54 protein-coding genes and 1 pseudogene (2 of these 55 cut by a window edge) are annotated in these 57671 nt (G+C 54.8%); 25 read left to right on the forward strand and 30 right to left on the reverse strand.

Annotated elements, in window-relative coordinates; all coding sequences use genetic code 11:
- The 5 genes from amtB to IPZ49_RS17585 form a co-directional block, all read right to left on the reverse strand.
- Positions 1-552, reverse strand: partial view of an ammonium transporter AmtB gene (gene amtB, locus IPZ49_RS17565; RefSeq protein WP_022647257.1) — the start only. It extends 735 nt beyond the left edge of the window; only the first 552 of its 1287 coding nucleotides appear in the window; the start codon lies at positions 550-552; the stop codon falls past the left edge of the window.
- 35 nt (positions 553-587) lie between these two features.
- Positions 588-926 carry a P-II family nitrogen regulator gene (gene glnK, locus IPZ49_RS17570; protein ID WP_006809867.1) on the reverse strand — a complete coding sequence of 113 codons (339 nt, stop codon included), beginning with the start codon at positions 924-926 and terminating at the stop codon, positions 588-590.
- A 211-nt stretch (positions 927-1137) separates the two neighbouring features.
- The gene (locus IPZ49_RS17575; RefSeq protein ID WP_023299457.1) at positions 1138-2919 is read right to left on the reverse strand and encodes a SmdB family multidrug efflux ABC transporter permease/ATP-binding protein; all 1782 of its coding nucleotides are present in this window, start codon (positions 2917-2919) and stop codon (positions 1138-1140) included.
- Entirely contained in the window at positions 2912-4666 is a 1755-nt protein-coding gene (locus IPZ49_RS17580) for a SmdA family multidrug ABC transporter permease/ATP-binding protein (protein ID WP_045307882.1), read from the reverse strand. The genes IPZ49_RS17575 and IPZ49_RS17580 overlap by 8 nt, the downstream gene beginning before the upstream one ends.
- Positions 4667-4696: 30 nt before the next feature.
- On the reverse strand, positions 4697-5155 hold the full coding sequence (locus IPZ49_RS17585) for an Lrp/AsnC family transcriptional regulator (RefSeq protein ID WP_022647254.1): 459 nt from the start codon (positions 5153-5155) through the stop codon (positions 4697-4699).
- A gap of 115 nt (positions 5156-5270) precedes the next feature.
- On the opposite strand from IPZ49_RS17585, the gene IPZ49_RS17590 reads away from it, so the two are divergent.
- Positions 5271-6317: a PLP-dependent cysteine synthase family protein gene (locus IPZ49_RS17590; protein WP_063146591.1), complete on the forward strand. Its 1047-nt coding sequence runs from the start codon at positions 5271-5273 to the stop codon at positions 6315-6317.
- Positions 6318-6358: 41 nt separating this feature from the next.
- On the opposite strand, the gene cof is transcribed toward IPZ49_RS17590, so the two are convergent.
- Entirely contained in the window at positions 6359-7177 is an 819-nt protein-coding gene (gene cof / locus IPZ49_RS17595; RefSeq protein WP_023299454.1) for an HMP-PP phosphatase, read from the reverse strand.
- 101 nt (positions 7178-7278) lie between these two features.
- Between cof and IPZ49_RS17600 the strand changes: the two genes are divergently transcribed.
- Positions 7279-8979 (forward strand): SgrR family transcriptional regulator, encoded by a 1701-nt coding sequence (locus tag IPZ49_RS17600; protein WP_063146592.1) that lies wholly within the window; start codon positions 7279-7281, stop codon positions 8977-8979.
- Between the two features lie 66 nt (positions 8980-9045).
- Positions 9046-9741 (forward strand): 7-cyano-7-deazaguanine synthase QueC, encoded by a 696-nt coding sequence (gene queC, locus IPZ49_RS17605; protein WP_022647250.1) that lies wholly within the window; start codon positions 9046-9048, stop codon positions 9739-9741.
- A gap of 62 nt (positions 9742-9803) precedes the next feature.
- Here the strand turns inward: queC and IPZ49_RS17610 are convergent, their stop codons facing one another.
- From IPZ49_RS17610 to bolA, 9 genes are all read right to left on the reverse strand, one after another.
- On the reverse strand, positions 9804-10202 hold the full coding sequence (locus tag IPZ49_RS17610; RefSeq protein WP_017694410.1) for a YbgC/FadM family acyl-CoA thioesterase: 399 nt from the start codon (positions 10200-10202) through the stop codon (positions 9804-9806).
- 97 nt (positions 10203-10299) lie between these two features.
- Positions 10300-10680 carry a helix-hairpin-helix domain-containing protein gene (locus tag IPZ49_RS17615; RefSeq protein ID WP_038415510.1) on the reverse strand — a complete coding sequence of 127 codons (381 nt, stop codon included), beginning with the start codon at positions 10678-10680 and terminating at the stop codon, positions 10300-10302.
- A gap of 148 nt (positions 10681-10828) precedes the next feature.
- Complete coding sequence (ppiD, locus tag IPZ49_RS17620) at positions 10829-12700, reverse strand: peptidylprolyl isomerase (RefSeq protein WP_023299452.1); 1872 nt, start codon at positions 12698-12700, stop codon at positions 10829-10831.
- 212 nt (positions 12701-12912) lie between these two features.
- On the reverse strand, positions 12913-13185 hold the full coding sequence (hupB, locus tag IPZ49_RS17625) for a nucleoid-associated protein HU-beta (RefSeq protein WP_002444653.1): 273 nt from the start codon (positions 13183-13185) through the stop codon (positions 12913-12915).
- Positions 13186-13395: 210 nt separating this feature from the next.
- Complete coding sequence (gene lon, locus IPZ49_RS17630; RefSeq protein WP_006809878.1) at positions 13396-15750, reverse strand: endopeptidase La; 2355 nt, start codon at positions 15748-15750, stop codon at positions 13396-13398.
- A 184-nt stretch (positions 15751-15934) separates the two neighbouring features.
- Complete coding sequence (clpX, locus tag IPZ49_RS17635; protein WP_063146593.1) at positions 15935-17209, reverse strand: ATP-dependent protease ATP-binding subunit ClpX; 1275 nt, start codon at positions 17207-17209, stop codon at positions 15935-15937.
- A 127-nt stretch (positions 17210-17336) separates the two neighbouring features.
- Complete coding sequence (clpP, locus tag IPZ49_RS17640) at positions 17337-17960, reverse strand: ATP-dependent Clp endopeptidase proteolytic subunit ClpP (protein ID WP_006809880.1); 624 nt, start codon at positions 17958-17960, stop codon at positions 17337-17339.
- Between the two features lie 260 nt (positions 17961-18220).
- Positions 18221-19519: a trigger factor gene (tig, locus tag IPZ49_RS17645; protein ID WP_006809881.1), complete on the reverse strand. Its 1299-nt coding sequence runs from the start codon at positions 19517-19519 to the stop codon at positions 18221-18223.
- A gap of 331 nt (positions 19520-19850) precedes the next feature.
- Positions 19851-20168, reverse strand: coding sequence for a transcriptional regulator BolA (bolA, locus tag IPZ49_RS17650; protein ID WP_003859051.1), 318 nt, complete (start codon positions 20166-20168; stop codon positions 19851-19853).
- A 303-nt stretch (positions 20169-20471) separates the two neighbouring features.
- Between bolA and IPZ49_RS17655 the strand changes: the two genes are divergently transcribed.
- From IPZ49_RS17655 to cyoE, 7 genes are all read left to right on the forward strand, one after another.
- The gene (locus tag IPZ49_RS17655) at positions 20472-21050 is read left to right on the forward strand and encodes a lipoprotein (RefSeq protein WP_022647246.1); all 579 of its coding nucleotides are present in this window, start codon (positions 20472-20474) and stop codon (positions 21048-21050) included.
- Between the two features lie 45 nt (positions 21051-21095).
- Positions 21096-22571 (forward strand): muropeptide MFS transporter AmpG, encoded by a 1476-nt coding sequence (gene ampG / locus IPZ49_RS17660; RefSeq protein WP_063146594.1) that lies wholly within the window; start codon positions 21096-21098, stop codon positions 22569-22571.
- Positions 22572-23049: 478 nt separating this feature from the next.
- Positions 23050-23997 carry a cytochrome o ubiquinol oxidase subunit II gene (cyoA, locus tag IPZ49_RS17665; RefSeq protein ID WP_006809886.1) on the forward strand — a complete coding sequence of 316 codons (948 nt, stop codon included), beginning with the start codon at positions 23050-23052 and terminating at the stop codon, positions 23995-23997.
- 16 nt (positions 23998-24013) lie between these two features.
- Positions 24014-26005 carry a cytochrome o ubiquinol oxidase subunit I gene (gene cyoB / locus IPZ49_RS17670; RefSeq protein ID WP_006809887.1) on the forward strand — a complete coding sequence of 664 codons (1992 nt, stop codon included), beginning with the start codon at positions 24014-24016 and terminating at the stop codon, positions 26003-26005.
- A complete protein-coding gene (locus tag IPZ49_RS17675; RefSeq protein ID WP_022647243.1) occupies positions 25995-26609 on the forward strand; it encodes a cytochrome o ubiquinol oxidase subunit III in 615 nt (204 codons plus the stop codon). Before cyoB ends, IPZ49_RS17675 begins: the two co-directional genes overlap by 11 nt.
- On the forward strand, positions 26609-26935 hold the full coding sequence (locus IPZ49_RS17680; RefSeq protein ID WP_006809888.1) for a cytochrome o ubiquinol oxidase subunit IV: 327 nt from the start codon (positions 26609-26611) through the stop codon (positions 26933-26935). The genes IPZ49_RS17675 and IPZ49_RS17680 overlap by 1 nt, the downstream gene beginning before the upstream one ends.
- An 11-nt stretch (positions 26936-26946) precedes the next feature.
- Positions 26947-27834 (forward strand): heme o synthase, encoded by an 888-nt coding sequence (gene cyoE / locus IPZ49_RS17685; protein WP_022647242.1) that lies wholly within the window; start codon positions 26947-26949, stop codon positions 27832-27834.
- Between the two features lie 40 nt (positions 27835-27874).
- Here the strand turns inward: cyoE and fucU are convergent, their stop codons facing one another.
- The 3 genes from fucU to fucI are packed head-to-tail and all read right to left on the reverse strand — an operon-like array spanning position 27875 to position 31527.
- On the reverse strand, positions 27875-28303 hold the full coding sequence (gene fucU / locus IPZ49_RS17690) for an L-fucose mutarotase (protein WP_023299449.1): 429 nt from the start codon (positions 28301-28303) through the stop codon (positions 27875-27877).
- Positions 28296-29699: an L-fuculokinase gene (fucK, locus tag IPZ49_RS17695; RefSeq protein ID WP_063146596.1), complete on the reverse strand. Its 1404-nt coding sequence runs from the start codon at positions 29697-29699 to the stop codon at positions 28296-28298. Before fucK ends, fucU begins: the two co-directional genes overlap by 8 nt.
- A 49-nt stretch (positions 29700-29748) precedes the next feature.
- On the reverse strand, positions 29749-31527 hold the full coding sequence (fucI, locus tag IPZ49_RS17700) for an L-fucose isomerase (protein ID WP_063146597.1): 1779 nt from the start codon (positions 31525-31527) through the stop codon (positions 29749-29751).
- Between the two features lie 407 nt (positions 31528-31934).
- On the opposite strand from fucI, the gene IPZ49_RS17705 reads away from it, so the two are divergent.
- The 7 genes from IPZ49_RS17705 to IPZ49_RS17735 all read left to right on the forward strand — a co-directional run bounded on the left by IPZ49_RS17705 (position 31935) and on the right by IPZ49_RS17735 (position 40226).
- The gene (locus tag IPZ49_RS17705) at positions 31935-33434 is read left to right on the forward strand and encodes a sugar ABC transporter ATP-binding protein (protein ID WP_063146598.1); all 1500 of its coding nucleotides are present in this window, start codon (positions 31935-31937) and stop codon (positions 33432-33434) included.
- A 2-nt stretch (positions 33435-33436) separates the two neighbouring features.
- Positions 33437-34420: an ABC transporter permease gene (locus tag IPZ49_RS17710; protein WP_022647237.1), complete on the forward strand. Its 984-nt coding sequence runs from the start codon at positions 33437-33439 to the stop codon at positions 34418-34420.
- Between the two features lie 46 nt (positions 34421-34466).
- Positions 34467-35417, forward strand: coding sequence for an ABC transporter substrate-binding protein (locus IPZ49_RS17715; RefSeq protein WP_000858088.1), 951 nt, complete (start codon positions 34467-34469; stop codon positions 35415-35417).
- Between the two features lie 11 nt (positions 35418-35428).
- On the forward strand, positions 35429-37018 hold the full coding sequence (locus IPZ49_RS17720) for an FGGY-family carbohydrate kinase (RefSeq protein ID WP_032621616.1): 1590 nt from the start codon (positions 35429-35431) through the stop codon (positions 37016-37018).
- Positions 37019-37078: 60 nt separating this feature from the next.
- On the forward strand, positions 37079-38074 hold the full coding sequence (locus IPZ49_RS17725) for a LacI family DNA-binding transcriptional regulator (protein WP_023299444.1): 996 nt from the start codon (positions 37079-37081) through the stop codon (positions 38072-38074).
- Positions 38075-38102: 28 nt separating this feature from the next.
- A complete protein-coding gene (gene fucA, locus IPZ49_RS17730) occupies positions 38103-38750 on the forward strand; it encodes an L-fuculose-phosphate aldolase (RefSeq protein WP_193762857.1) in 648 nt (215 codons plus the stop codon).
- 114 nt (positions 38751-38864) lie between these two features.
- The gene (locus IPZ49_RS17735) at positions 38865-40226 is read left to right on the forward strand and encodes an MFS transporter (protein WP_063146599.1); all 1362 of its coding nucleotides are present in this window, start codon (positions 38865-38867) and stop codon (positions 40224-40226) included.
- Positions 40227-40258: 32 nt separating this feature from the next.
- Here the strand turns inward: IPZ49_RS17735 and IPZ49_RS17740 are convergent, their stop codons facing one another.
- Positions 40259-40750 (reverse strand): YajQ family cyclic di-GMP-binding protein, encoded by a 492-nt coding sequence (locus IPZ49_RS17740; RefSeq protein WP_022647233.1) that lies wholly within the window; start codon positions 40748-40750, stop codon positions 40259-40261.
- A 125-nt stretch (positions 40751-40875) separates the two neighbouring features.
- Between IPZ49_RS17740 and panE the strand changes: the two genes are divergently transcribed.
- Entirely contained in the window at positions 40876-41787 is a 912-nt protein-coding gene (gene panE / locus IPZ49_RS17745) for a 2-dehydropantoate 2-reductase (protein WP_046620560.1), read from the forward strand.
- Positions 41750-42340: a protein deglycase YajL gene (gene yajL, locus IPZ49_RS17750; RefSeq protein WP_022647231.1), complete on the forward strand. Its 591-nt coding sequence runs from the start codon at positions 41750-41752 to the stop codon at positions 42338-42340. The genes panE and yajL overlap by 38 nt, the downstream gene beginning before the upstream one ends.
- Before the next feature lie 87 nt (positions 42341-42427).
- Here the strand turns inward: yajL and thiI are convergent, their stop codons facing one another.
- Positions 42428-43876, reverse strand: coding sequence for a tRNA uracil 4-sulfurtransferase ThiI (thiI, locus tag IPZ49_RS17755; protein ID WP_193762858.1), 1449 nt, complete (start codon positions 43874-43876; stop codon positions 42428-42430).
- A gap of 178 nt (positions 43877-44054) precedes the next feature.
- On the opposite strand from thiI, the gene xseB reads away from it, so the two are divergent.
- From xseB to IPZ49_RS17775, 4 genes are all read left to right on the forward strand, one after another.
- The gene (xseB, locus tag IPZ49_RS17760; RefSeq protein ID WP_003859094.1) at positions 44055-44297 is read left to right on the forward strand and encodes an exodeoxyribonuclease VII small subunit; all 243 of its coding nucleotides are present in this window, start codon (positions 44055-44057) and stop codon (positions 44295-44297) included.
- On the forward strand, positions 44298-45197 hold the full coding sequence (gene ispA / locus IPZ49_RS17765) for a (2E,6E)-farnesyl diphosphate synthase (RefSeq protein ID WP_038415485.1): 900 nt from the start codon (positions 44298-44300) through the stop codon (positions 45195-45197).
- Positions 45198-45221: 24 nt separating this feature from the next.
- Positions 45222-47084: a 1-deoxy-D-xylulose-5-phosphate synthase gene (gene dxs, locus IPZ49_RS17770; RefSeq protein WP_063146600.1), complete on the forward strand. Its 1863-nt coding sequence runs from the start codon at positions 45222-45224 to the stop codon at positions 47082-47084.
- Positions 47085-47146: 62 nt separating this feature from the next.
- Positions 47147-48121 (forward strand): aldo/keto reductase, encoded by a 975-nt coding sequence (locus IPZ49_RS17775; protein ID WP_023305572.1) that lies wholly within the window; start codon positions 47147-47149, stop codon positions 48119-48121.
- A gap of 69 nt (positions 48122-48190) precedes the next feature.
- Here IPZ49_RS17775 and thiL read toward each other — a convergent pair whose 3' ends face one another.
- The 5 genes from thiL to nrdR form a co-directional block, all read right to left on the reverse strand.
- On the reverse strand, positions 48191-49162 hold the full coding sequence (thiL, locus tag IPZ49_RS17780) for a thiamine-phosphate kinase (RefSeq protein ID WP_022647226.1): 972 nt from the start codon (positions 49160-49162) through the stop codon (positions 48191-48193).
- A 77-nt stretch (positions 49163-49239) separates the two neighbouring features.
- Positions 49240-49659 (reverse strand): transcription antitermination factor NusB, encoded by a 420-nt coding sequence (gene nusB / locus IPZ49_RS17785; protein WP_006809908.1) that lies wholly within the window; start codon positions 49657-49659, stop codon positions 49240-49242.
- 21 nt (positions 49660-49680) lie between these two features.
- Positions 49681-50151 (reverse strand): 6,7-dimethyl-8-ribityllumazine synthase, encoded by a 471-nt coding sequence (gene ribE / locus IPZ49_RS17790; protein WP_003859098.1) that lies wholly within the window; start codon positions 50149-50151, stop codon positions 49681-49683.
- A gap of 87 nt (positions 50152-50238) precedes the next feature.
- A complete protein-coding gene (gene ribD / locus IPZ49_RS17795) occupies positions 50239-51342 on the reverse strand; it encodes a bifunctional diaminohydroxyphosphoribosylaminopyrimidine deaminase/5-amino-6-(5-phosphoribosylamino)uracil reductase RibD (RefSeq protein WP_022647225.1) in 1104 nt (367 codons plus the stop codon).
- Positions 51343-51346: 4 nt separating this feature from the next.
- Positions 51347-51796 carry a transcriptional regulator NrdR gene (gene nrdR / locus IPZ49_RS17800; protein ID WP_003859099.1) on the reverse strand — a complete coding sequence of 150 codons (450 nt, stop codon included), beginning with the start codon at positions 51794-51796 and terminating at the stop codon, positions 51347-51349.
- Positions 51797-51948: 152 nt separating this feature from the next.
- Between nrdR and IPZ49_RS17805 the strand changes: the two genes are divergently transcribed.
- Entirely contained in the window at positions 51949-52488 is a 540-nt protein-coding gene (locus IPZ49_RS17805; protein WP_022647224.1) for a DUF3251 domain-containing protein, read from the forward strand.
- 268 nt (positions 52489-52756) lie between these two features.
- Complete coding sequence (locus IPZ49_RS17810) at positions 52757-53641, forward strand: nucleoside-specific channel-forming protein Tsx (RefSeq protein WP_032621817.1); 885 nt, start codon at positions 52757-52759, stop codon at positions 53639-53641.
- A gap of 88 nt (positions 53642-53729) precedes the next feature.
- Here IPZ49_RS17810 and IPZ49_RS17815 read toward each other — a convergent pair.
- The 5 genes and pseudogenes from IPZ49_RS17815 to tgt all read right to left on the reverse strand — a co-directional run.
- Positions 53730-53840, reverse strand: a pseudogene (locus tag IPZ49_RS17815) (DNA-binding transcriptional regulator); the annotation flags it as partial.
- 70 nt (positions 53841-53910) lie between these two features.
- Complete coding sequence (gene secF, locus IPZ49_RS17820) at positions 53911-54882, reverse strand: protein translocase subunit SecF (RefSeq protein ID WP_003859105.1); 972 nt, start codon at positions 54880-54882, stop codon at positions 53911-53913.
- A 10-nt stretch (positions 54883-54892) separates the two neighbouring features.
- Positions 54893-56740: a protein translocase subunit SecD gene (gene secD / locus IPZ49_RS17825; protein ID WP_032621613.1), complete on the reverse strand. Its 1848-nt coding sequence runs from the start codon at positions 56738-56740 to the stop codon at positions 54893-54895.
- Positions 56741-56767: 27 nt separating this feature from the next.
- Positions 56768-57100 (reverse strand): preprotein translocase subunit YajC, encoded by a 333-nt coding sequence (gene yajC, locus IPZ49_RS17830; protein ID WP_003859109.1) that lies wholly within the window; start codon positions 57098-57100, stop codon positions 56768-56770.
- Between the two features lie 22 nt (positions 57101-57122).
- Positions 57123-57671: the end of a tRNA guanosine(34) transglycosylase Tgt gene (gene tgt, locus IPZ49_RS17835; RefSeq protein ID WP_003859110.1), read on the reverse strand. Its footprint extends 579 nt past the window's final position; only the last 549 of its 1128 coding nucleotides appear in the window; the start codon falls outside the window, past its right edge — the gene reads right to left on this strand; it ends in the stop codon at positions 57123-57125.

Below are 57671 nucleotides of genomic sequence, written 5' to 3' on the forward strand. Positions count from 1 at the left end.
CGCAAAGTCCAGAGCGCCATGGGAAGCCAACAGACCACCGCCCCAGACCATATGCGCAATCGGGACATAGGAGAGCGTCAGCCAGACCACCACGAAAATCAGTACCGCTGAGAAGCGGATACGCTCAGCCAGCGCGCCCACAATCAGCCCCACGGTGATGCAGGCGAATGAGCCCTGGAACGCGACATGAATATACTGATAGAAGCTGCCCATTACCGCGGTCAGTTCGATATTTTTCAGCATCGCCCAGTTAACGTTGCCGAAGAAGGCGTTGCCCTCCCCGAAGGCCAGCGAGTAACCGTAAACCACCCACAGCACGCACACCAGCGCGAACGTGACGGCAACCTGCGTCAGCATGGAGAGTACGTTCTTGCCGCGGATCAGGCCGCCGTAAAACAGCGCGATCCCCGGAATCGTCATGAACAGCACCAGCGCGGTGCAAATCATCATAAAGGCGTTATCGGCTTTGTCTGCCACAGCAGGTGCAGCCATTGCCAGGCCCGGCAGCAGTGCCAGCGAACCCAGACCTGTTTTCATTGTTGCTTTCATCATTTTCTCGATCCCTATCACTGTGTGCCAGGAGTTACTTACAACGCCGCTTCGTCAGATTCGCCGGTACGGATGCGAATGACGCGCTGTAGTTCGGCAACGAAAATTTTGCCGTCGCCAATTTTTCCGGTGTAGGCCGCTTTGCTGACGACATCAATCACCTCATCAAGCTGATCGTCGGCAATCGCCACATCAATCTTCACTTTTGGCAGGAAGTTAACGCTGTATTCCGCCCCGCGATAAAGCTCGGCATGACCTTTCTGACGCCCAAAGCCTTTCACTTCGGTGACAGTCAGTCCCTGAATACCCATGGAAGACAGCGCTTCACGCACGTCTTCGAGTTTGAATGGTTTGATTACCACCGTAACCAGCTTCATATATCCCCTCCAGTCAGAATTCGGTAATGGCCGCAGCTAACACGAGAGGGATATTGCAAAGGGTGTGCCAGAAGTGAAATGTGAGGAGGAAAGCGCCGCGGCGCGCATGCGCCGCGAAGGGGGGAAAAAAAACGCACCATGGCAGTGCAGGGTGCGTTTCAGTTTTGCACCAACGGTTAAGACTGTTAGCGCATTGCCTTGTTATGGTGCATCAGGCGCTGAGCGACTCCTCCTCGCGCACGCTGGCGGCCAGCTCGTCGCCTGCCAGCTGCAACTGATACATCTGCCAGTAGCGTCCTTTCGCCTCGAGCAGCGCTTTGTGCGTACCCCGTTCAACGGCCTGGCCACGGTGCAGCACCAGAATGGTATCGGCATCGACGATCGTTGAGAGGCGGTGAGCGATCACCACCAGCGTAGTGCGATCCCGCACGGCAGCCAGCGCCAGCTGGATCGCCTGTTCGGTACCGGAGTCGATGCTTGCGGTCGCTTCATCCAGAATCAACACCTGCGGCGTCTCAATCAGCACGCGCGCCAGCGCCAGGAGCTGCTTTTGCCCGACAGAGAGGTTATTGCCTTGCTCGCCCAGCCGGGTATTGATCCCCTCGCTTAACCCGCGCGCCAGATCTGCCAGCTGCACCGTTTCCAGCACCTCCCATACCTGCTCAGGCGTGAAAGATCGTCCCAGCGTCACGTTGGCATAAAAGGTATCCGCCAGCACTACCGGATCCTGCTGCACCATCGCGACGCCTTTACGCAACGCGTTGTGGCTAAGCGCGGAAAGAGGCCGTCCATCCAGACGGATCTCCCCCTGCGTCAACGGATAGTAGCCCATCAGCAAACTGGCGAGCGTGCTTTTGCCGCTGCCGGTATGCCCAACCAGGGCGACAAAACCGCGCGACGGTACCTCGAGGTTGATATCCTGCAAGACAAGCTGATCGTCGCGGTAGGCAAACGAGACATGATCAAACGCTATGGATCCACTTTCCAGCGGACGTTCATCATCGCCATAGGTCTGACGCGGCCTGTCCATCAGCTCAAACACACGCTCACCCGCGACTACCGCCTGTTGCAGCATCGATTGCTGCGTAGTGAGTTCAATCAGCGGTTCGTTAAGACGGCCAAGGTAACTGATAAACGCGTACAGCACTCCCACCTCAATGGTTCCACGCGTCGTCAGGCCAAACAGCATCAACATCCCGCACAGCACCAGCGCAGAGAAGAGGCTCAGCAGCGGGCGTAACAGGAAGCCGTCCAGACGTAACGTCTGCATCCGCGCCATATAGTGCGAACGGCTGGCTTCTCCCATTCGCTCGCCAAAACGCGCCTGCTGGCGAAACTGCTGGATAACGCTCATGCCGTTGATCACTTCGTTGAAGCCATCATTGATGTCTGCAAGGTAAGCGCGCACGCGACGAACAATCGGCGTGCTGTAGCGCTGATAAATAACCATCACAATCAGCACCGCCGGGAAAATAGCGATCGCCACCAGCGCCATCCGCCAGTCCAGACTGAACATCGCCACCAGCATCGCGCCAATCAATGCGGCACTGCGCAGAACCGTTGCGACAACAGTCACATAAAGGTCGCGGATCACCTCGGTGTCATTGGTGACGCGCGAAATAACCTGCCCGACCGGCTGGGTATCAAACTCGCTCAGCGGCTGGCGCAGCGCGGCATCCATCACATCCGTGCGTAGCTGCTGGACCACGCCCACGGCGGCCCGGTTAAACAGCAGCGACTGCGCATAGTGCAGTCCCGCCGCCGTCAACTGTAGCCCGACATACGCCACACCCAGCCCCGCCACCAGCCCCAGCGGCAGATAGCTTTTCGCCACCATGTTATCGATAAAATAGCTGATAAGCAGCGGACCGGTCACCTCCGCAATCGCGGCGATCCACAGTAACAGCACGGCAATGGAAAGCGGTTTGCGCCACGGTGAGCCATAGGCGAGCAGCCGTTTTAACGTCGGCCACATCTGTCCAAACTTACGCATCGGTGACCTCCTCATCCAGCGCAGCTTCAAGCTGTTGATAGCGGTACATATCCCGATACCAGCCGGCCTGCCCGGCGAGCTGTTCATGTTGACCACGTTGGGCAATATGCCCGTGCTGAAGCACCAGAATTTCACTGGCTTCGGTAAGGGCCGACAGACGGTGCGCGCTGATGATGACCGTGCGCCCCTCCCCCCATTGGCGAAGGTTATGCAGAATTTGATGCTCGGTACGCCCGTCAACCGCGGACAGCGCATCATCCAGAATCAGGATCTCAGCGTCCAGCAGCAGCGCGCGGGCAATAGAGATACGCTGTTTTTGTCCACCGGAGAGCATAACGCCCCGCTCACCCACTTCTGTGTCGTAGCCCTGCGGCAGGCGCAGAATATCCTCATGGACGCTGGCTAAGCGCGCCACATGCTCGATCTGGTCCTGTGTCGCCGTCGGGCACCCGAGCGCGATATTGTTGGCTATGGTGTCTGAAAACAAAAACGGCGTCTGGCTGACGACCGCCAGGCGGCTGCGCCAGTCATCCAGCAGCAAACGTGGCAGGGGGACGTCATGGAAACGGATATCGCCTTCGCTCACGTCAAAATGGCGCTGAATCAGTGACAGAATGGTGCTTTTACCGGAGCCCGTCGGGCCGCAGATGCCCAGCATCTGACCAGGACGCAGCGTGAAACTGACGTTTTCAAGCACCGGATGTTCCGTTTGCGGGTAGATAAAGACGCGGATATCAGCCTTCAGAACACCCGGACCTTCCGGTACCGGCTCGCTGCCATCGTTCACTACCGGCACTTCCGCCAGCATGGCGCGGATACGGCTGTAGGCGGCGCTCCCACGTTCAACGATGTTAAACATCCAGGCCAGCGCCAGCATCGGCCAAATCATCAGCCCGAGGTACATCGCAAAGCTGGTTAACTGCCCGAGGGTCATGGTGCCTCGCACCACCATCCAGCTGCCGCCGCCCACCGCCAGCAGGTTCGCCATGCCAATCGCAATATAAATTGTCGGATCAAAGCGGGCGTCTATACGCGCCACGCGCATGTTTTTCGCACCGGTATCGGCGGCGTCGGCCGCAAACAGCGCGGACTGCCTGTCTTCCAGACCAAACGCTTTGATCATGCGGATGCTGGTCATGCTCTCCTGGGTGCGATCGTTTAACGACGAGAACGCCGCCTGCGCCAGCTTAAAGCGTTCATGGAGCTGCTCGCCGTAGCGGTTAATCGCCAGCGCCATCAGCGGCATCGGCAGCAACGCCAGCAGCGTGAGCTCCCAGCTAATTTGCGTAGACATCACAATCAGTACCGCACAGCCCATCACCAGGGAATCCACCAGCGTTAACACCCCTTCACCGGCGGCAAACACCACACGGTCCACATCGTTAGTGGCGCGGGCGATGAGATCCCCGGTACGGTGACGCAGATAAAACTCAGGGTGCTGGCGGCTCAGCTGGCGGTAAAAGTCCTCGCGCAGCTCAACGGCAAGCTGATAGGACGCGCCGAACAGCAGCACGCGCCAGACATAACGCAGCAGGTAAACCACCACGGCCGTCAACACCAGCGTACCGACCCACATCATCACCCGTGCGGCGGTGTAATGTTGTTCCGTAACACCATCCACGACGTATCCCACCACTTTGGGCGGGATCAGTTGCAAAATGGCAATGATAATAAGCAGGGCCACCGCGCCGAGGTAGCGTTGCCACTCCCGACGAAAGTACCAGCTTAATTGGGCAAATAATCGCACGCGGTCTTTTCCTGAAGATATTTTATGAAGTTATTCAATGGGTAACGCTGTGGTGTATTTAATCTGTTCCATGGCGAAACTGGAGGTGACATCGGACAAGCCCGGTACGCTATTGACCAGCCGCTTGTAAAAATCATCGTAGCGCTTCATGTCTGCCACCTGAACGCGCATCAGATAGTCGTATTCCCCCGCCATGCGCCAGAAGCCGAGCACCTCGGGCATGTCGGAAACCTGGGTGACGAAGCGGCTGTACCATTCGCTGCTGTGATGCTGCGTTTTTATCAGGACGAAGGCGGTCAGTCCAAGCCCCAGTTTTTCGGGGTCCAGCAGCGCCACACGTCCCAGCAGAATGCCATCGTCTTCCAGCTTCTTGAGGCGCTTCCAGCACGGTGTGGTGGTCAGATTAACGGCATCTGCCAGCGCCTGCAAAGAGAGGGTGCAGTCGCTTTGCAGCAAAGAAAGCAGCTTGCGGTCAATTTTATCTAGCATATCCACCTCCCAGAGAAAATTATTCTCCTTACATTCTATTTTAAAGGCCAGATAGCAACAATTTTTTCTGTGCTTTTCGCTATGCTGGGCACAAAATGACAAACGGATAACTACGATGAATAGCACCTGGGTTAAACATGCCATCAGCGAAATAAATGCCGACTATCAGCGCTCGGCAGACACCCATTTGATCCGCCTGCCTTTGCCTGGATTTCCCGGCATTCAGCTTTACCTGAAGGATGAAAGTACCCATCCTACCGGCAGCCTCAAGCATCGCCTGGCGCGTTCACTCTTTTTATACGGTTTATGTAACGGCTGGATTAAAGAAGGCACCACGATTATTGAATCGTCGTCCGGATCAACTGCCGTCTCAGAGGCCTACTTTGCCCGCCTGCTGGGCCTGTCGTTTATCGCTGTGATGCCCTCCTGCACGGCGAAACGTAAAGTTGAACAGATCGAATTTTACGGCGGACGCTGCCACTTTGTGGAAAGCGCCTGCGAAATCTATGCGGCCTCCGAAATGCTGGCCCGCGAACTAAATGGTCACTATATGGACCAGTTCACCTTCGCCGAGCGCGCCACCGACTGGCGCGGCAATAATAACATTGCGGACAGCATTTTCCGCCAGATGACCCACGAGCCACATCCCGTCCCCTCTTACATTGTCATGAGCGCGGGCACGGGCGGAACCTCCGCCACCATCGGACGTTATATCCGCTGTCAGGGTTATGATACGCAGCTGATGGTGGTTGACCCTCAGAACTCGGTGTTCCTTGATTACTGGCAATCTCGCGATGCCAGCCTGCGCAGCCCTGTGGGGAGCAAGATCGAAGGAATTGGTCGCCCGCGCGTCGAACCCTCGTTTATTCCGGACGTTGTGGATGAGATGCTCCGCGTGCCGGACGCCGCCAGCGTCGCGACGGCGCACTGGCTGGAGACACAGCTTGGCCGTAAGGTCGGAGCCTCTACCGGCACCAATATGTGGGGGGCGCTACAACTGGCCGCGAGAATGCGTGAAGAAGGCCTAAGCGGCTCTGTCGTCACGCTGCTGTGCGACAGCGGGGAACGCTACCTGGACACCTATTACAACGCAGAATGGGTACAGGCCAATATTGGCGATGTTGAACCGTGGAAAGCGCAGATTTTGCATCTGGTGAAATAAAAAAAAGCCAGGCTTTAGCCTGGCTTGCTGGAAGGATCTCGCTATTCGGGGGAATATGGGAGGTTATTTTTGTCCAGCCAATGCGTCAAAAAATGGGACACCGCTTCGTTACGACAGTGTCCGATAACCGGTAAATGCGGGAGCGCGGCGATAAGTTGCGGCATCGCGTTCCCCATAATCAGACCACGGCCTACGCTGCTCAGCATCTCGTGGTCGTTCATGGCGTCACCAAAGGCCATACAGTCCTGCATCGTCAGCCCCAGACGATCGCTCAGCACCGCAAGCGCAGATCCTTTGTTACAGCCCACCGGCAGCACTTCAAGACAGTCCACCGCCGAGAAGGTCAGGTGCGCCCGGTCACCCAGCGCCTCGTTAAGCTGAATACGCAGGCGGCAGAGATCGTCGTGATCGCCGCAGAAGCAGATCTTGGTTACCTTGTGGGCCGGAATGCGGCGCAAATCGATGAGCTGATATTTAAAGCCACTGTAAACGTGAGCGTGCAGCAAGGCCGGGATCTCACGCCCGGTAAACCAGCCTTCATCGTTAAAAACATGCACGCTGGCCTGCGTATCCCAGGTGCTGTGCAGGACGATGTCCGCCACTTCCGGATCCAGATCCTGACGGTGCAGCACATCGCCCTCGACGGAGTGAATGCGCGTCCCGTTGCCGGTGATCAGGAACGCATCGAGGGCAAATGTTCCCAGCAGATGGCGCATCTCCAGCACATGACGACCAGTGGCAAACGTCAGGGTGACTTCACGCTCGCGCAGACGCTTAAGTGTGTTCAGGGTTTTCTCCCCTAAACGGTGATCCGGCATTAACAGCGTGCCGTCCATATCAAATGCAGCGAGCCGAGCCATAATTACTCCCGAAATGTGATGCGGTTAACTTGTGCATCAGTATTACGTGAGATATACGGAAGTAATAGTGAATAGATGATAATTATTGTTCCGGGTTTTTCATGCGCCAGCTTAACCGTCTTAACCAGTATCAGCGTCTGTGGCACCCCTCCGCCGGCGCAACGCAGCAGGTGACCATCAGTGAACTTGCCAGCCGCTGCTTTTGCAGCGAGCGACATGTACGCACCCTGCTGCGCCAGGCGCAGGAGGCGGGCTGGCTAAGCTGGTACGCCCGCTCCGGACGAGGAAAGCGTGGGGAATTACGCTTTCACGTCACCCCGGATTCGTTGCGTAATACGATGATGGAAGAGGCCCTGAAAAGTGGACAGCAGCACAACGCGCTGGAGCTGGCCCAGCTCGCGCCTGAAGATTTGCGATCGCTGCTGCATCCGTTTATGGGCGGGCAATGGCAGAACGATACGCCGACGCTGCGTATTCCCTACTATCGCTCGCTGGAGCCGCTTCAGCCGGGGTTTCTCCCTGGCCGGGCGGAGCAGCATCTGGCGGGACAGGTATTCTCTGGTTTGACGCGTTTTAATGGTAACAGCAGTGAACCCACGGGCGATCTGGCGCATCACTGGGAAGTCTCTGCTGACGGCCTGCGCTGGCATTTCTACATACGCTCCACCCTGCACTGGCATAACGGCGATAAAATAGAGACGGCACAGCTCAGGCAAAGCCTGACGGCGCTGCTATCGCAGCCCGGCATGGACACGCTTTTCCGCAGCGTCTTACGTATCGAAACCACGCATCCGCAAAGCCTGACGTTTATTCTCCATCAACCTGACTATTGGCTGGCGCACAGGCTGGCAACCTACTGTAGCCGTCTGGCGCATCCTGATTACCCCGTGGTGGGCAGCGGTCCCTTTCGGCTGAGCGTTTTTGAGCCTGAACTGGTGCGTCTGGAAAGCCACGAGCAGTATCACCTTGGTCATCCGTTACTTAAGGCTATCGAGTACTGGATCACGCCCCAGCTTTTTGACTACAGTCTGGGCACCAGCTGTCGCCACCCGGTGCAAATCGCCATTGGCGAGGCCGACGAGCTGGCCAGCCTGCGGCTGGTGAGTAACAGCACCAGTCTGGGCTTCTGCTACCTCACGCTGAAACAAAGTCCGCGTCTGAGCGAACTTCAGGCAAAGCGGCTGATTAATATCATTCATCTCTCAACGCTGCTGCATACGCTTCCCCTGAACGAAGGGCTCATCACTCCTACCGAGGAACTGCTTCCCGGCTGGGCGATCCCCCAATGGCCTGATTTAACCGACGTTGTGCTGCCAGAGGCATTGACGCTTGTCTACCACCTGCCGGTTGAGCTTCACACCATGGCCAGCCAGTTAAAAGCATACCTTGCGCGGCAGGGCTGTGAACTGACCGTCATCTTTCACGACGCCAAGACGTGGGACGGTTGCCAGCAGCTTGCCGATGCAGACATCATGATGGGAGACAGACTGATTGGCGAAGCGCCAGCGTACACCCTTGAGCAATGGCTCCGCTGCGATGCGCTCTGGCCGCATCTGCTGAGCGCACCGGCATACGCCCATTTGCAGGCCACGCTGGATGCGGTGCAGACGCAGGCCGACGAACGTGACCGACACGCAGGACTTCAGGCTATCTTCAGCCGATTAATGGAGACAGCCGTCCTGACACCGCTCTTTAACTACCAGTATCAAATCAGCGCTCCTCCGGGCGTCAACGGAATACGCCTTAACACTCGCGGCTGGTTTGACTTCACCGAAGCCTGGCTTCCTCCACCAAACGCGTGAAGAAGCTGGTCGCCGCTTTAGCCAGGCGTTAACATGACGCTTTTACCGTAACTGTCGAGATGATCTATGAAACGTGCCGTCGTCGTGTTCAGCGGAGGACAAGATTCCACAACCTGCCTGATTCAGGCACTTCACCAGTATGATGAAGTGCATTGCGTCACTTTTGATTATGGTCAGCGTCATCGCGCTGAAATCGATGTCGCTCGTGAACTGGCCCTCAAACTGGGCGCCCGCGCTCATAAAGTGCTGGACGTGACGCTGTTAAATGAACTGGCCGTCAGCAGCCTCACCCGCGACAGCATTCCGGTTCCTGATTACGAACCGGATGCCAGCGGCATTCCGAATACCTTCGTACCTGGGCGTAATATTCTCTTCCTGACCCTGACGGCAATCTATGCCTACCAGGTGAAAGCCGAAGCGGTGATCACTGGCGTGTGTGAGACCGACTTCTCTGGCTACCCGGACTGCCGGGATGAATTCGTGAAAGCGCTCAATCACGCCGTGGATCTGGGAATGGCAAAAGAGACCCGCTTCGAAACGCCGCTGATGTGGCTGGATAAAGCCGAAACCTGGGCGCTGGCCGACTACTGGGGCAAGCTGGATATCGTTCGCAACGAGACCCTGACCTGCTACAACGGCATTAAAGGGGACGGCTGCGGGCAGTGTGCCGCCTGTAACCTGCGCGCGAACGGTCTGAATCATTATCTTGCGGATAAAGCGGGCGTGATGGCCGCGATGCAGAAAAAGACCGGTCTGAAATAAGGGAGACCTGACCGTGCTGTCGAACGGTAAGTGGCGACAGCACGGTTATCCCTGAACATTTTTTACGCGATCATCAGCTCCAGCTTTTCGCGCAACTCCCCTTCCAGCGGCAACGCTTTCTGGGTTTTGAGATCGATACAGACAAAGGTGATCAGCGCATCGGCCACCACCTGCCCTTCTGGCTCAAGCGTGACGACCTGGCTCAATACACCACTTTTGCCATTCAGTTGTTGGACCTCACTGGTCACGGTGAGCACATCCCCCAGCACAGCCGGGCGGCGGTAGTTAATGTTGATGTTGACGACCACAAACGCGATGTTGTGTGCGGTCAGCCACTGGAAGCTTTCGCTGTTCTCCAGGCCATCCCAGCGCGCCTCTTCAAGAAATTCAAGGTAGCGGGCGTTATTGACGTGCTGGTAAACATCGAGGTGATAACCACGGACTTTGATTTGTGTCTGCATAGCGCAATAGCCTTTCGTTGTTATAGGTTCAGAGGTCATAACTGGTATGACCTCTTTATCCTGGCAAATTTTTGCCGCAGTGCAAGTGATTACGCGATTACAGCGTCAGGTGTGCGAGATTGCGCTCAACCAGCGCGCTGCCCATACCCGGCACCTGCTTGAGATCGTCAAGGGTTTTAAAAGGACCGTACTCCTCGCGGTAGCTAACAATGGCCTGGGCTTTTTTAAGTCCCACACCGTTCATCACGCGCGCGAGCTCTTCTGCCGATGCCGAATTGATGCTGACTCGCGTACCGTCATCCTCTGCACTTTTACCGGCATCAGTCGCTTTTGATTGCGTATAAGCCTGCGCAGCTGAGTCTGTTTTGGTCTGTGCAGCCTGCGCTTTAGCCGAGGGCGACGCCGCCAGCGCGCCCGCACTCATCCCGGAAGTGGCAATAGCCAGTGTAATTAACAGTGCTTTGATTCCACATTTCATGCTGTTTTCTCCTTGTTTGTTGACAGCCACGCCACGATAGCCGTACGAGAAAACAGGGACAAACAGCAGATTGCAGAAATGGAAAAGGCCGCGAAAGCGGCCTTTAGTTTTTGCAGAGCGTTACGAAAATCTGCGAGCAGGTACGTAATTATTGCTCCTGGGTCACCACATCACCCAGCTTGATTTTGGCTTCTTTACGCAGGTTGCTCATCATCGCTTCGAAAGCAATCTGGGCATTATTCTGGGTAATTCCCTGAACCATGGCCTTCTTCTGCGCGTCTGGCAGCGTGCCGGCTTTGACTTCATCCAGCGCCAGAATCACCACGTTACCCTGCATATCGGTCGTGGTGCCAAAGACAGGTTTGTCTTTCGCCGGCAGGCTCAGACCAAACGCCGCCTGGCTGACAGGATCCTGACCGGTACGGCTCAGCGTTTTGGCTTCGCCAAAGTTCAGGCCAGCCGCTTTCAGTGCATCGTTCTTACCGGCTTTCAGATCGGCCAGAATTTTCTCTGCATCCAGTTTTGCCTGCTGTGCCGCTTTGTTGTGTTTGACCAGCGCCACCACCTGATCTTTCACTTCCGCCAGGGGCTTCACTGCCTCGGCTTTGTGCTCGCTGACGCGCAGTACGAACGCACGGTCACCGTCAACGGTAATGATGTCTGAGTTACTGCCCGGCGTACCGTTCTCACCTACCAGACCACCATTGAAAATGGCATCTGAAACCGGTTTGAAGTTCAGTTCTTCCGGCAGATTTTCATGGCTGAACCAGCCCGTCTCAACCGCTTTCACGCCAGCAGCCTGCTCAGCGCCCGCCAGTGATTCGTTGTCGTTGCTTGCGGCATCGCTCACTTTCTGTTGCAGAGCATAGAAGGCGTCCAGCGCTTTCTCCTGCTTCACTTTCGCAGCGATATCATCACGAACGTCAGCCAGCGGCTTGGTTTTCGCCGCTACGACATCGTCCAGACGCGCCACCAGGAAGCCAACGGAGGATTTGATTACACCAGACAGTTGGCCTTTCTCTTTAAGACCCGCATTTTTCAGCTCGTCCGGGGTAGTGGAATCTTCCAGCCAGCCCATATCACCACCGTTTTTGGCAGAAATAATGTCGGTGGATTTTGCTTTCGCCACGGTCGCGAAATCAGCGCCTTTGTTCAGCTCGTCCAGCACGGCTTTTGCTTCTGCTTCCGTTTTGGTCTGGATCACGCTGTAACGGTTACGCTGCGGCTGAGTGAACTGATCCTGATGCTGGTCGTAATAAGACTGGATCTCGGCGTCAGTCGCGTTTTTCTGCATCGCGGCAGCATCCAGCTTGATATAGCTTACGCGGAACTGTTCAGGAGAGATGAAGTTGTTCTTGTTTTGCTCGTAGTAAGCATTAACTTCAGCGTCGCTAACCTGCTGTTTCGCCGCCAGTGCATTGACATCAATCGTCGCTTCACGCACCACGCGTTGCTGCGCCACCAGTGCCGCCAGCGCTTCAGTTTCGCCTTTCAGCATGAAATCGGTGCCCACCACCGCGTTGATCAGCTGTTGCGTGGTCAACTGGTTACGCAGCGCCTGTGCGTACTGGTCAGCCGTCATCCCCATCTGGTTAACAATGCTGTTGTAACGCGCGTTGTCGAACTTCCCATTAGACTGGAAAGCCTGCGTCGAGAAGATGGCTTTTTTAACCTGCTCATCGCTGATGCCCAGACCGAGGCTTTTCGCGTACTGGTCCAGCAGCGCTTCGTCGATAAGGCGGTTCAGCGTCTGCTGACGCAGGTTTTTCATATAGCCTTCGTTGGCTGCAAGTTCAGAGTATTGGTCGCCCAGCTGTTGCTGCATGCGGTTACGTTCACCAGCAAAAGCGTTCTCGAACTGCCCACGGCTAATTTCCTGGCCATTCACTTTTGCGGCGTAGTTCGCGCCACCGCCGATGAGGTAACTACTCACACCGGTCAATATGAACGACACGATAATGATACCGAAAATAATCTTGAGCACGAGACTGTTAGCAGCCGTGCGTAAGCTGTCCATCATGGTGTAACAACACTCCGCTGTAGGTGACTGGTTACCTGACGCTGACGGAAAATCCTGACCGTCGCGCGTAAAGGCGTATTGTGACAAGAAAACAGGGCAATTGTCAGCCCACAACTCGCATAAACTCGCACAAATCAGGTCTGGACAAACAAAAAAGGCACATCAAACGATGCGCCCTTGTACTTTTCAGCTTCCCTGGAGCGGGAAAGCAATCAATTTACTGCGTCTTTCAGCGCCTTACCTGCACGGAAACCCGGCACTTTAGCGGCAGCAATGGTGATCTCTTTACCGGTCTGCGGGTTGCGGCCAGTACGGGCAGCACGCTCTTTAACCGCAAAAGTACCGAAGCCTACCAGTGCAACGTCGTCCCCAGCTTGCAGAGATTCAGTAACAGAAGCAATTAAAGCATCTAAAGCACGTCCAGCTGCAGCTTTAGAAATATCAGCACCCGCAGCAATTTTGTCAATCAGTTGAGATTTATTCACTGTTCTCTTCCTCTCTTTATAATTTATATCGCACCTGAATCCTTCACAGCGCGACCGCGCAGCAGTTATATCAGTCCTGCTATGACCTTACAACACCCGTTGTTGATGGCTAACCCAATCAGCAATCTAAATTAGCTATACAAAAAAAGGCTGGCAAGTACGAAATGACTTACCAGCCTTGTTTTTATTAGCGCTCTTTGCGCGAGGTCACTATTTTGCGGTTACAACCTGCATTCCGGACGGTTCATTTTGCAGTGCGAGAGTCAGAACTTCCTCAATGCGTTTCACCGGATGGATCTGCAAATCGGCAATAACGTTGTCCGGAATCTCTTCCAGATCGCGTTTATTCTCGTAAGGAATCAATACGGTTTTGATCCCACCACGGTGTGCCGCCAGCAGTTTTTCTTTTAACCCGCCGATGGGCAGTACCTGACCACGCAGCGTAATTTCACCAGTCATGGCCACATCAGCACGGACCGGGTTCCCCGTCAGGCAGGAAACCAGCGCCGTACACATAGCAATACCCGCGCTTGGGCCATCTTTCGGCGTCGCCCCTTCCGGAACGTGAACGTGAATGTCGCGTTTTTCGTAGAAATCCGGGTTGATACCCAGTTTTTCCGCGCGCGCACGCACCACGGTCAACGCTGCCTGGATGGACTCCTGCATCACTTCACCGAGCGAGCCAGTGTAGGTCAGCTTGCCTTTACCCGGTACACAGGCGGTTTCAATGGTCAGCAGATCGCCACCCACTTCCGTCCACGCCAGTCCAGTCACCTGACCAACGCGGTTTTCGTTGTCCGCACGGCCATAGTCGAAGCGCTGAACGCCGAGGTAAGCATGCAGATTGTCGCCGTTAATCACGATGTGCTTCAGGCTCTTATCCAGCAGCAGCTGCTTAACCGCCTTACGGCACAGTTTAGAGATCTCACGCTCAAGGCTACGCACGCCCGCTTCACGGGTGTAGTAACGAATAATGCCGACAATAGCGCTGTCCTCAACGGTCAGCTCGTTAGCTTTCAGCGCGTTACGTTCAATCTGCTTCGGCAGCAGGTGCTGCTTAGCAATGTTCAGCTTCTCGTCTTCGGTATAACCGGACAGACGGATCACTTCCATACGGTCCAGCAGCGGTGCCGGAATGTTCATGGAATTCGACGTCGCCACGAACATCACATCGCTCAGGTCGTAGTCGACTTCCAGATAGTGATCGCTGAACGCCACGTTCTGCTCTGGATCAAGCACTTCAAGCAGCGCCGACGCCGGATCGCCACGCATGTCCGAAGACATTTTGTCGATCTCGTCGAGGAGGAACAGCGGGTTTTTGACGCCCACTTTCGCCATCTTCTGGATCAGCTTGCCCGGCATAGAACCGATATAGGTACGGCGGTGACCGCGGATTTCCGCTTCATCACGCACGCCGCCCAGCGCCATACGGATGTACTTACGTCCGGTCGCTTTGGCGATGGACTGGCCCAGAGAGGTTTTACCCACCCCTGGAGGCCCTACCAGGCACAAGATTGGACCTTTGATTTTGTTCACACGGCTCTGTACCGCGAGGTACTCAAGAATGCGGTCTTTCACACGTTCCAGGCCATAGTGGTCGGTATCAAGGATTTCCTGTGCCTGACGCAGGTCTTTTTTGACCTTGCTGCGGGCATTCCATGGAACCTGAACCATCCACTCAATGTAGCCGCGTACAACGGTCGCTTCCGCCGACATCGGAGACATCATTTTCAGCTTCTGCAACTCAGCTTCGGCTTTCTCTTTCGCCTCTTTCGGCATCTTCGCCGCGTCGATCTTACGCTTCAGCGCTTCGTTTTCATCCGGCGCATCGTCCATCTCGCCGAGCTCTTTCTGAATGGCTTTCATTTGCTCGTTCAGATAGTACTCACGCTGCGATTTTTCCATCTGCTTTTTGACGCGGTTGCGAATGCGCTTCTCAACCTGGAGCAGATCGATCTCAGACTCCATCATCGCCATCAGGTATTCCAGACGTTCGTTAACGTCGGACATTTCCAGCACGGACTGTTTGTCAGCCAGCTTCAGCGGCATGTGCGCAGCGATGGTATCCGCCAGACGTGCAGGATCGTCGATGCTGTTCAGCGACGTCAGCACTTCAGGTGGGATTTTCTTGTTCAGCTTGATGTAGCCTTCAAACTGGCTGATCGCGGTGCGTACCAGCACTTCCTGCTCGCGCTCATCAAGTTCCGGTGAATCAAGGTACTCTGCCTTCGCAGAGAAGTGCTCGCCATCGTCTGACAGAGTGGTAATACGCGCGCGCTGTAAGCCTTCCACCAGCACCTTCACGGTGCCATCTGGCAGCTTCAGCATCTGCAAAATAGAGGCCACGGTCCCGACGGTGAAAAGATCGTTTACACCCGGCTCATCCGTTGATGCTTCCTTCTGCGCAACCAGCATGATTTTTTTATCATGATCCATGGCGGCTTCGAGGCAACGGATAGATTTTTCCCGCCCTACAAATAAGGGTATGACCATGTGCGGATAAACCACCACATCGCGCAACGGCAATACGGGGATTTCAATGCGTTCAGAACGCTCAGGATTCATAGAGCTCTCTCTTAGTTTAGTGTCCGCCAGGTAAACTGGTCATGTAACTGTGCTTCACACAACCATTAACATGTAATCCAGTATATGGGGATGTTTCCCATACATTCAACGCCATGAATACGGAAAAAGTAAAGGGGAGATAAAATCCCCCCTTTTTGATTAACTGATTGTATGAAATGGTGAATTATTCGCCAGATGCCTGCTGCGCTTCCGGTTTACCGTAAATCAGTAACGGCTTGGTCTGGCCACCAATGACGGACTCGTCGATCACGACTTTTTCGACATCTTCCATAGAAGGAAGATCGTACATCGTGTCGAGCAATGCTGCTTCCACGATAGAACGCAGGCCACGGGCACCGGTTTTACGCGCCATCGCTTTCTTGGCAATCGCGTCCAGTGCTTCGTCACGGAATTCCAGCTCAACGCCTTCCAGATTAAACAGCGCCTGATACTGCTTGGTCAGCGAGTTTTTCGGCTCTTTCAGGATCTGAATCAGCGCGTCTTCGCTCAGTTCGTTCAGGGTCGCCACAACCGGCAGACGGCCGATAAATTCCGGAATCAAACCAAATTTGATCAGATCCTCCGGTTCAACCTGCGCCAGCAGCTGGCCTTCGTTTGGTTTTTCAGACGTAGCTTTCACCGTTGCGCCAAAACCAATGCCGGAGCCGGTTTCCACACGGTGAGAGATCACTTTATCCAGGCCTGCAAACGCACCACCACAGATAAACAGGATCTTGGAGGTATCAACCTGCAAGAATTCCTGCTGCGGATGTTTACGCCCACCCTGCGGTGGAACAGCCGCAACCGTACCTTCAATCAGCTTCAGGAGCGCCTGTTGCACGCCTTCGCCCGAGACGTCACGGGTGATGGATGGGTTGTCTGATTTACGGGAGATTTTGTCAATCTCATCGATATAGACGATCCCGCGCTGGGCTTTCTGTACGTCGTAATCGCACTTCTGGAGCAGCTTCTGGATAATATTTTCAACGTCTTCGCCCACATAACCGGCTTCGGTCAGGGTGGTGGCATCCGCCATGGTGAACGGAACATCCAGCAGGCGCGCCAGCGTTTCCGCCAGCAACGTTTTACCGGAACCCGTAGGCCCGATCAGCAGAATGTTACTTTTGCCCAGTTCCACGCCATTGCTGGTATCGCCGTTACGCAGACGCTTGTAGTGGTTGTATACCGCCACCGCCAGCACTTTTTTCGCCTGCTCCTGACCAATGACATAGTCGTCCAGGTGGTGGCGAATCTCGTGTGGCGTTGGTAACGCGCTGCGCTCACGGTGCGGCGCGACTTCTTTAATCTCTTCGCGAATGATGTCGTTACATAAATCGACGCATTCGTCGCAGATATACACGGACGGCCCGGCAATCAGTTTACGCACTTCATGCTGGCTTTTGCCGCAAAAAGAGCAGTACAGCAGTTTGCCCGAACCATCTTTGCGTTTATCTGTCATGAGTCCAAACCTCTTTTTAAGTTCTATGTGCCGCACATGACGACGCAAATGCCATACTCAGACGCAAGCTGCTTACAGGCAACGTGCCGCCCTAAATTAGTATAGCGGCACACTCGCGTCGCGGGCATCAATTACGATGGGTCAAAATGGAGTCGACTAAGCCGTACTCAACTGCCTCAGGTGCAGACAGGAAGCGATCGCGCTCGGTATCGCGCTCGATCTGCTCGAGTGGTTGACCCGTATGCTGCGCCATAAGTTCATTCATGCGCGCTTTTACTTTCAGAATTTCTCGGGCGTGGATTTCAATATCCGTCGCCTGGCCCTGGTAACCACCCAGCGGCTGGTGAATCATCACGCGGGAGTTAGGCAGGCAGAAACGCTTACCTTTCGCCCCTGCGGTTAACAGGAAAGCCCCCATGGACGCCGCCTGTCCCATACAGATGGTGCTGACATCCGGCTTGATGAATTGCATGGTGTCATAAATAGACATGCCCGCCGTAATCACACCGCCCGGCGAGTTGATGTACAGGTAAATGTCTTTTTCCGGGTTTTCCGCTTCCAGGAACAGCATCTGCGCCACGATCAGGTTAGCCATATGGTCTTCCACCTGGCCGGTCAGAAAGATAACGCGTTCCTTGAGCAGACGGGAATAGATATCGAAAGATCGCTCACCGCGTGAGGTCTGTTCAATAACCATTGGCACCAGCGCCATATGGGGTGCAAAGTTATCTCGTTCGCCACTGTATGACATTTCCGTCTCCTGGTTCAAAATTGAAAACACCTGCTGTACTGATTGTAACCTTATGGACGGATTATCAGCCAGTCTCAATCATCGTGATTACATACTAATGGGGGTCGCCATGCCCTATTTCAAGCATAACAACGTTTTGTTGTAACGCTAACACTGAAAGGGCGTTTTAGCACCCTTCCAGGACTAAAGCTGTGATAAAAAAAACCCGTCGCCGGAGGGCAACGGGTTTTTTGTTCAAACTTTAAACCGTTGGGGCGAAATTACGCCTGCTGGTTCATCAGTTCGGTGAAAGAGGTCTCTTTTTCGGTTACTTTCGCTTTCGCCAGTACCGCTTCAACAGCCTGCTCTTCCAGTGCAACGTTGCGCATGTTGTCCATCAGCTCTTTGTTCTTACCGTAGAACTCGATCACTTCTGATGGATCTTCGTATGCAGAAGCCATCTCTTCGATCAGGCCTTTCACACGCTCTTCGTCAGCTTTCAGCTCGTGGGTACGAATCACTTCGCCCAGCAGCAGGCCAACAACAACGCGACGTTTCGCTTGCTCTTCGAACAGCTCGCGTGGCAGTTCCATCGCTTGCTGCTGGTTGCCACCGAAGCGCTGTGCAGCCTGACGGCGCAGAACGTCGATTTCGCTGTCGATCAGGGCAGCAGGAACGTCGATGTCGTTCGCTTTCACCAGACCTTCAATCGCCTGAGACTTCACGCGGTTACGTACAGCGCCGTTCAGCTCGCGCTCCATGTTTTTACGCACTTCAGCACGCAGACCCGCAACAGAACCATCTTCCACGCCGAAACGCTTGATGAATTCTTCAGTCAGTTCTGGCAGTTCGCGCTCTTCAACTTTCTTCAGGTTGATGACGAACTTCGCTGCTTTACCTTTCAGGTTTTCAGCGTGGTATTCTTCAGGGAAGGTCACGTCGATGGTGAACTCTTCGCCTGCTTTGTGGCCTTTGATACCGTCTTCGAAGCCTGGGATCATACGACCCTGGCCCATCGCCAGTACGAAATCAGACGCTTTACCGCCTTCGAACTCTTCGCCGTCTACTGAACCGGTGAAGTCGATGGTTACGCGGTCTTCCGCGTCAACAGCGCCTTCTTTCTCTTTCCAGTTCGCCTGCTGCTTACGCAGGGTATCCAGCATGCCGTCAACGTCTTCGTCAGTCACGGAAACGATCGGTTTTTCAACTTCGATTGATTCCAGACCTTTCAGCTCAACTTCCGGGTACACTTCGAACTCTACGGAATAGGTGAAGTCTTCGCCCTGCTTGTATTCACCTGGAACGTAGTTTGGCGCGCCGGCTGGATTGATTTTTTCTTTGATGATCGCGTCGATAAAGTTGCGGCTCATCAGTTCACCCAGCACATCCTGACGCACGGAAGCGCCATAACGCTGAGCAACAACATTCATTGGTACTTTGCCCTTGCGGAAGCCGTCAATACGTACTTTTTTTGCTACGTTGACCAGCTCGCTTTTCACAGCAGTTTCGATGCTGTCAGCAGCGATAGTAATCGTTACACGGCGGCCAAGGCCTTGAGTGGTTTCAACTGAAACTTGCATCTTGTTACCTCAAAAAAATCACAGTGCTCGGTCAACTCTGAATCTGTCTGTTATACCGGGATGCTCTCTTATGTGCAGATTCACATTCCCTGTCGCCAGAATCATCCCGAAGACATTCAATAAGACGCGGCATTATAGCGGCATCACTTAGGTGAGTCGAGAACGGTTGGAGCATGTTGCTGCGGCTTTTTTCACACTTTAAGGCTATTTTTAGCCTTAAAAACGCGCCATCCGCTCAAAACTCAGACAAAACAAAACGGCCCGAAGGCCGTTTTGACGAAATCTGTAAGCAACATACTGGAAAAACTCCGGCGGTTGCAAATCCGATTTATCAGGCGATGGTGCCTGCACCCCGACAAGGCGGTGATGCGAATACCGTATCCTGCAGCCCTTCCCATTCCTTAATGGTGTAGGTATGCAGCGCGAGCGCATGTACGGTTGTGGAGAGTTCTTCCGTCAAGGTGCTGTAGATCAAGCGGTGTCGGTTCAGGAAACGTTCTCCCGTGAAGCGATCGCTGACCAGAACCACTTTGAAGTGGCTTTCAGAACCTGCCGGCACGTTATGACGATAGCTTTCGTCGACAACTTCGAGAAACACAGGGTTGAACGCTGCCCTTAATTTTTCTTCTATCTGTTCACGTATCATCATGAAATCACTCCTCCGACAACGCTAAGATGTCACCCATCCCTTTAAATATTAGCCGCTTTTACCGGTTCCATTACACCGTGACAACAAATATTTAGCTTTCGTCTGATTTTCTCATCCAAACGGATGAAGTTCACTATGAGGTTCATACGTTTTGTCACTTACAGGCAGAGAAAAGCGGAAAGGTGGTCAGTTTTCGGACAAGGCGATGAATTTACATGCGTTGACCACTTCCCCTGGCCGTTGGCGATGTTATGATGGCGGCAATTTTTCTCTCTTTGCTTACGATTCGTTGAGAACCCGAAAATGTTAAAAAAAATCTTCTTTCCGTTGGTAGCACTCTTTATGCTCGCCGGTTGCGCCACCCCGCCGACGACCATTGACGTTTCACCAAAAATTACCCTGCCTCAGCAGGATCCAAGCCTGATGGGCGTGACGGTCAGCATTAATGGTGCCGATCAGCGTCAGGACCAGGCGCTGGCGAAAGTGACTCGCGACAACCAGCAGGTTACGCTGACCGCTTCCCGCGACCTGCGCTTCCTGTTGCAGGAAGTACTGGAAAAACAGATGACCTCCCGTGGCTACATGATTGGCCCAAGCGGCGCGGTTGATCTGCAAATCATCGTGAACAACCTGTACGCTGACGTCTCCCAGGGTAACGTTCGCTACAACATTGCGACCAAAGCCGATATCTCCATCATCGCTACCGCGAAGAACGGCAACAAGATGAACAAAAACTACCGTGCAAGCTATTCCGTTGAAGGCGCATTCCAGGCCTCCAACAAAAATATCGCTAACGCGGTTAACAGCGTGCTGACTGACACCATTGCCGACATGGCACAGGACACCAGCATTCACGACTTCATCAAGCAGAACGCACGTTAATCCTGCTGACTGACCCGGTGCTTCACCGGGTCAGTTCATAAGAACATGTCCAGTCACTACTTACGCATTTTCCAGCAACCGAAATCAGCTATTCTGCTGATCCTGGGTTTCGCCTCCGGTTTACCCCTTGCGCTCACCTCCGGCACGTTACAGGCGTGGATGACGGTTGAGAACATCGATCTTAAAACCATTGGTTTCTTCTCGCTCGTCGGCCAGGCTTACGTCTTTAAGTTCCTGTGGTCGCCAGTGATGGATCGCTATACCCCACCGTTCCTCGGGCGCCGTCGCGGCTGGTTAGTGATGACGCAGGTGCTGCTGTTGCTGGCCATTGCCGCAATGGGTTTCCTTGAACCGTCAACGCAGCTGCGCTGGATGGCCGCGCTTGCGGTGGTCATCGCCTTCTGCTCCGCCTCGCAGGACATCGTTTTTGACGCGTGGAAAACGGACGTCCTGCCAGCGGAAGAGCGTGGCGCCGGTGCGGCAATCAGCGTGCTCGGCTACCGCCTGGGTATGCTGGTTTCCGGCGGACTCGCACTGTGGCTTGCTGACCGCTATCTCGGCTGGCAGGGCATGTACTGGCTGATGGCCGCACTGCTGATCCCCTGCATTATTGCCACCCTGTTCGCGCCTGAACCGAGCGATGTGATCCCGGTTCCACGCTCGCTGGAGCAGGCCGTCGCCGCACCGCTGCGCGACTTCTTTGGTCGCAATAATGCCTGGCTGATCCTGCTGCTTATTGTCCTTTATAAGCTTGGCGACGCTTTCGCCATGAGTCTGACCACTACCTTCCTGATCCGCGGCGTCGGGTTTGATGCGGGCGAGGTCGGCGTGGTGAACAAAACCCTGGGGCTGTTTGCCACGATTGTCGGCGCGCTGTACGGCGGCGTATTGATGCAGCGCCTGACGCTGTTCCGCGCTCTGCTGATATTTGGCATCCTTCAGGGCGCATCGAATGCCGGTTACTGGCTGCTGTCGATCACCGACAAGAATATGATCAGTATGGGGACGGCGGTATTCTTTGAGAACCTGTGCGGCGGTATGGGCACTGCGGCATTTGTCGCCCTGCTGATGACGCTGTGCAATAAGTCATTTTCCGCTACCCAGTTTGCGCTGCTCTCTGCCCTTTCCGCCGTCGGGCGCGTATACGTTGGCCCCGTCGCGGGCTGGTTTGTTGAAGCCTACGGTTGGCCGACCTTTTATCTCTTCTCGGTGGTGGCGGCCGTGCCGGGGATTTTATTGCTGCTGGTCTGTCGCCAGACGCTGGAATATACCCAGCGGACGGAACACTTCATGCCGCGCACGAAATATCACGCTGCCTATCGGTTTGCCCTGCGTCTGCTAATGGCAGGTTGTCTTGCCCTGGTAGGGTGGCTCACGGTGCTCATCATGAATGCGACTACCGACTTGTCACTTCCTTTTGAAACCCTTCTGCTTGATGCAGGTGTGTTTCTCGCTCTGGCGGGGATCCTGACGGGTGGGATGCTGGATTTCATGTCATTACGAAAAACGCAGATGACATGAAGTAAAAAGCGAAAGGTTATTTCCCGTTGTAATAACAGCCCGAAATTATAACGGTGAAATAACCGCCATCGACAAAAAAAATATTTGTTGTTTTGTGCGGGATAGCATTCGGAAATTATTGGAGCTTATTTCGCTACGCTATTTTTCATTAAACGATTCAGCATTCGAAACATTGAATTTTCGTTTTTTAGTTGTCTTTTTATTGATAATTAATTGTTAACTAATTGTGTGTTTTTCGCAATGGTTATACCAATTGTCCCTTTTGCGGTATGCTGGGGCACCCTTTCGTTATAACGCCCACTCCGTGCGGCTTCCGTCTGGAAACGCGACATAATTTGCAACACTTGTGACATGTGCGGCAGAACCCAGTAACACCTTCCTGACACAGGGCTAATGATGTTTACAGTAATGTAACCTTCCCGTAAAATGCCCCCACACTTTAAACGCCACCAGACTCCCGTGGAATTGAGGTCGTTAAATGAGACTCAGGAAATACAATAAAAGTTTGGGATGGTTGTCATTATTCGCAGGCACTGTATTACTCAGTGGCTGCGATTCTGCACTACTAGACCCCAAAGGACAGATTGGACTGGAACAACGTTCATTGATACTGACGGCTTTTGGCCTGATGTTGATTGTGGTTATTCCTGCCATCTTGATGGCTGTTGGTTTCGCCTGGAAGTATCGTGCGAGCAATAAAGATGCGAAGTATAGCCCTAACTGGTCACACTCCAATAAAGTGGAAGCTGTGGTCTGGACGGTACCTATTCTGATCATCCTGTTCCTTGCTGTACTGACCTGGAAAACCACTCACGCACTTGAGCCGAGCAAACCGCTGGTTCACGATGAAAAACCCATTACCATTGAAGTGGTCTCCATGGACTGGAAATGGTTCTTCATCTATCCAGAACAGGGCATTGCTACCGTGAATGAAATCGCCTTCCCGGCGAACACTCCGGTTCAGTTCAAAGTGACCTCCAACTCCGTAATGAACTCCTTCTTCATCCCACGTCTGGGCAGCCAGATTTACGCGATGGCCGGTATGCAGACTAACCTGCATCTGATTGCGAATGAAGCAGGCACCTACGACGGTATCTCCGCCAGCTATAGTGGCCCGGGCTTCTCGGGTATGAAGTTCAAAGCTATCGCTACGCCAGACCGCGCGACTTTCGACCAGTGGGTTGCAAAAGCGAAGCAGTCTCCAAACACCATGTCTGACATGGCGGCGTTCGAAAAAGTGGCTGCACCTAGCGAATACAACAAGGTGGAGTACTTCTCTAACGTGAAACCGAATCTGTTCAAAGATGTTATTGGCAAATTTATGGATCACGGCATGAGCATGGACATGACCCAGCCTGAAGGCGAGCACAACACGCACCAGGGTATGGAAGGCATGGACATGAGCCACGCGGAAACCGCTCACTAAGGGGCCGAGGAAGAAAATGTTCGGAAAATTGACATTGGATGCGGTGCCGTACCATGAACCCATTATCATGGTTACGATTGCTGCAATTATCATTGGTGGCGCGGCCTTAGTTGGCCTGATCACTTACTTCGGTAAGTGGAGCTACCTGTGGAACGAGTGGCTGACTTCGGTTGACCACAAAAAACTCGGCATCATGTACTGCATCGTCGGTATCGTCATGTTAATTCGTGGCTTTGCGGATGCAATCATGATGCGTAGCCAGCAGGCGCTTGCGTCTGCGGGCGAAGCCGGATTCCTGCCACCGCACCACTACGATCAGATCTTTACCGCTCACGGCGTTATCATGATCTTCTTCGTGGCGATGCCGCTGGTAATCGGTCTGATGAACGTTGTCGTTCCGCTGCAAATCGGCGCGCGCGACGTTGCGTTCCCGTTCCTGAACAACCTGAGCTTCTGGTTCACCGTTGTCGGCGTTATCCTGGTTAACCTGTCACTGGGTGTGGGCGAATTTGCTCAGACCGGCTGGCTGGCCTACCCGCCACTTTCGGGAATTGAGTACAGTCCGGGCGTGGGCGTTGACTACTGGATTTGGGCGCTTCAGCTCTCCGGTGTCGGTACCACCCTGACCGGTATTAACTTCTTCGTGACCATCCTGAAGATGCGTGCACCAGGTATGACGATGTTCAAGATGCCAGTATTTACCTGGGCATCTCTGTGCGCCAACGTCCTGATTATCGCGTCGTTCCCAATTCTGACCGTCACCATCGCGCTGCTGACCCTGGATCGCTATCTGGGTACCCATTTCTTCACGAATGATATGGGTGGCAACATGATGATGTACATCAACCTGATTTGGGCCTGGGGTCACCCGGAAGTGTACATCCTGGTTCTGCCGGTGTTCGGTGTGTTCTCCGAAATCGCGGCAACCTTCTCGCGTAAACGTCTGTTTGGTTACACCTCTCTGGTGTGGGCAACCGTGTGTATTACCGTCCTGTCGTTCATCGTCTGGCTGCACCACTTCTTCACCATGGGTGCGGGCGCCAACGTAAACGCCTTCTTCGGTATTACCACTATGATTATCGCGATCCCGACCGGGGTTAAGATCTTCAACTGGCTGTTCACCATGTACCAGGGCCGTATCCAGTTCCACTCAGCGATGCTGTGGACCATCGGCTTCATCGTGACCTTCTCCGTAGGTGGGATGACCGGCGTGCTGCTGGCGGTTCCAGGCGCTGACTTTGTCCTGCACAACAGTCTGTTCCTGATTGCGCACTTCCATAACGTTATCATCGGCGGCGTCGTCTTCGGCTGCTTCGCAGGTGTGACCTACTGGTGGCCAAAAGCGTTCGGTTTCACCCTGAACGAAAAATGGGGCAAACGCGCGTTCTGGTTCTGGATCATCGGCTTCTTCGTGGCGTTTATGCCGCTGTACGTGCTGGGCTTCATGGGGATGACCCGTCGTCTGAGCCAGCAGATCGATCCGCAGTTCCATCCGATGCTGATGATTGCAGCGGGCGGCGCCGCGCTGATTGCCTGCGGTATCCTGTGCCAGCTGATTCAGTACTACGTGTCTATCCGTGACCGTAACCTGAACCGCGACCTGACCGGTGACCCGTGGGGTGGCCGTACGCTGGAGTGGTCTACCTCTTCTCCACCTCCGTTCTATAACTTTGCCGTAGTGCCGCACATTCATGAGCGTGACGCATTCTGGGAAATGAAAGAAAAAGGTGAAGCGTACAAGCAACCTGAACATTACGAAGAGATCCATATGCCGAAAAACAGCGGTGCGGGCATCGTGATTGCCGCCTTCGCAACGGTATTTGGTTTCGCAATGATCTGGCACATCTGGTGGATGGCGATTGTTGGCTTCGCTGGCATCGTAATCAGCTGGATTGTGAAGAGCTTTGACGAGGACGTGGACTACTACGTACCAGTCCGTGAAGTTGAAAAGCTGGAAAACCAGCATTTTGACGAGATTTCTAAAGCGGGGCTGAAAAATGGCAACTGATACTCTGGCGCACTCGACTGCCCACGCGCATGAACATGCGCACCATGATACAGGACCGACGAAAGTCTTCGGTTTCTGGATCTACCTGATGAGCGACTGCATCCTGTTCTGCTGTCTGTTCGCAACCTATGCCGTTCTGGTGAACGGCACAGCGGGCGGCCCGACCGGTAAGGACATCTTTGAGCTGCCGTTCGTTCTGGTTGAAACCGCACTGCTGTTATTCAGCTCCATCACCTACGGCATGGCGGCTATCGCCATGTACAAAAACAACAAAAGCCAGGTTGTTTCCTGGCTGGCGTTGACCTGGTTGTTTGGTGCTGGCTTTATCGGGATGGAAATCTATGAATTCCATCACCTGATTGCGGAAGGCTTTGGTCCGGATCGCAGTGGCTTCCTGTCAGCGTTCTTCGCGCTGGTCGGCACCCACGGTCTGCACGTGACCTCTGGTCTGATCTGGATGGCAGTGCTGATGTTCCAGATCTCCCGTCGCGGCCTGACCAGTACTAACCGTACCCGTATCATGTGCCTGAGCCTGTTCTGGCACTTCCTGGACGTGGTATGGATCTGTGTGTTCTCTGTTGTCTATCTGATGGGGGCGATGTAATGAGTCATTCTAACGATCATGGCGCTTCCCACGGCAGCGTAAAAACCTACATGACAGGTTTCATCCTGTCGATCATCCTGACGGTGATCCCGTTCTGGATGGTGATGAACGGTTCTGCATCTAAGCCGGTTATCCTGGGCGCAATCCTGGTGACCGCGGTGATTCAGATTCTGGTGCATCTGGTTTGCTTCCTGCACATGAACACCAAGTCCGATGAAGGCTGGAACATGACGGCCTTTATCTTTACCGTGATTATCATCGCTATCCTGGTAGTCGGTTCCATCTGGATTATGTGGAACCTTAACTACAACATGATGGTTCACTAAGAGCGGCGAGTATGTTTAAGCAATACCTGCAAGTCACGAAACCAGGCATCATCTTTGGCAACCTGATCTCCGTAATCGGAGGGTTCCTGCTGGCCTCTAAAGGCAGCATTGATTACACCCTCTTTATTTACACGCTGGTCGGTGTGTCACTGGTGGTTGCGTCCGGTTGTGTATTTAACAACTACATCGACATGGATATCGACAAGAAGATGGAAAGGACCAAAAATCGGGTGCTGGTTAAAGGCCTGATTGCTCCTTCCGTCTCGCTGGTGTACGCCACCTTGCTGGGTATTGCTGGCTTTATGCTGCTGTGGTTTGGTGCTAACCCGCTGGCCTGCTGGCTGGGGGTGATGGGGTTCGTGGTGTATGTAGGCGTCTACAGCCTGTATATGAAACGCCACTCCGTCTACGGCACGCTGATTGGTTCTCTCTCCGGCGCTGCGCCGCCGGTGATTGGCTACTGCGCCGTCACGAACGAGTTCGACAGCGGTGCGCTGATCCTGCTGGCTATCTTTAGCCTGTGGCAGATGCCGCACTCCTACGCCATCGCGATTTTCCGCTTTAAGGATTATCAGGCAGCGAACATTCCGGTTCTGCCGGTCGTGAAGGGCATCTCAGTTGCCAAAAACCACATCACGCTGTACATCATCGCTTTTGCCGTGGCAACGCTGATGCTCTCTCTGGGCGGTTACGCCGGATATAAATATCTGGTGGTGGCCGCTGCGGTGAGCGTCTGGTGGCTCGGCATGGCTCTGCGCGGTTACAAAGTGGAAGATGACAAGGTCTGGGCACGCAAGCTGTTTGTGTTCTCGATTGTCGCCATCACCTCCCTGTCCGTGATGATGTCCGTAGACTTCATGGTGCCAGATTCACAAAGCCTGCTGACGTACGTCTGGTAAGAAGACTGAAGTGAAAACGCCGGGTTTAACCCGGCGTTTTTTATTGGTACGGCGTAACCCCTTTCTTTAACAGTATATTGCCGTATTTCGCTGTCTCGCCTGTCACCACAATGGCGTACGCTTTCTGTGCCCGCGCATAAAACGCATAACGGTCAATACGCATAATCCCCTCCCCTTCCGCCTCACCAAAGAGTGCGTTGCGATAGCGTGCTTCTACCTGTATATCGAGCGTATCCCCGTCGACAGGGGCCATCATCACCAGCGGTGGCGCATAGCTGTCGAGTTCAAACAGCGGTATCACCGCGGCCAGCAAATCGCTGATGAGCAGGCCATCTGCGCGGATCGTCTTTGGCCCCAGGCTGTGCGCGGGAAAGTGAGCGTCTGCAAAAATAATCTCGTCACCATGGCCCATCTCTGCCAGCGTTTTCAGCAGCTCGGGTGAAATCAGTGGGGATATCGTTTTAAGCACGGCTTTGCTCCTCAGGATAGAAATAACGGTAACGATAGTGGACCCGATCGCGAGCAGCCTCAGCGCTGGCCGTTTCTCCGACGCCCCACCATCCGTACAAAGACGCCCCCAGCACGGTCGTATCTGCATCTTCAAGCACCTTCACCGGGATCCCAAGCGCATTGGACTTGAGCTGATTCCACAGCATATTGCGGCTACCTCCCCCCACCAGCAGGAGTTCACGCGCCTTAAATTGCGCGATCGCCTCCAGCGCCTGGAGTTTTTCTTGCAGATGCACCGTGAGTCCTTCCAGGGCTGCGCGGTAAAAATGGGCTGGCGTGGTGGTGAGCGTAACGCCCTGCCAGCCGGCGAGCGGAGAATCGAGCAACTGGGTATTCATCGTGACGCCATCCGCCCCGTACGGAATTGCCGCCGCCTGAGCCAGAATAGTGTCCCAGTTGACATCAGGCGACCAGAACAGCGCGCGGATCCACTCCAGTACGCCAGACGCCAGATATTGCATTCCCGGATTATAGAGCCCCGTCCGGCTATCCAGTTCGCACGTCGCGCCCGGGTATCGCCCCAGTAAAGCGGTATCAACCTGCGAGGTGCGCGCCATTAAAATCTCCCAGGTTCCCGAAGAGAGAACCGGCTCATTAATTCCCGCACCGGCGCCAAAAAGGGCAAACTGCGTATCGTGCCCGGCGGAGATCACCGGCACACCGCAAGGCAATCCGAGTCTGGATGCAGCGTCGGGCTGCAGTTCACCCATCATCTCTCCGGGGGAAACCAGCGGCGGGAAAAGGGAATGAGGCACGCCGATCTTGCTTAAGATCGTTTCGCTGAAGCACCGCTGATGCAGATCGAACATCTGACTGGTACCGGCCATCGTGAGATCAGTCGTCATTTTTCCGGTCAGGCGATGGTTGATTAGCGAGGAGATAAAAAGCCAGGCGTGAGCACGCTGTAACAGATCGGGATGGTTGTCCTGAAGCCAGCCTAGCTTATACAACGTGTTGAAACTAAACTGCCCAACGCCGGTGATCTGCTGTAGTTCAGCCGGGGAGCATAAACGGGCAACCGCTTCCATCACCGGCACGGTCCGTGGACATTTCCAGCTGATGATCGGGTAAAGCAGTTCTCCGCGCTCATCTACCGGCGCGCCATCCACGCCAAAGGTCGTCACACTCATTCCGCACAGTTGATGCATGCTCAGCACTGCGCTGATTTTCTGACAACAGACGGCAAAACGTTGCATGATGGCGTCGAGCGACCACTGGTGCCAGGCCGGATTTTCAGCGGCACTTTCGCTTTCGTTCGCCACCGAGGCTCGCGCCACAATATTCCCTTCAGGATCCAGCGCAATGGCGCGCACGTTCGTCGCGCCACAATCGAGAACCAGAAAACATTTTTTCATTGCGGTCCCCACAGGCTGCCAGTCCGCCGGAGCAGGCTGGCAAACCGGCTTATTGTTTGTATAACGGTCCGTAATTTTCACAGGCGCGGTAATCCTGCCCTTCCGGATCCATACCGTGAGCGCCCCAGGCCGTCGGCCGATAAATCAGCGCCTCCGGTACGTTATGCATGCACACGGGAATGCGCAGCATGGACGCCAGGGTGATGAAATCAGCACCGACGTGCCCGACGGTTAGCACCCCGTGGTTAGCCCCCCAGTTCGCCATCACTGAATAGACGTCGCTGAACGGGCCTTTACCGGTCAGACGTGGGGCAAACCAGGTGGTGGGCCAGGTTGAATCGGTGCGCTTATTCAGAATGTCATGTACTTGTTCCGGCAGCTCAACACTCCAGCCTTCCGCTATCTGTAATACCGGGCCCACCCCCTTGATGAGGTTTACGCGGGTCATGGTAAATGGCACGCCACCTCGGGTGAGGAAGTTTGATGAGAAACCGCCCCCGCGAAAGTATTCATGCACCGCCGGACACCAGTGGGTTGCGGCTAGGCACGCGTTGGCTTCCTGCTCAGTAATGTCCCAGTGTGGTTTCAGGGTCGGTTTCCCCTCGGCATCTTTCTGCTCCGCTGTACCGTCCAGTGCCGCCGAGCCGGAGTTGATCAGATGAATAATGCCCTGCTCAGCCCGTCCAGTGAGTTTCTGGCCGGTAACACGCTCAACCGACTCTGGCGACCAGTAGGTGCGCACGTCGGCAAAGATTTGCGCTGTACCGGTCATCAGATGTCCAAACAGCATTGCTACCCCGTTCAGGCTGTCATTTTCCGTCGCCACCACCAACGGCTGGCGAATACCGTTCCAGTCAAAGGAGCTGTTCAGCAGCGCCTCTGCGGTATCGCCATTTGGATACTGATCCGTCCAGTGGCGCTGTCCCTGGAACCCGGACGCGATGGCGTTATAGCCCAGAGATTCCTCCACGCGGCCCATCGCAGCGAGTTTTGGGTTACCCTGCATCATGTCGCGGATGCACATCGCCATCAGCAGACTCTCCCGCAGGATCGCGGCATTCTCCTGTTCATTGCGACGATACTGCTCCGCGTTTTTATCCTCGCCGAAACGGAAATGTGCTTGCGCCCAGTCCAGGGCCAGCTCAAGTTCTTGCTCGTCGTAAATCTTATGATCGATGCGGCGACGCAGTTCGGTCATATCCACCGCCTGCACCTTCATCCCCAGCCAGGATTCAAAGAAGTTGTGATCGACAATCGAGCCCGCAATCCCCATCGAGACGCCGCCCACCGACAAATAACTTTTCCCCTTCATGCTGGCGACCGCCAGGCCCGCCCGGGCGAAGCGCAACAATTTTTCTTCGACGTCTGCCGGGATGGTCTCGTCGCCCGCATCCTGTACATCGTGGCCATATATGGAAAACGCCGGGATCCCTTTCTGGTTATGCGCCGCCAGTGCCGCCGCGAGATATACTGCCCCCGGACGCTCGGTGCCGTTAAAGCCCCAGATCGCTTTCGGACGCAGCGGATCCATATCAATGGTTTCACTCCCGTAACACCAGCAGGGGGTGACGGTGATCGTCAGACCAACGTGGCACGTGCTGAACTTCTCTTCGCAAGCGGCGGCCTCCGCCATTCCGGCAATGCAGCTATCGGCAATTACGCACTCAACGGGCGTACCGCAGGGGTGGCGTAATTTTTCACTGACTAGCGCCGCCGTGGCTTTCGCCATGTTCATGGTCTGCTCTTCCAGAGACTCGCGTACGCCCATTCGGCGGCCATCAATAACAGGTCGAATGCCAATACGGGGTAACGCTTTTATCGTTTTCATAGCCCTTCCTCACGTTGGTTAACCTATCCGTCTCAGGGGCATAGCCGTGAAAAAGCGCCCAGGCAGCGCCGTGAACGGAAAGTGGTGAAATTTGCTAACTCGAATTAGCTTAGGATTCACACTAAAAATGAGACAAGATAAATGTGCAGGATCTGTGAGCAGTTTCACGATGAGAGGTCAAAATTCGATCAGTGTCAGGTATTACGATTCAGCAAAAACTAAACATATCGTTTAAATTCAATAAAATAACAAAATACCTTTGCACGACGTCACAATTTGAATACAAATGATTTGGCTAAATTATAACCCTAAAATAGCTTTTAAGGACGAAAGCTAAGTCGAGTTAGCTTATTAACTAAATCACTGTGGCTTGTGATTCATTGCCTTTCCAACACAGGAATTTTGCAATGTCAGAGACTCTTATTCAGATGACGTGCATTACCAAACGCTTTCCCGGCGTGCTGGCGCTGAATCAGGTTGATTTCGATTTACGCTGCGGCGAAGTTCATGCCCTCTTAGGTGAAAACGGTGCCGGCAAATCGACGCTGATGAAAATTTTATCCGGTGTTTACCAACCTGATGCCGGTGAAATTCGCTTTGAAGGGCAATCCGTATCATTCAGCGATCCGCTAAGTGCTCAGCATGCAGGTATTACGATTATCCATCAGGAATTTAATCTCTTCCCCGATTTAACCGTGGAAGAGAATATCTTTATTGGCCGTGAATTCTGCAAAAATAGTCGCTGGCAGTTAGATAAACGCGCCCAGCGACAGGCGGTTGAGAAAATACTGCACACGCTGAATTTAAAAATCGCCCCGGACGCCCGCGTCAGTGAATTAACCGTAGCCCAGCAGCAGATGGTGGAAATTGCCAAAGCGATTTCGGTCAATGCCAAAGTGCTAATCATGGATGAACCCACCGCCGCGCTGACCGAAAGTGAAATCGAGAGTTTGTTTGAAGTCACGCGGATGCTCAAGGCTCAGGGCACGGGGATTGTCTACATCTCGCACCGTCTGGAAGAGCTGGCGCTGATCGCCGATCGCGCGACCGTCATGCGCGACGGACAATACATCGCCACCGTAGATTATGAAACGGTTCAGATCGGCGAGCTTATCGCCATGATGGTTGGCCGCAATCTCGATAACATCTACCCAAAACGCCCGCCGCATCAGCGCAGAGAAAAAGTGCTGGAGGTGAACGGCCTGACGCGTAATGGTGTACTGCATGACATCAACTTTACCCTCTGGCGCGGTGAGATCCTCGGTCTCGCTGGCTTAATGGGCGCAGGCCGAACTGAACTGGGCCGGGCCCTGTTTGGCGCCGATGCGATCGACGCTGGCACCCTGACGCTGAACGGCACCCCCACACGTATTAAAGACGTGGCTGACGCCATTGAGAAAGGCATCAGCTATTTAACAGAAGACCGCAAAAAAGAGGGACTCGCCCTCGGCCTTTCTGTTGAGATGAACATTATGCTCGGCAATTACCCGGACTACGCTGGCGTCGCGGGTAATGTTGATGAAAAACGCTGCCGGGAGTCCAGCCAGAAACTGGTAGATACGCTGCGAATAAAAACGCCACATCTGGAACAGGCGGCACTGAATTTAAGCGGCGGTAATCAACAGAAGATTATTATTGCCCGCTGGGTCTGCAAAGACACCGATATTTTAATTTTTGATGAGCCAACCCGGGGAATTGACGTTGGCGCCAAGCTGGAAATCTACGAATTAATGAATCGCCTTGTCGCTAAAGGTAAATCGATCATCATGATTTCATCCGAACTGCCGGAAGTATTAGGAATGTGCGACCGCATACTCGTGATGCGCAGCGGCCGCATTGCCGGCGAAATAGCGGCTGAGCACGCCACCCAGGAAAAAATCATGCAATACGCCACGCTGGAGGATTAATCATGTCCGTTACCGTTCCATCGCCGCAAAGCGGAAGTCATACGATGAAAATAAATAAAGCGCTCCTGATGCGTCTGGCGCCTCTTTTTAGCCTGGTATTGCTGGTTCTGTTTTTCAGCTTCAGCTCTCCGTTCTTCTTTAATACTGAAAATATCATGACTATCGCCCTGCAAACGGCGGTGATTGGCATCATGGCCATTGGCGTGACCTTTGTGATTATTACCGCCGGGATCGACCTGTCGCTTGGATCGGTGGTGGCGTTCTCAGGGGTTGCGGTGGGCATCGCCGCCGGGTTTGGTATGCCGTTGCCGGTCTGTATTCTGGCAGGCGTGCTCGCAGGCGGACTTTGCGGCTATGTGAACGCGTTTCTGGTCACCAAAATGACCATACCACCGTTTATTGCCACCCTCGGCTTAATGATGTCGGTACGCGGCATCAATATGGTGATGACCGATGGCCGCGCGATTTATTTTTCTGACTACCCGCAGTTCAAGCTGCTAGCACAGGGTCGCCTGTTCGACGTTCTGCCTTATCCGGTGTTCTACCTGGTCATCGTGGCACTGATCGCCATGTGGATCCTGAAGAAAACGGTGATGGGCCGCTATATCTACGCTGTCGGCAGCAATGAAACGGCGGCACACCTTTCCGGGATCAAAGTCCAGCGAGTGAAAATTTTCGTTTACGCCTTCTGCGGCCTGTTAACCGGCGTGGCCGGGGTGATCCTCGCCTCTCGTCTCAACTCAGGCCAGCCAACCGTGGGCGTGGGTTATGAGCTGGAAGCCATTGCGGCGGTAGTGATCGGCGGTACCAGTCTGATGGGCGGCGTGGGCACGATTGGCGGCACCATCATAGGCGCGTTCATTATGAGCGTGCTGAAAAACGGCCTCAATCTCATGGGCGTGTCCCAGTTCTGGCAGATGGTGGCGATGGGCGTGGTCGTCGTTGCCGCCGTCTACCTGGACACGTTACGAAAAAGAATGCGTTAGGTTCTCGATACAACAAGCCCTGCCAACCCTACAACGGAGCAAAATAATGAAAACCAGCCATATCCTGAGCGCCCTGTCGCTCGTTGCCATCCTGTCCAGCAGCGCGCTGGCAAAAGATTTAAACCTGCCGGTGGTCAGTAAAGGTTACCAGCACGAATTCTGGCAGACGGTCAAAATGGGAACGGAAGCTGCCGCAAAAGAGTTGGGTGACAAAACCAGCTACGTTGGCCCTGCCGATGAAACGCAAATCGCCGAACAGATCCAGTTAGTCGAAAACACCATGGCACAAAAACCAAACGGCCTGTTGCTGGCCGCACTTGATGCAAACGCCCTTGCCCCGCTGGTCGAAACCGCCAACAGCCGGGGGATCAAAGTGGTGACCTTCGACTCGGGCGTGAACTCGGATATCCCAGCCAGCTTTGTCGCCACCAATAACCGTAAGGCGGGCGCACAGGCTGCGGATGCGCTGGCAGAGCAGGTAGGCCAGAAGGGGAAAGTGGGTATTATCGCTCACGTAGCCGGGACGACGTCCGCCATTGAGCGCTCTGAAGGGTTCAGCGAGCGGATGAAAGAGAAGTACCCGAATATTCAGGTACTGCCGGTGCAATACAGCGATGGCGACCCGCAAAAAGCGATGGATAAAACCATTGATATGGTTCAGGCCAACCCGGATATCGCCGGTATTTATGCCACCAACGAAGGCTCAACCCTGGGCGTTGCGAACGCTATCGACAGCCAGAATCTGAAGGGCAAAGTAAAAGTCATCGGTTTTGACAGCACCGAAGCCATCATTAACTTCCTTAAAAACGGTGTGATTCAGGGCTTCGTGGTGCAGGACGCCTATCAGATTGGTTATCAGGGCATAAAAGCGCTGAACGCGGTGATTTCCGGACAGACGGTGGCCAAAGAAATTGATATTCCAGTGAAATATGTCAATGCGCAGAATATCAACACGCCTGAAATTGATAAACTGCTGCATCCGTTTGGTAAAAAATAAGGAAGTTCATGATGAGTGACGGCTATTTCCTCGGGGTAGATGTAGGTTCAGCCAGCGTTCGTGCAGGGCTTTACTCTGCGCAAGGCGAGCGTTTGAGCTTCGCGACCCGTCCGATTTCGCAGTTTCACGCCAGCAATGCGCGCGTGGAACAATCCTCTGTGGAAATCTGGCAGCAGGTTTGTGCGGTGGTGCGGGAAGCCGTCGACTCCTCTGGGATTTCACCTGACGCCATTCGTTCGATTGGCTTCGACGCCACGTGCTCGCTGGTCGCGCTGGATGCTGACGGTAACGGCCTGAGCGTCTCCCCGGACAGTCCGGCATCGCAGGACATCATTATGTGGATGGATCATCGTGCTCACGAAGAAACCGTTCACATCAATGCCACACGCGATCCGGCCCTGTGCTACGTGGGCGGCGAGGTCAGCATCGAGATGGAGTTGCCAAAACTGCTGTGGTTGCAGCGGCATCATCCTGAAACCTGGAATCAGGCCTGGCGCTTTTACGACCTTGCCGATTTTCTGGTCTGGAAAGCGACGGGCCAGGACGTCGCCAGCCTGTGCACCCTCACCTGCAAATGGAACTACCTTGCGCATGAGGCGCAGTTCAGCGAATCGCTGCTCAGAGCGGTGGGGCTGGAAAACTTACTGACAAAAATTCCCGGCACTATTCTGGACGTCGCTGAATGCGTCGGGAAACTTAGCCCGCAGGCAGCGCAAGCTCTGGGTTTGTCCGAAGAAGTGGTTGTGGCAAGCGGCATGATCGATGCCCACGCGGGTGGCGTGGCGCTGACGGGCTCACACCCGGAAGGCACGCTGGCGCTCATCAGCGGAACCTCGAACTGCCATATGCTTGCCAGTCAGACGGAGATCCATACGCCCGGCGTCTGGGGACCTTACTGGAGCGCCATGCTGCCGGGCTACTGGCTGACGGAAGGCGGGCAAAGTGCTGCCGGGGCGCTGGTCGACTGGACGTTGCGCGAGCACGGAGTCAGCGCAGAGCTGTTTGCAAAAGCGGAAGCGGCGCAATGCCATCCAGTGGCATTACTCAACGACTGGGTAGCCGCGCTTGAACAGGAAGAAAAATATCCCACCCGCAACCTGCACATTCTGGCCGATCACCACGGCAACCGCTCGCCGCGTTCGCGTCCTGATGCCCGGGGCAGCGTAGTCGGTCTGACATTAGAGACCGGTGAGCGCGCGCTGGCGAGGCTCTATCTGGCCACGCTACAGGCCATTGCCTACGGCACACGACACATTATGGATACTCTGAAACATCATGGGCACACCTTGTCGCGCATTGTCATTTGTGGTGGAGCTACTCATAACCGGCTCTGGCTGCGGGAGTATGCCGATGCCACAGGCTGCGATATTCACCTTTTAGCCGAAGAAGATGCGGTCACTCTCGGCGCGGCCATTTGCGGCGCTGTGGCGAGCGGTGCATGGGCAACGCTTACCGACGCCACCCGGGAAATGGTCAAAGCCGGCGCTATCATCACCCGTCGGCCGGAAACCGCGGCCTTCCACCGGCAAAAATATGAGGCGTACCTGATGCTGTGGACCCAGCAACAGGCGCTTAATCTCCTGATGCAGCAGGAAATGTAATGGCAGGATGCGTATGCTTTATCAGCAGTTTTTACGTACGTTAAGGATTGAGGCGTAGCGATGGCCAAAACAGTTGAACAGATAGCGAAGGATCTGAATTTATCCGTCACCACCGTGCGGCTGGTACTGAGCGGGAAAGCCGAACAGTATCGGATCAGCGTGAAAACACAGTCCCGAATTAATGAACACGTCGAGCGCTTCGGCTATACCCTCAACCATTCGGCGCGCAGTCTTAAGCTAAACAAAACCGAGACGCTGGGACTCATCGTACCCAACATCTCGAACGTGTTCTTTGCAACGCTCGCCGAGAAACTCGAACTGCGCTGCCGCCGTTCGGGCTACCAGCTGATGATCAGCTGTACTTACAACGATGTGGATTACGAAAACAAGCTGGTCAAAGCCCTGATGGCGCGCAACGTGGACGGCTTGTTTATCGTTCCCTCGACGCTGGAAAACCAGCAGCATCATTTGCGGCAGATCCAAAAGCCACTGGTGCTCCTTGACCGGGATTTTGGCTTTACTGACAACGCGCTGGTAGAGAGTCATAACGAGGCTGGGGGGGATGAACTGGCCCGCAATATGCTGGAAGAGTGCAAAACGCCGCTCTGGTTCCTTGTGGGCGATACCGCACTGCCCAGCATTACGGACCGTCTGAACGGCTATTTGCAGGCCCTGAAAACAGCCGGTATTCACCATCGCGAGTGGGTCATCGAAGGGCCGGACAATACGCCGGAGGGGGGATATGCCCTGATGGATTCGCTTATCGACAGCCAGGGTGTTCCGCAGGCGTTTATCGCCTCATCGTTACCCGTCCTGGAAGGGGCAATCGAAGCCCTGCGGACGCGTACCGGTACCGTGCCTCAACACATCAATATTGGCACCTTCGATGAGCACCCCATGCTGGGGTTCCTGCCTAACAGCGTCTGGTCCATGCAGCAGGATGAAGATACCTGGGCGGAAAAAGCGTTTGAACTGATGCAGCGAGCCATCGACGGCGAAGCGGTCAACGAGACGGCGAAAGTCGATATGAAGCTGGTCAAACGTTCCCGCCAGTAAAAATAAAACTGTACCCGGAGAATAAAAAATGGAACGAGCCCGATTAGCCAGAGACATTATCGACACCTGCCTTGAGATGACCCGCATGGGATTAAATCAGGGCACCGCCGGGAATATCAGCGTTCGCTATCGCGACGGTATGCTGATTACGCCGACCGGAATTCCCTACGAGCATCTGACCGAAGAGAGTATCGTCTATGTCGATGCACAGGGGCGACACGAAGAGGATAAACTGCCCTCCAGCGAATGGCGTTTTCATCAGGTTGTGTATCAGACCCGCCTGGATGCTAACGCCGTCGTCCATAACCATGCGGTTAACTGTACCGCCGTCTCGATACTCAACCGCCCCATTCCTGCTATTCACTATATGATTGCCGCCGCCGGGGGAAACTCCATTCCCTGCGCGCCTTACGCGACCTTCGGGACGCGCGCGCTGTCAGAGCATGTCGCGGTCGCGTTACGCGATCGCAAAGCGACGCTATTACAGCACCACGGTCTGATCACCTGCGAAGAAAATCTTGAGAAGGCACTGTGGCTGGCGCAGGAGGTAGAGGTGCTGGCAAAACTCTACCTGGCCACGCTGGCGATCGTGGATCCCGTTCCGGTACTCAGTGACGATGAAATTGCCATTGTTCTTGAGAAATTTAAAAGCTACGGGTTGCGCGTCGAGGCGTAATTTTTTATCCGGGGGTGCTTTTATCACACCCTCGTAATATCTCTTAAACAAACACCTATTTACCGCACTTATCACCCCGCCTAAACTATGGCCTGCTTTTTGGTAGAGGTGGTAATGAACGATTATAAAATGACGCCAGGTGAACTGCGTGCGACCTGGGGTTTAGGGACTGTTTTCTCGCTGCGGATGCTTGGCATGTTTATGGTCCTGCCCGTTCTGACCACATATGGCATGGCGTTACAGGGTGCCAGCGAAGCGCTGATTGGTCTGGCGATCGGTATCTACGGCCTGGCGCAGGCGATATTCCAGATCCCCTTTGGCCTGCTCTCCGACCGCGTGGGTCGCAAACCGCTGATTGTCGGCGGGCTGCTGGTGTTTTTACTTGGCAGCATCATCGCCGCCCTCTCCCACTCCATCTGGGGAATTATTCTTGGCCGCGCCCTGCAAGGTTCCGGGGCGATTGCCGCCGCCGTGATGGCGCTGCTGTCAGATTTAACCCGCGAGCAAAACCGCACCAAAGCCATGGCGTTTATTGGCGTCAGCTTCGGCGTTACGTTTGCCATTGCCATGGTGCTGGGGCCGATTATTACCCATTCACTCGGCCTGCACGCCCTGTTCTGGATGATAGCCGTGCTGGCAACCATCGGGATCGCACTCACGCTGTGGGTTGTGCCGGACAGTAAAAACCATGTCCTGAACCGTGAATCCGGGATGGTCAAAGGCTGCTTCAGCAAAGTCATCGTCGAGCCGCGCCTGCTTAAGCTGAACTTCGGCATTATGTGCCTGCACATTCTGCTGATGTCCACCTTTGTCGCCCTGCCCGGTCAACTTGCCGCAGCAGGTTTCCCGGCGGCAGAGCACTGGAAAATTTATCTGGTCACAATGCTGATCTCGTTTGTCTCCGTTGTGCCCTTCATTATTTACGCCGAAGTGAAGCGCAAAATGAAACGCGTCTTCGTGGGCTGCGTGGCGTTACTGTTGATTGCCGAGATTGTGCTGTGGGGCGCCGGCCCACATTTCTGGGAGCTGATCGCAGGCGTACAGCTGTTCTTCCTGGCGTTTAATCTGATGGAGGCCCTGCTGCCGTCGCTTATCAGCAAAGAGTCTCCGGCAGGATACAAAGGCACCGCGATGGGCATTTACTCCACCAGCCAGTTTCTCGGCGTGGCGATCGGCGGGTCCCTCGGCGGCTGGGTGGACGGCCTTTTTGATTCTCAGACCGTGTTCCTCGCCGGTGCGCTACTGGCGATGCTCTGGCTGTTTGTTGCCAGCACCATGAAAGAGCCGCGCTATGTGAGTAGCCTGCGGGTAGAAATTCCCGATGACGTGGCAATCGGTGACTCGTTACAACAGCGTCTGGAAGCGACAGAGGGCGTGAGCGAAGTGCTGATTGTCCCGGAAGAGCGCAGTGCGTATGTCAAAATTGACAGCAAAGTGACTAACCGCTTTGAGGTAGAGCAGGCGCTGAAGGCCTGAAAAAATGCCCGGTTTAGCCGGGCATAATTGTCTTAATCGCGGAAGTTTTTAAACTGGAATGGCTGACCGAGATCGCCGCCACGCACCAGCGCCATCACGGATTGCAGGTCATCACGGGATTTTCCGGTCACGCGGATCTCTTCCCCCTGGATCTGCGCCTGCACTTTCAGCTTGCTGTCTTTGATAAGCTTAACGATTTTTTTCTGTACCGCGCTTTCAATCCCCTGCTTCAGCTTCGCTTCCACAAACCAGGTTTTGCCGCTGTGAACAAAATCTTCCGGTACATCAAGTGAGGTCCCTTCAATGCCGCGCTTGAGCAGCTTGGCGCGCAGGATATCCAGCAGTTGGTTGACCTGGAAATCAGACTCACTCAGGACTTTGATTGTCTTGTTCGCGTCGTTCAGTTCAATGGTCGCCTCAACGCCACGAAAATCGAAGCGTGACTCCACTTCACGAATAGCATTATCTACGCCGTTACGCGCTTCCTGCAGATCAACTTCAGAAACAATATCGAAAGATGGCATCTTTTCTTCTCCCTTCATTTTTGTTGCGTTGCATAATACCTGCAACGAGGCATAACGAGAAGCTTAGCTGATGGCGCTATACTTAGCGTCTTAGCACCTGGCGCAGTTGCAGGTGAGGAGGAACAATGAAAGTAACAGTGCTTGGATGCGGCGCCCTTGGTCAACTCTGGCTTAGCGCGCTATGCAAACAGGGACACGACGTTCAGGGCTGGCTGCGAATTCCCCAACCCTATTGCAGTGTGAATGTGATGGGTACAGACGGTTCAATTTTTAACGAGTCTTTGACGGCAAACGATCCGGAATTTCTCGCGAGCAGCGATCTGCTGCTGGTCACGCTGAAGGCCTGGCAGGTCTCCGATGCGGTGAAAAGCCTGGCCGCCCAATTACCTGAAAGCACGCCAGTCCTGCTGATTCACAACGGTATGGGTACCATTGAAGAGCTAAAGTCTGTCCGGCAACCGCTGCTGATGGGAACAACCACCCACGCGGCACGCCGCGACGGTAACGTCATTATTCATGTTGCCAGTGGCATCACCCATATCGGCCCGGCGCGTGAACAGCCCGGCGATTACAGCTATCTTGCGGATACCCTGCAAAGCACGCTGCCTGACGTCGCCTGGCACAATAACATTCGCGCAGAACTGTGGCGCAAACTGGCGGTCAACTGCGCGATCAATCCGCTGACTGCCCTGCTGGATTGCCCTAACGGTGATCTGCGCCAGCATCCCGATCGGTTAGCGCTGATTTGCCGGGAAGTTGCCGCCGTCATTGAACGCGAAGGCTACCACACCTCAGAGTCTGATTTACGTTATTATGTCGACCAGGTCATTGAGAGTACGGCAGAAAATATCTCTTCAATGTTGCAGGATGTCCGGGCGATGCGGCATACCGAAATTGATTACATTACCGGTTATCTGTTAAAACGCGCCCGGGCTCACGGCATTACCGTTGCGGAAAACAGCCGTCTGTTTGAGTTAGTTAAACGAAAGGAGAGTGAGTATGAGCGCATCGGCACTGGTATGCCTCGCCCCTGGTAGCGAAGAGACAGAAGCGGTCACCACCATTGATTTGATGGTACGTGGTGGTATTAAGGTTACCACCGCCAGCGTCGCCAGCGACGGAAGTCTGGCGATTACCTGCTCGCGTGGGGTCAAGATCCTGGCAGATGCACCGCTTGTACAGGTGGCGGACGGTGATTACGACATTATCGTGCTGCCGGGCGGTCTGAAGGGCGCGGAGTGTTTCCGCGACAGCCCGCTGCTGGTTGAAACCGTTCGTCAGTTTCATCTTTCCGGGCGTATCGTCGCGGCAATCTGTGCGGCCGCAGGTACGGTACTGGTTCCGCACGACATTTTCCCCATCGGCAATATGACCGGCTTCCCAGGCCTGAAGGATACGATTCCGGAAGACCAGTGGGTGGATAAACGCGTGGTCTGGGATCCGCGCGTTAACCTGCTCACCAGCCAGGGGCCGGGTACCGCCATTGATTTTGGCCTGAAGATTATTGACCTGCTGGTCGGGCGCGAAAAAGCGTACGAAGTGGCGTCATCGCTGGTGATGGCGGCAGGGATTTATAACTACTACGAGTAAAAAAAGCCGGGTGGCGGCTACGCCTTACCCGGCCTACAAGTGTACGGTACCGTAGGCCCGGTAAGCGAAGCGCCACCGGGCAATAGGCTACGGGCGATACACCTTCACGTTCGCGAAGCCCTGCTCGCGCAGGTACAGCGCCTGTAAACGGCTCATGACCCCACGTTCGCACCACAGCAGATACGTTTTGCTCTGGTCGAGATCGCCAAACTGGGTGCTCAGTTTGTAGAACGGCAGCGAAACCACCTCCACGCCTTCCACCTGCAACGGCTTGTCATCCTGCTCATCAACAGAACGTATATCCAGAATCGTATCGTTAGCACCGAAGCCGCTGACCGTCTCCACCTCAACCACGTCCTGCTCGGTCTGCTGGGCGATCTCACGGATATCGATGTTCGACGCTTCCGCCACCACTTTTTCCAGGATGCTGAAATCGAAGTTCTCTTCTTCCGCTTCGATCTTCGCCTTCACCGCTTTAATGGTTGGACTTTTTGAGATCACGCCGCAATATTCCGGCATGGTGCGGGCAAAATCTTCAGTACCGATTTTACGCGCCAGATCGATGATGTGCTCTTTATCGTGAGAGATCAGCGGACGCAGGATCAGCGTATCAGACACGTTGTCGATAAGGCGCAGGTTGGTCAGCGTCTGGCTGGAGACCTGCCCCAGTGCTTCACCGGTGACCAGCGCCTGCACGCCGTAGCGCTCAGCCACTTTGGACGCCGCACGCACCATCATACGTTTCAGGACCACGCCCATCTGGCCGTCATCCACTTTCTCAAGAATTTCGCCAACCACTGGCTCAAAGTTGATCGCCACGAAACGCACGCGGTGAGAGCTGCCGAAGCGGTTCCACAGGTAATGCGCCACCTGACGTACGCCGATTTCATGCGCCGCGCCGCCCAGGTTAAAGAAGCAGTAGTGCACGCGACAGCCGCGACGCATCAGCATATAGCTGGAAACGCCGGAGTCGAACCCGCCGGAGATCAGCGACAGCACATCTTCTTGCGTGCCGATCGGGAAGCCGCCAATACCTTCATAACGGCCCTTAACCAGCAGCAGGCGATCGTTTTCGATCTCAAGATTAACGGTAACGTCCGGATTAGTCAGGCGCACGCGCGCCGTCTCAACGTGCTGGTTCAGACCGCCGCCGACATAGCGCTCAACGTCAATGGAGCTAAACTCATGCTTACCACGGCGCTTCACGCGTACGCAGAACGTTTTCCCTTCGATCTGATCGCGGTACTGTACCAGCGCCTTTTCGAAGATATCGTGCATATCGGTGAAGGGAACGTCTTCCACTTCCAGAATATGGTGAATACCCGGGATACGGGTCAGCGCGTCGCGAATATCAAGACGTATGTTTTCGTCTTTCGCGCGGACTTCAACGTGGTCCCAGTGACGCACCACGGCGAGCGTTTCGTCGTAGTGTTTTAATACGTTACGAATGTTCCCGGTGAGAATTTTAATAAAGCGCAAACGCACGGATTGGCTTTTGATGGTGATTTCAGGGAACAATTTAATGATAAACTTCATGGCGGCAATGTTTCTTAGGCAAGCTTATAAAGGCTTGTAGTGGAAAATGATACAGCAGCCCACACCCGTGGCTGCATCCAGGCGCGCAAGTATACCACCATCGCGCCACTCGCGTTATTTGATAATTGCCCCGAGTCCGTTACCATGTCAGGGCGAAAAATTTAAGAGTCAATTCACTATGCCGAAGAAAAACGACGCACCGGCCAGTTTCGAAACTGCGCTGAGTGAACTGGAGCAGATCGTTACCCGTCTTGAGAGCGGCGATCTCCCGCTGGAAGACGCGCTCAACGAATTTGAACGCGGCGTGCAGCTCGCGCGCCAGGGGCAGGTAAAACTCCAGCAGGCCGAGCAGCGTGTGCAGATCCTGCTTTCCGACAGCGAAGACGCTAAAACCACGCCATTCACACCGGACGCCGAGTAAATGGATTTCTCCAACGCGCTTCAGGCGCGCGTCATCCGCGCCAACGACGCGCTGCGCCGTTTCATTGAGCCGCAGCCTTTTCAGAACACTCCTCTGGTTGAAGCCATGCACTATGGCGCACTCTTGGGGGGTAAACGCCTGCGTCCGTTCCTGGTGTATGCCACGGGCAATATGTTCGGTATCAGCGATAACACGCTGGACGCCCCGGCAGCCGCTGTGGAGTGTATCCACGCCTATTCGCTGATCCACGATGATTTGCCGGCCATGGACGATGACGATCTGCGTCGCGGTCAGCCGACCTGCCACATTAAGTTCGGCGAAGCGAATGCCATTCTGGCGGGTGATGCGCTGCAAACCCTGGCGTTCTCTATTCTGAGCGATGCGCCGATGGTTGAAGTGAGCGATCGCGATCGTCTGGCAATGGTGTCCGAACTGGCAATGGCCAGCGGCGTCGCCGGGATGTGCGGCGGCCAGGCGCTGGATTTAGAGGCTGAAGGTCGTCAGGTAACTCTGGAACAGCTGGAGCGCATCCACCGTCACAAAACGGGCGCCCTGATTCGGGCAGCCGTTCGTCTGGGCGCGCTGAGCGCGGGTGAACGCGGGCGTAAAGCCCTGCCGGTTCTGGACAGATACGCAGAAAGTATCGGTCTGGCATTCCAGGTTCAGGATGACATTCTGGATGTGGTGGGCGATACTGCAACATTGGGAAAACGTCAGGGTGCGGATCAGCAGCTTGGCAAAAGTACCTACCCCGCCCTGTTGGGCCTTGAGCATGCCCAACGTAAAGCCCGGGATCTGATAGACGATGCCCGCCGGTCACTGAATGAGCTGGCCGCGCAATCGCTGGATACCTCGGCACTGGAAGCGCTAGCGGACTACATAATCCAGCGTAATAAATAAACTATATATCTCGATGAGCCTTTGATGAGTTTTGATATTGCCAAATACCCGACACTGGCGTTAGTTGACTCCACTCAGGAGTTACGTCTGTTGCCGAAAGAGAGTCTGCCGAAGCTGTGTGACGAGCTGCGTCGCTACCTGCTCGACAGCGTTAGCCGCTCCAGCGGCCACTTCGCCTCCGGACTTGGCACGGTTGAGCTGACCGTGGCGTTGCATTACGTCTATAACACGCCGTTCGATCAGCTGATCTGGGATGTTGGCCACCAGGCCTATCCGCACAAAATTCTGACCGGACGTCGCGATAAGATTGGCACCATTCGCCAGAAAGGCGGCCTGCATCCGTTCCCGTGGCGCGGCGAGAGCGAGTTTGACGTGTTAAGCGTCGGCCACTCTTCCACCTCCATTTCCGCAGGCATCGGGATTGCCGTTGCCGCTGAAAAAGAGAATAAACAACGCCGTACCGTCTGCGTGATTGGCGACGGGGCGATCACCGCCGGGATGGCTTTTGAGGCCATGAACCACGCGGGCGATATCAAACCGGACATGCTGGTGATCCTCAACGATAACGAAATGTCGATCTCTGAGAACGTCGGCGCGCTGAATAACCATCTGGCGCAGCTGCTGTCCGGCAAGCTTTACTCCTCACTGCGCGAAGGCGGTAAAAAAGTCTTCTCCGGCGTACCGCCGATCAAAGAGCTGCTTAAGCGTACCGAAGAACATATCAAAGGCATGGTCGTGCCGGGTACGCTGTTTGAAGAGCTGGGCTTTAACTATATTGGCCCGGTGGACGGCCACGATGTGTTAGGTCTGGTGACGACGCTTAAAAACATGCGCGACCTGAAAGGCCCGCAGTTCCTGCATATCATGACCAAAAAAGGGCGTGGTTACGAACCGGCGGAAAAAGATCCGATCACCTTCCACGCGGTGCCCAAGTTCGACCATACCAGCGGTTGTCTGCCGAAAAGCAGCGGCGGGATGCCGAGCTACTCAAAAATCTTCGGCGACTGGCTGTGCGAAACGGCGGCGAAAGACAACACGCTGATGGCGGTGACGCCTGCCATGCGTGAAGGCTCCGGCATGGTCGAGTTTTCCAAAAAATACCCGGACCAGTATTTCGACGTCGCCATTGCCGAGCAGCACGCGGTGACCTTCGCAGCGGGCCTGGCGATTGGCGGCTACAAGCCGGTGGTAGCGATTTACTCTACCTTCCTGCAACGCGCCTACGATCAGGTGATCCATGACGTTGCCATCCAGAAGCTGCCGGTGCTGTTTGCTATCGACCGTGCGGGCATCGTGGGGGCTGACGGCCAGACGCACCAGGGCGCATTTGACCTCTCCTTCCTGCGCTGCCTCCCGGACATGGTGATCATGACGCCAAGCGACGAAAACGAGTGTCGTCAGATGCTGTATACCGGTTACCACTATCAGGACGGTCCCTGTGCGGTACGTTATCCACGCGGCAATGCCCTTGGCGTTGAATTACGGCCGCTGGAAAAACTGGATATCGGTAAAGGTCTGGTGAAACGTCGCGGTGAAAAAGTGGCGATCCTGAACTTTGGTACGCTGATGCCGGAAGCGGCAAAAGTCGCTGAAACCCTGAATGCGACGCTCGTCGATATGCGATTTGTGAAGCCGCTCGATGAATCTCTGATTCTGAGCATGGCGGAAAGCCATGAGGTGCTGGTCACGCTGGAAGAGAACGCCATCATGGGTGGCGCGGGTAGCGGCGTGAACGAAGTGCTGATGGCGAACCGTAAAGTCGTTCCGGTGCTTAATCTCGGCCTGCCGGACCACTTCATCCCGCAAGGCACTCAGGACGAGGCGCGCGCCGACATTGGCCTGGACGCCGTCGGTATCGAAGCTAAAATCCGCACCTGGCTGGCCTGATCCCTCCCCTTTTCTGCTCCTGCTATGCTTAAACGTATTGTTTAAACAGCAGGAGCGGAACCATGCAATACACGACATTAGGAAAAACAGACCTCAAGGTGTCCCGGCTTTGCCTGGGCTGCATGACGTTTGGCGAGCCTGACCGGGGAAATCACGCCTGGACGCTGCCGGAAGAGAGCAGCCGCCCTATCATTAAGCGCGCCATTGACGGCGGCATCAACTTCTTCGATACCGCCAACAGCTACTCCGACGGCAGCAGCGAAGAGATTGTGGGCCGCGCCCTGCGAGATTTTGCCCGTCGGGATGAGATTGTGGTCGCCACCAAGGTGTATTACCCCTCAGGCGATCTGGCGGAAGGCCTTTCTCGCACGCAAATCCTGCGATCCATTGATGACAGCCTCAGACGCCTGAACATGGATTACGTCGACCTGCTGCAAATTCACCGCTGGGATTACAACACGCCGATCGAAGAGACGCTTGAAGCGTTGAACGACGTCGTGAAAGCCGGTAAAGCGCGCTACATCGGCGCATCGTCCATGCATGCCTCACAGTTTGCTCAGGCGCTCGATCTCCAGGCGCAGCATGGCTGGGCGCGTTTTGTCACTATGCAGGATCACTACAACCTGATCTACCGGGAAGAAGAACGCGAGATGCTGCCGCTCTGCTACCAGGAAGGCGTGGCGGTGATCCCGTGGAGCCCGCTGGCGCGCGGAAGGTTAACCCGTCCGTGGGGTGAAACTACCGCCCGGCTGGTATCGGATGAAGTAGGTAAAAATCTGTATGACGATACAGAAGCCAGCGATGCGTTGATTGCCGAACGATTAGCCGGGATCGCCGACGATATCGGTGCAACGCGCGCACAGGTTGCGCTGGCGTGGCTGCTGAGCAAGCGCGGTGTCGCCGCGCCGATTGTGGGCACATCGCGGGAAGAACAGCTGGACGAGTTGTTGAGTGCGGTGGACTTATCGTTGACGCCGGAGCAGATTGCCGAGCTGGAGACGCCGTATCAGCAACATCCGGTGGTAGGGTTTAAATAAACAATTCAGGGAACAAAATCCGTAGGCCGGGTAAGCGCAGCGCCACCCGGCAATACAGAGCGCACAAAATTACGCGAAGTGATCGTACCCTTTCCAGTCAAGCGTAACCGGGGCGCCGTCGCGGACAAACAGCAGCCCTTCACTTTCCGGCATCACCTGCCCGATGCAGGTAAATTTCGCCCCCAGATGCGCTAACGCCACATCCAGCGTCCCGCGATTCAGCTCGGGAACGGTAAAGCACAGCTCATAATCTTCCCCACCGGATAGTGCCCAGCGCAGCGCCTGTTCAGGATCGGCATGGCGACGCAACGGCTCTGACAGTGGGAACAGATCCAGATCGATCCGTGCGCCCACGCCACTGGCCTTCAGGATATGGCCGAGATCGGAGATCAGCCCGTCAGAGAGATCGATAGCAGAACTGGCCCGCTCGCGCAGCGCCTGACCGTGCAAAATACGCGGCGTGGGCCGCAGGTGGCGCTTCACCAGGTACGCCGCATCGTCAGCATCTTCAACTGCTAAACGGTTCTGAAGGATCGCCAGCCCGGCCGCGCTATCCCCCGGCGTACCGGTCACGTAGATCCAGTCGCCCGGTTTTGCGCCCGAACGCTTCAGCGCGCGCCCCGCTGGCACATAGCCGTGGATTGCCAGGGTCATCGACAGCGGCCCGGCGGTGGTATCACCGCCAATCAGCTGCATATCGTAATAATTCAGCTGTTCAAACAGGGCATCGCTGAAGGCTTCAAGCCAGGCTTCATCCACCTCCGGCAGGGTCAGCGCCAGCGTCAGCCAGGCCGGGTCGGCGCCCATTGCCGCCAGATCGCTAACGTTTACCGCCAGCGCCTTATACGCCAGGTCGGCAGGATCGATATCGGGCAGGAAGTGACGCCCACATACTAAGGTGTCGGTGCTGATTGCCAGCGTCTGTTTTTCGGGAATATTGAGAAGTGCGCAGTCATCGCCAATGCCGGTTTCAACATCAAGACGAGAGGTTCTGACACGGTCGAAATAACGGGCAATCAGGGAGAATTCGCCGCATGCCATACGTTATGCCTCAGCAAATAAAAGAAAAAACCGGAGCCGCACTGCCAAAAAGGCAATGCAAGACTCCGGTTTGCGGATCACTTTTTGTGGGGACGGATCGCAGGTGCGGCTTTATCCAGCACGCCGTTTACAAACTTGTGGCTGTCTTCAGCGCCGAAGGTTTTTGCCAGTTCGATCGCTTCGTTGATGGCCACTTTGTACGGCACATCATCACGTTTAGACAGCTCAAACAGCGCGATACGCAACACTGCTTTTTCGACCTGGCCCAGCTCTTCGAGCAGACGGGACAGGTATGGCTTCATCAGACCATCGAGATACGCGCTATTAGTCGCCACTCCCGACAGCAGTTCACGGAAGTACAGAACGTCAACGTCTTTCACGTCCTGTTCTGACAGGAACTGGTATTCAACATCAGCGATGTCGTTCTGGGACAACTGCCAGGAGTAAAGTGCCTGGACGGCACATTCACGGGCGCGGCGACGAGCAGCAGGTTTCACGGAATTCCCCTTACAAAAAAATCAGGCCTTGATGGCTTTCAATACATTGATCATTTCAAGCGCGGTCAGTGCAGCTTCTGCACCTTTGTTACCGGCTTTGGTGCCAGCACGTTCGATGGCTTGTTCAATACTTTCGGTAGTCAGTACGCCGAACGCGACAGGAATTTCAGCATCCTGTGCAACGTGCGCCAGACCATTGCTTGCACCGCCCGCAACGTATTCGAAGTGCGCAGTGCCGCCACGAATAACAGTACCCAGTGCAATCACCGCGTCGTATTTACCGGTTTTCGCCAGCGCGCCCGCTGCCAGTGGCAGTTCGTAAGCACCTGGTACCCAAACGACGGTAATGTTGTCATCTTTAACCTGGCCGATACGTTTCAGGGCGTCAACCGCACCTTCCAGCAGGCTGTCGTTGATGAAGTTGTTGAAACGCGCAATGGTGATGGCGACGCGAGCGTCCGGGGTAGCTACAGCAGCTTCAATAATGTTCATACTCTTCCTTTACGGGTTCATTTGGCCCCGCAGGGGGGCGGATTTTATCATAATACTTTGCGCACTGCTTCCCTATTTCAGGAGCAATTACGCTGTCGTTAAATGGAGGCAGACATCCGGGCCTACCGGACGAATCTCGCTGAATGAGAGTTGCGGCGCATCGGCCAGTTTTTCAAGGCCGGGCAGCACAAACAGGCCGCGCGCGTCGTTACCTAACAGTTTAGGCGCAACGTAGACCAGAAGCTCATCCACCAGCCCTGCCTGGAGCAGCGCGCCGGCGAGCGTCGGACCGGCTTCAACCCAGATGCTGTTGACCTGCTGTTTACCCAGCAGCATCATCAGCACCACCAGATCGAGATGCCCGTTGTGCTCCGGTACCATAATGCTGCGCACGCCTTGCGGCCATTCGCGCGTATCTTCTTTGGTGCGGGCAATCCAGGTTTCCCCCGGCTGCTGCACGATACGGTGTTCCGGCGTCACGCGGTTCTGGCTATCAATAATAATGCGCAGCGGCTGACGCAGGTTCTCCTGCGGATAGAGCGCCTGGGTATCGGCATTCAGCTCATCCCAGCGCACGGTCAGGACCGGATCGTCAGCCAGCACCGTTTCACTGCTGGTGAGAATAGCATGGCTTTGTGCGCGCAGACGTTGCACATCGCGCCTTGCCTGTGGCGAGGTGATCCACTGGCTCTCGCCGTTCGCCATCGCCGTGCGGCCATCCAGTGACGCGCCAAGCTTAAGCTGGATAAACGGGAAGCCGGTGCGCATACGCTTCAGGAAGCCTTTGTTGATGGCTTCGGCATCCTGCATCATCAGGCCGTGACTGACGTCGATCCCTTCCTGTTGCAGACGATACAGCCCGCGGCCCGCCACCTGCGGGTTAGGATCCTGCATGGCGGCGACAACGCGCGAGACTCCCGCCGCAATCAGTGCTTCGCAGCACGGAGGCGTGCGCCCGTGATGACTGCATGGCTCCAGCGTCACGTAAGCCGTCGCGCCACGCGCCCTCTCCCCCGCCATGCGCAGGGCATGCACTTCAGCGTGCGGCTCGCCTGCGCGGTAGTGAAAACCTTCCCCCACGATCTCGCCATCTTTAACAATGACGCACCCGACATTAGGGTTAGGGTGAGTGGTAAACCGACCGCGCTGTGCCAGCTTCATGGCTCTCGCCATGTACATCTCGTCCTGCATAGGCTTAATCCTGTAAGCGGGCGATCTCTTCGCCAAACTCTTTAATGTCTTCGAAGCTGCGGTAAACGGAGGCGAAGCGAATATAGGCGACTTTATCGAGCTTTTTCAGCTGTTCCATCACCAGGTTACCGATCATTTTGCTCGGCACTTCGCGCTCACCTAGCCCCCGCAGATAAGATTTAATATGATTTAACGCCATTTCGACGTCATCGGAGCTGACGGGCCGTTTTTCCAGCGCCTTGAGCATCCCGCTACGCAGTTTTTCTTCATTGAACGGTTCGCGCACATCGTTACTTTTTACCACGCGCGGCATTACCAGCTCTGCCACCTCGAAGGTGGTAAAACGCTCGTTACACACCAGACACTGCCGACGACGACGCACGGAAGACCCTTCGCCTACAAGACGTGAGTCGATGACTTTGGTATCCACAGCGGAGCAAAATGGGCAATGCATACGATGTCCCTGTTATCTGGTTAACTGATTTCTATTTTACCCTGAACTGGCCCGACAACAAAGGAAGAGCTTTTTGAGACAAAGGATCTATGCCTGACGCCACTATCCTGTCTACCATTGCAGCAATGTGTGATTTCAAGGAATTAAACGCAATGACAAGACGTTACCTGAAAATAGTGCTGGTTGGGAGCCTGTTCACGCTCAGCGCCTGCGCACAGCAAAGTGAAGTTCGCGAGATGAAACAAAGCGTGAATACGCTCAATGTGGCGATGGACAAACTTAATAAAGAAACCGTGAAGATCACCCAGCAGAACGCGCTGAATGCCAAATCCAGCAATGGCGTTTATTTATTGCCGGGCGCAAACACGCCCGCGCGTCTGAACAGCCAGATTGGCACGCTAAGGATGTCTCTGGTGAATGTTGCAGCGAATGCCGATGGTACGCGCGCAACATTACGCATTCAGGGTGAATCCAACGATCCGCTTCCCGCCTTCAGCGGCACCGTAGAGTGGGGCCAGATTCAGGGCACCACGGAGAGCTATCAGGAGGTGAATGTGAAGAATCAGCTCTTCACCGCCCCCGCCAGCACGCTGGCACCGAGCGATGTTGATATCCCGCTCCAGCTGAGCGGACTGACGCCAGAACAGTTGGGTTTTATCCGCATTCACGACATTCAACCTGCCGCGCAATAACCCGCCCTTCTAGCGGAGTGAAATGTCACTCCGCTAACATTTACATTTCGTATGGATTGGCAACATAAATGATTGCCGCTACAATCCCGGCCGTTTAAAGTACGCAAACGTGAACGCAATCGATTACGTATGTGAGAGATATGTGAAACAACACATATTTTTGTGAGCAAGGATTCCTATAATAGGCTCCGCAGAAACACGAAATATTTAGAAACGCAATTCGCGCATTTTTCACTCCCGGAAGGGAATTTCAATCAGTGGCATGATTATGAAAAAAACATTACTCGCAGCTGGCGCCGTGCTGGCACTGTCCTCCTCTTTCACTGTTAACGCAGCGGAAAACGACAAACCACAATATCTCTCCGACTGGTGGCACCAGAGCGTTAACGTGGTAGGCAGCTACCACACCCGTTTCGGGCCGCAGATCCGCAACGATACTTACCTCGAGTACGAAGCATTCGCTAAAAAAGACTGGTTTGATTTCTACGGCTACGTCGATCTGCCGGTATTCTTCGGCGGTAACTCCGATGCGAAAGGTATCTGGAACAATGGCTCCCCGCTGTTCATGGAAATCGAACCTCGTTTCTCTATCGACAAACTGACCGGCACCAGCCTAGCGTTTGGTCCGTTCAAAGAGTGGTACTTCGCGAACAACTACATCTATGACATGGGTCGCAACGATTCTCAGGAACAGAGCACCTGGTATATGGGTCTGGGTACTGACATCGAAACCGGCCTGCCAATGAGCCTGTCACTGAACGTGTATGCGAAATACCAGTGGCAGAACTATGGCGCATCAAATGAGAACGAGTGGGATGGCTACCGTTTCAAAGTGAAATACTTTGTGCCAATCACTCAGCTGTGGGGCGGTAACCTGAGCTATATCGGCTTCACCAACTTTGACTGGGGTTCAGACCTGGGCGACGATAACTTCTATGACAACAACGGGAAGCATGCTCGTACCAGTAACTCCATCGCCTCCAGCCACATTCTGGCGCTGAACTACGATCACTGGCACTACTCTGTTGTTGCGCGTTACTGGCACAACGGTGGCCAGTGGAACGACGACGCCAGCCTGAACTTCGGCAACGGCGACTTCAGCGTTCGCTCTACCGGTTGGGGTGGTTACCTGGTCGTGGGTTACAACTTCTAACCTGTGCGGACTTCGCCCGGTGGCGCTGCGCTTGCCGGGCCTACGATCCGAATGTAGGCCGGGTAAGGCGTAGACGCCACCCGGCTTTTTACTGCTTCACCTTCCGCAAAAAATCTGCCAGAGCTCTGTCCGCACTTTCGCTAAAGCGTCTCTCCGTCTGCACAATATTGAGGCACCTGTCGAGCCGGAAGCAGCGATATGCATACTGTCAGGAATAGACAAAAAAAATCCCGGCCAGCAGGCCGGGATTTCGATACCGCATAAGACTCTTACGGCAGAATGGACGGCTGATCCGCCCCTTCTTTCTCGACTTTCTGCTGGATCAGATGCTCGCGCTTCATGCCCAGCTTCAGCGCCAGCGCGGACGCGACGTAGATAGACGAGGCCGTACCGATAGACACACCGATCAGCATGGTCAGCGAGAAGCCTTCCAGCACCGGGCCACCGAACAGGAACAGCATCAGGATCACCATCAGGGTGGTGCCGGAGGTGATCAACGTACGGTGCAGCGTCTGGGTCAACGACACGTTAAAGATTTCGTACGGCGTGCCGCGACGGATCTTACGGAAGTTTTCACGAATACGGTCAGATACCACGATACTGTCGTTCAGTGAGTAACCGATAACGGACATCAGGGATGCCACAATCGTCAGGTCAATCTCAATGTGGAAGAGAGACAGTATGCCCATGGTGATCACCACGTCGTGCGCCAGAGCGATAACCACGCCTGCCGCCAGTCGCCACTCAAAGCGGAAACCGACGTAAATCAGAATCGAGATCAGCGCCACCAGTAGCGCCATCGCACCGGTCTGTGCCAGGTCAGCACCAACGCTCGGGCCGACAAACTCAATACGCTTAACCGTTGCATCCTGGCTGGTCGTTTCGTTAATAACCTGAACGACCTTGCTGCCCAGCTCCTGGCTGCCGTTGGCATCGTGTACCGGCGGCATACGCACCATGATGTCGCGGCTGCTGCCGAAGTTCTGTAGCAGCGGCTCTTCAAAGCCCGCTTTTTGCAGAGACTCACGCATCTGGTCCATATCGACCGGTTTTTCCAGGGTAATTTCGATCACCGTACCACCGGTGAAATCCAGACCCCAGTTAAAGCCTTTCACGCCCATAATGACGATGGACAAGATCAGCAGAAAACCTGAAATGCCGAAGGCCCAGTAGTCCCAGCGCATAAAGTCCCAGACTTTACGGCCGTGGTTCAATTGTTCAACAGTATATTCCTGTGCCACAACGCACTCCTCAGATAGACAGCTTTTTGACGCGCTTGCCGCCGTACAGCAGGTTCACGATGGCACGGGTGCCGACAATAGCGGTAAACATCGACGTTGCGACACCGATACCGGTAGTAATCGCAAAGCCTTTGATCGCGCCAGTACCCACTGCATACAGGATAAGAACCTTAATCAGTGTTGTTACGTTCGCATCGAAGATGGAGCTGAACGCCCCTTTGTAGCCTTCTTCAATCGCCTGCTGTACAGAACGACCGTTGCTCAGCTCTTCTTTGATACGTTCGTTTATCAGTACGTTGGCGTCGACCGCCACCGCAAGGGTTAGAACGATACCCGCGATACCCGGCATGGTTAGCGTCGCCCCCGGCAGCAGGGACATGATACCGATGATCAGCACCAGGTTGGCAATCAGCGCGGAGGTCGCAATCAGGCCGAACTTCTTATAGAAGAAGATCATGAAGATGATGGACACCGCCAGACCGGCCAGACACGCTTCCAGACCCTGCTTGATGTTCTGCATACCCAAGGTTGGACCGATGGTACGCTCTTCAACAATCTGAATTGGCGCAATCAGCGCACCGGCACGCAGCAGCAGAGAGAGCTGACGCGCTTCGTTCGGGTTGCTGATACCGGTAATACGGAAGCTGTTACCCAGACGAGACTGGATGTTGGCGATGTTAATCACCTCTTCCTCTTTCACCAGCACGGCACGGCCATTGGCATCTTTCTTACCGCTGTCTTTGTACTCCACGAACAGGGTCGCCATCGGCTTGCCGATGTTGTCCTTGGTGAAGTTAGACATGATGTTGCCACCTGCGCTGTCCAGCGAGATGTTAACCTGCGGCTGGTTGTACTCATCCTGGCTTGAAGTGGAGTCGGTGATATGGTCACCGGTCAGGATCACGCGTTTGTACAGCACAACCGGCTGGCCTTCGCGGGTCTGTTTCACTTCGGAATCGCCCGGCACACGGCCTGAAGCCGCAGCAGCCTGGTCAACGTTGGCGTTAACCAGACGGAACTCCAGAGTCGCCGTCGCGCCCAGAATCTCTTTCGCACGGGCGGTATCCTGGATACCTGGCAGTTCGACCACGATACGGTCAGCACCCTGACGCTGTACAAGTGGTTCAGCCACGCCCAGCTGGTTTACACGGTTACGCAGAATGTTAATGTTCTGCTGAACGGCGTACTCACGTGCTTCACTCAGACGCGCGTCGGTCATTACCGCACGCAGCTGATTGCTGCCCTGAGAGGTGATCACCAGATCGCGGTGACGTTGAGACAGATAGGTCACAGCCTGATCGCGTGCCGCGCTGTCGCGGAACGTGATGCTCATGCCGTAGTTATCTTCTTTACGTACGGTGGTGTACGGAATGCCTTTATCGCGCAGATCGCTGCGCAGGCTGTCGATATTCTGTTCCTGTAGCTTGCCGAGCGCGGTATCCATATCCACTTCCATCAGGAAGTGAACGCCGCCACGCAGGTCAAGACCCAGTTTCATTGGCTCTGCGTTCAGCGCAGCCAGCCAGCGTGGGGTTGCAGGAGCAAGGTTAAGCGCCACGACATATTTATCACCCAGCACGCCCATCAGCGCTTCACGTGCGCGGAGCTGCGTGTCGGTGGTGTCGAAGCGAGCAAGAATTGCGCCCTCTTCCAGTGCCACAGACTTAGCGGTAATTTTTTCTTCTTGTAACGTTTTCTGGACCTGGATCAGCGTTTGCTCACTGGCGGCGACACCGCGCGCGCCAGTGATTTGAACGGCCGGATCCTCACCATACAGGTTGGGAAGCGCGTACAGCAGGCCGACGATAATCACGACGACCAGCATGATGTACTTCCACAAAGGATAACGGTTTAACACGGCAGTTCCCTTTGGGAAAAGTTGGGATTACAGCGCCTTCATGGTGCCTTTCGGCAGAACGGCAGCTACGAAGTCACGTTTGATAACCACTTCAGTGGTGTCGTTCAGGGCGATAGCAATGTAGCCGTTTTCCGCTACTTTGGTTACGCGACCCACCAGGCCACCATTGGTCAGGACTTCATCGCCCTTCGCGATGGAGTTCATCAGGTTTTTGTGCTCTTTAGTACGCTTCTGCTGTGGACGCAGGATCATGAAGTAGAAGATCAGACCGAACACAACCAGCATCAGAATCAGAGACATCGGGCTGCCCTGCGCTGGTGCACCCGTTGCTGCTACCGCATCAGAAATAAAAAAGCTCATTCAAATTCCCTCATTATTAAAATTAATCAACGTTCAACGGTGGAACATCCCGCCCCTGACGTTGGTAGAAATCGGTCACGAAGCTCTCTAATTTACCCTCTTCGATAGCCTTACGTAAACCAGCCATTAAGCGCTGATAATAACGAAGATTATGAATGGTATTGAGACGCGCCCCCAAAATCTCGTTGCAACGATCGAGATGATGCAGATACGCGCGAGAATAATTGCGACAGGTATAGCAATCGCACTCGGAATCGAGCGGGCTGGTGTCACTCTTATGCTTCGCGTTACGGATTTTCACCACGCCATCGGTAACGAACAGATGACCGTTACGTGCGTTTCGGGTTGGCATAACGCAGTCGAACATATCAATGCCGCGACGTACGCCTTCCACCAGATCTTCTGGTTTACCCACACCCATCAGGTATCGTGGTTTATCCGCCGGGATTTGCGGGCAGACATGCTCCAGAATACGGTGCATATCTTCCTTCGGCTCACCCACAGCCAAACCGCCGACAGCGTAGCCATCAAAGCCTATCTCTACCAGACCTTTAACCGAGATATCGCGTAA

This window comes from Enterobacter cloacae complex sp. S2, assembly GCF_015159675.1.
Taxonomy (GTDB): Bacteria; Pseudomonadota; Gammaproteobacteria; order Enterobacterales; family Enterobacteriaceae; genus Enterobacter; species Enterobacter intestinihominis.

Bases quoted from the DNA above. Each gene is read 5' to 3' on its own strand.
- dxs (WP_063146600.1), top strand. From the start codon at position 45,222: ATGAGTTTTGATATTGCCAAATACCCGACACTGGCGTTAGTTGACTCC.
- IPZ49_RS17655 (WP_022647246.1), top strand. From the start codon at position 20,472: ATGTTAAAAAAAATCTTCTTTCCGTTGGTAGCACTCTTTATGCTCGCC.
- ampG (WP_063146594.1), top strand. From the start codon at position 21,096: ATGTCCAGTCACTACTTACGCATTTTCCAGCAACCGAAATCAGCTATT.
- ppiD (WP_023299452.1), bottom strand. From the start codon at position 12,700: ATGATGGACAGCTTACGCACGGCTGCTAACAGTCTCGTGCTCAAGATT.
- IPZ49_RS17710 (WP_022647237.1), top strand. From the start codon at position 33,437: ATGTCCGTTACCGTTCCATCGCCGCAAAGCGGAAGTCATACGATGAAA.
- IPZ49_RS17590 (WP_063146591.1), top strand. From the start codon at position 5,271: ATGAATAGCACCTGGGTTAAACATGCCATCAGCGAAATAAATGCCGAC.
- IPZ49_RS17810 (WP_032621817.1), top strand. From the start codon at position 52,757: ATGAAAAAAACATTACTCGCAGCTGGCGCCGTGCTGGCACTGTCCTCC.
- IPZ49_RS17615 (WP_038415510.1), bottom strand. From the start codon at position 10,680: ATGAAATGTGGAATCAAAGCACTGTTAATTACACTGGCTATTGCCACT.
- IPZ49_RS17715 (WP_000858088.1), top strand. From the start codon at position 34,467: ATGAAAACCAGCCATATCCTGAGCGCCCTGTCGCTCGTTGCCATCCTG.
- cof (WP_023299454.1), bottom strand. From the start codon at position 7,177: ATGGCTCGGCTCGCTGCATTTGATATGGACGGCACGCTGTTAATGCCG.
- cyoB (WP_006809887.1), top strand. From the start codon at position 24,014: ATGTTCGGAAAATTGACATTGGATGCGGTGCCGTACCATGAACCCATT.
- bolA (WP_003859051.1), bottom strand. From the start codon at position 20,168: ATGATGATACGTGAACAGATAGAAGAAAAATTAAGGGCAGCGTTCAAC.
- IPZ49_RS17735 (WP_063146599.1), top strand. From the start codon at position 38,865: ATGAACGATTATAAAATGACGCCAGGTGAACTGCGTGCGACCTGGGGT.
- lon (WP_006809878.1), bottom strand. From the start codon at position 15,750: ATGAATCCTGAGCGTTCTGAACGCATTGAAATCCCCGTATTGCCGTTG.
- IPZ49_RS17720 (WP_032621616.1), top strand. From the start codon at position 35,429: ATGAGTGACGGCTATTTCCTCGGGGTAGATGTAGGTTCAGCCAGCGTT.
- IPZ49_RS17805 (WP_022647224.1), top strand. From the start codon at position 51,949: ATGACAAGACGTTACCTGAAAATAGTGCTGGTTGGGAGCCTGTTCACG.
- IPZ49_RS17575 (WP_023299457.1), bottom strand. From the start codon at position 2,919: ATGCGTAAGTTTGGACAGATGTGGCCGACGTTAAAACGGCTGCTCGCC.
- IPZ49_RS17585 (WP_022647254.1), bottom strand. From the start codon at position 5,155: ATGCTAGATAAAATTGACCGCAAGCTGCTTTCTTTGCTGCAAAGCGAC.
- queC (WP_022647250.1), top strand. From the start codon at position 9,046: ATGAAACGTGCCGTCGTCGTGTTCAGCGGAGGACAAGATTCCACAACC.
- nrdR (WP_003859099.1), bottom strand. From the start codon at position 51,796: ATGCATTGCCCATTTTGCTCCGCTGTGGATACCAAAGTCATCGACTCA.
- panE (WP_046620560.1), top strand. From the start codon at position 40,876: ATGAAAGTAACAGTGCTTGGATGCGGCGCCCTTGGTCAACTCTGGCTT.
- IPZ49_RS17775 (WP_023305572.1), top strand. From the start codon at position 47,147: ATGCAATACACGACATTAGGAAAAACAGACCTCAAGGTGTCCCGGCTT.
- thiI (WP_193762858.1), bottom strand. From the start codon at position 43,876: ATGAAGTTTATCATTAAATTGTTCCCTGAAATCACCATCAAAAGCCAA.
- yajC (WP_003859109.1), bottom strand. From the start codon at position 57,100: ATGAGCTTTTTTATTTCTGATGCGGTAGCAGCAACGGGTGCACCAGCG.
- yajL (WP_022647231.1), top strand. From the start codon at position 41,750: ATGAGCGCATCGGCACTGGTATGCCTCGCCCCTGGTAGCGAAGAGACA.
- IPZ49_RS17675 (WP_022647243.1), top strand. From the start codon at position 25,995: ATGGCAACTGATACTCTGGCGCACTCGACTGCCCACGCGCATGAACAT.
- IPZ49_RS17610 (WP_017694410.1), bottom strand. From the start codon at position 10,202: ATGCAGACACAAATCAAAGTCCGTGGTTATCACCTCGATGTTTACCAG.
- fucK (WP_063146596.1), bottom strand. From the start codon at position 29,699: ATGAAAAAATGTTTTCTGGTTCTCGATTGTGGCGCGACGAACGTGCGC.
- IPZ49_RS17600 (WP_063146592.1), top strand. From the start codon at position 7,279: ATGCGCCAGCTTAACCGTCTTAACCAGTATCAGCGTCTGTGGCACCCC.
- xseB (WP_003859094.1), top strand. From the start codon at position 44,055: ATGCCGAAGAAAAACGACGCACCGGCCAGTTTCGAAACTGCGCTGAGT.
- tig (WP_006809881.1), bottom strand. From the start codon at position 19,519: ATGCAAGTTTCAGTTGAAACCACTCAAGGCCTTGGCCGCCGTGTAACG.
- IPZ49_RS17705 (WP_063146598.1), top strand. From the start codon at position 31,935: ATGTCAGAGACTCTTATTCAGATGACGTGCATTACCAAACGCTTTCCC.
- ispA (WP_038415485.1), top strand. From the start codon at position 44,298: ATGGATTTCTCCAACGCGCTTCAGGCGCGCGTCATCCGCGCCAACGAC.
- clpP (WP_006809880.1), bottom strand. From the start codon at position 17,960: ATGTCATACAGTGGCGAACGAGATAACTTTGCACCCCATATGGCGCTG.
- cyoE (WP_022647242.1), top strand. From the start codon at position 26,947: ATGTTTAAGCAATACCTGCAAGTCACGAAACCAGGCATCATCTTTGGC.
- clpX (WP_063146593.1), bottom strand. From the start codon at position 17,209: ATGACAGATAAACGCAAAGATGGTTCGGGCAAACTGCTGTACTGCTCT.
- thiL (WP_022647226.1), bottom strand. From the start codon at position 49,162: ATGGCATGCGGCGAATTCTCCCTGATTGCCCGTTATTTCGACCGTGTC.
- IPZ49_RS17680 (WP_006809888.1), top strand. From the start codon at position 26,609: ATGAGTCATTCTAACGATCATGGCGCTTCCCACGGCAGCGTAAAAACC.
- glnK (WP_006809867.1), bottom strand. From the start codon at position 926: ATGAAGCTGGTTACGGTGGTAATCAAACCATTCAAACTCGAAGACGTG.
- IPZ49_RS17740 (WP_022647233.1), bottom strand. From the start codon at position 40,750: ATGCCATCTTTCGATATTGTTTCTGAAGTTGATCTGCAGGAAGCGCGT.
- fucI (WP_063146597.1), bottom strand. From the start codon at position 31,527: ATGAAAACGATAAAAGCGTTACCCCGTATTGGCATTCGACCTGTTATT.
- cyoA (WP_006809886.1), top strand. From the start codon at position 23,050: ATGAGACTCAGGAAATACAATAAAAGTTTGGGATGGTTGTCATTATTC.
- ribD (WP_022647225.1), bottom strand. From the start codon at position 51,342: ATGCAGGACGAGATGTACATGGCGAGAGCCATGAAGCTGGCACAGCGC.
- fucA (WP_193762857.1), top strand. From the start codon at position 38,103: ATGGAACGAGCCCGATTAGCCAGAGACATTATCGACACCTGCCTTGAG.
- IPZ49_RS17725 (WP_023299444.1), top strand. From the start codon at position 37,079: ATGGCCAAAACAGTTGAACAGATAGCGAAGGATCTGAATTTATCCGTC.
- ribE (WP_003859098.1), bottom strand. From the start codon at position 50,151: ATGAACATTATTGAAGCTGCTGTAGCTACCCCGGACGCTCGCGTCGCC.